Source organism: Rhizobium sp. Root708, from assembly GCF_001429725.1.
In the GTDB taxonomy this organism is placed as follows: domain Bacteria; phylum Pseudomonadota; class Alphaproteobacteria; order Rhizobiales; family Rhizobiaceae; genus Rhizobium.
The window spans coordinates 564,786-620,656 of the sequence record NZ_LMHV01000043.1; the positions used below are offsets into that span (position 1 = coordinate 564,786).

Sequence of the window (55,871 nt, forward strand, 5' to 3'; positions counted from 1 at the left end):
GCGCGGAAATCGGTCGCCGCCTGATCGCTGTCTCCGGTGTCGCATCGGAGCCGTCGAAGCCGCGGGTCGGCAGGCATCTGTTCACCGAAGTCTTCGTCCTGCTGCTGCTGCCTCTTGTCGGGCTCTGTCTTTACGTCACGATGGGACGGCCTGACTTGCCGTCCCAGCCGCTCCAGGCGCGCCTGGAGCACCCCGGCAACGACCTAGCGATCCTCGTCTCCAAGGCGGAGCGCCACCTTGCGGAAAACCCTGACGACGGCAAGGGATGGGACGTTCTCGCGCCGATCTACTACAGCACGATGCGCATCGACGATGCCGAGCTTGCCTATCGCAATGCGATCCGTCTGCTCGGTCCGACGGCGGCGCGTCTGGATGGCTTGACAGAAACTCTGATGAAACGGTCCGATGGAGCCGTGACCGAGGAGATCACCGCCGTCCTGAAGCAGTTGCTGCAATCGGAGCCGGATAACCCGCGTGGACGCTTTTATATGGCTCTTGGGCTTGAGCAAGCCGGCCAGAAGGAGCAGGCGCTGGCGGGATTTGAGGAGCTTGCAAAAGCCTCTGCGCCGGATGCTCCCTGGCTGCCGCTCGTCAACGAGCACATCACCAGGAATGGCGGCACCCCGGCGCAAGCGCAGCCTCTCGGCAATCCGACGCAGGCGGATGTCGCCGCGGCCGAGCAGATGAGCAGCGGCGACCGGCAGCAGATGGTCAAGGGCATGGTCGAAAGCCTGAACGCCAAGCTCACGGAAAACCCTGATAATCTCGAAGGCTGGTTGCGCCTGATCCGCTCCTATGCCGTCCTGAACGACAAGGACAATGCCGTCGATGCGCTGAAGCGCGGGCTTGCGACTTTTCCCGCCAACGGTGACAAAGGCAAGCAGCTCCTGGCGCTCGCGAATGAGCTCGGCATAGCCACGGAAGGATTGACGGAATGACGCGCAAGCAGAAGCGCCTTGCGGTTATCGGCGGCGGCATGAGCTTTATTATCGCCGCAGTGCTGCTTGTCATGTTCGCCTTCAGCCAATCGGTGGCCTACTTCTACATGCCTGCGGATCTCGTCAAGAACCCCGTTCCACCGGGAACGCGGATCCGCCTCGGCGGTCTGGTCGGGCCCGGAAGCATCGTCCGTGGTGTCGGTTCGACCGTTCAGTTCGGCGTGACCGACGCCAGCGGTGATCTGGTGCGGGTTCGCTATACCGGAATTCTCCCCGACCTCTTCCGGGAAGGGCAGGGCGTGGTGACCGAAGGACGGTTCGAAACGGGCAGCGACGTCTTTACCGCCGATACAGTGCTTGCAAAGCACGACGAAAAATACATGCCCAAGGAGGTCGCCGACAGGCTGAAGGCGCAGGGCCTCTGGCAGGAAGGGCAGGCAGCGCAATGATTATCGAGATCGGGCACTACGCACTCATCCTGGCGCTTGCCACGGCCATCGTCCTGTCGTTCGTTCCGGCGATCGGTGCGCGTCGTCTTGATCAGGCGATGATGGACGTCGCGCCTGTCGGATCCGTGCTTCTCTTTGCGCTGGTCACGCTTTCCTTCGGCGTTTTGACTTATGCGCATGTCGTGTCGGATTTTTCTGTCGCGAACGTCTGGGAGAACTCGCACTCCCTCGTACCCCTGATCTACAAATACTCGGGAGTCTGGGGCAATCATGAAGGCTCGATGATGCTCTGGCTGCTGATCCTGGCATTGTTCAGCGCTCTTGTTGCGGTCTTCGGGCGCAATCTGCCGGATACGCTGAAGGCGAATGTGCTTTCGGTTCAGGCTTGGATATCGGTTGCCTTCATTCTGTTTATCCTAATGACGTCGAACCCCTTCACGCGGCTCGACCCGGCGCCCGCCGAGGGCAAGGATCTCAATCCGGTGCTGCAGGATATCGGTCTCGCGATCCATCCGCCGCTGCTCTATCTCGGATATGTCGGCTTTTCGGTCTGTTTTTCCTTTGCCGTGGCGGCCCTTCTCGAAGGCCGTATTGATGCCGCCTGGGCGCGCTGGGTGCGGCCCTGGACGCTGGCGGCCTGGACATTCCTGACGCTTGGCATTGCGATGGGCTCCTATTGGGCCTATTACGAGCTCGGCTGGGGTGGCTGGTGGTTCTGGGATCCGGTCGAAAACGCCTCTTTCATGCCCTGGCTTGCGGGAACGGCGCTCCTTCATTCCGCGCTTGTCATGGAAAAGCGCGAGGCGCTGAAGATCTGGACGGTCCTGCTGGCGCTCCTGACCTTCTCGCTGTCGCTGATGGGAACCTTCCTCGTCCGCTCGGGCGTCCTGACATCCGTTCACGCCTTCGCCAGCGATCCGACGCGCGGCGTATTCATTCTTTGCATCCTTCTTCTGTTCATCGGCGGGGCGCTGTCGCTCTTCGCCTTCCGTGCACCGCTGCTTTCCGCGGGCGGCCTCTTTGCGCCGATCTCGCGTGAAGGCGCGTTGGTCGTGAACAATCTCATTCTCACCGTGGCCTGCGGCACGGTGTTGACCGGCACGCTCTATCCGCTGCTGCTTGAAACCCTGACGGGCGACAAGATTTCCGTCGGCCCGCCCTTCTTCAATATGACGTTCGGCTTCCTGATGGCACCCTTGCTCGTCGCGGTGCCCTTTGGACCGCTGCTGGCATGGAAGCGCGGCGATCTGCTCGGCGCCTTGCAACGACTGTATGTTGCCGCCGCCTTTTCGCTGGTTGCCGCCCTGGTCTTCTTCTACGTCAAGCACGGCGGCCCGGTGCTCGCCGCGCTCGGCTTCGCTGCGGGTCTGTTCCTTGTGTTCGGCGCGATCGCGGATCTCTGGTACCGTGCCGGCGTCGGCAAGGTGGCGGCCAGCGTTGCGTTTCGCCGCCTGACCGGCTTGCCGCGTTCGGCATTCGGGACAGCACTGGCTCATGCCGGCCTCGGGCTGACCGTTCTCGGCATCGTAGCCGTCACGACCTTCGAGACGGAGCACGTCACGCAGATGAAGCCTGGCGAAGTCATCGAGGCAGGAGGCCATAGCCTGCGGTTCGACGGCATGAAACCGGCGCGCGGACCGAACTATACCGAGGAGCGAGGGCACTTCACCATCGGGCGTGGCGGCGTCGAGGTTGCCGACGTCTGGTCATCGAAGCGGATCTATACGGCGCGGCAGATGCCGACGACCGAGGCCGGGATCCTCACCTTCGGGTCGAGCCAGCTCTACGTGTCGTTGGGCGATGCGACGAACGACGGTGGTGTCGTCGTCCGGGTGTGGTGGAAGCCATATATCCTGTTCATCTGGGGTGGTGCACTTGTCATGGCGTTTGGCGGCTTCGTCTCGCTGAGCGACCGCCGCCTCCGCGTCGGCGCACCTCGCCGAAAGGCGCGGCCGGCATCGCCGGTGATGGAGCCTGCGGAATGATGCGCCGTCTGCTTCTCGCTGCCGCCTTCGTGCTCGCGGCTGCGCCAGCATTCGCGGTCAACCCCGATGAGGTGCTTGCGGACCCCGCTCTGGAGGCGCGCGCGCGGACCATCTCGGCCGAGCTGCGCTGCATGGTTTGCCAGAACCAGTCGATCGACGACTCCAATGCGGAACTCGCGAAGGATCTCCGGTTGCTCGTTCGCGAGCGGATCACCGATGGCGACAGCGACGAGCAGGTGATGAGCTATATCGTTTCCCGCTATGGCGAGTTCGTTCTTCTCCGCCCACGCTTCGAGGCAAAGACCCTGATGCTGTGGGGGGCTCCGCTGGTGCTGTTCGTGGTCGGCGGGATTTCGCTGTTGGTCTTCGCTCGCCGCCGGACAGGCAAGCCGACCGGCTCGACGCTGACCGCCGAAGAACAGGCAAAGCTCGACGATCTGCTCAAGAGCTAGATCGAGCACGGCTCCGCAGCAGCGACAGGCCGTAGAAGACCGCGAAAGCGAGGACGACGCTTCCCGCGGTCACCGGACCGGCGGCGGGGGAGTAGATATCCATGACGGCTCCAACCGTCGAGGAGCCAGCAGCACTGCCGATGGCGTAGGCAAGCGCGAATGCCGCGCTTCCTGCTACAAGCGCCTTGCCGGCAAAGCGTTCCCCGAGGATCGTCAGGGCGCAGGTGTAGAGCGAAAAGCTCGCGGTCCCCATGATGCCGAACGCAATCAGGATCGCCGCCTGCGATTCCAGAAAAGGAATGGCGATGAAGCTCAGGCCGGCGGTGACCGCCGAGAAGAGAGCTACTCCCGAGCGCGATGTCTTGTCGAGGAACCAGCCGACAAGCGGTTGGGCCAAGGCTGTCGGCAGGGCGAGGATCGTGACGCTGATGGCGGCGAAAGACTCCGAATAACCGAGCCGCACGAAGTAGACCGGCATTGCGGAAATGGCGGCGATGTCGGCAATCGCGAACGCGGCAACCATGCAAACCAGCAACGGTGCGCGCCGAACAAAGCTGAAAAGAGCTCCGGAGGCAGCCTGCTCAGGCTGTGTGCGTGCTTTTCGGGTCAATATCACGGTGAGGAAGGCGACGCAGGCAACATAGACGGCCAGAAGCGCGAAGGCGAAGCCGTTCTTCGTGCCGAAGAGCGGGATCGCCAGAGGACCGGCGGCAAAGCCTCCGCACATGCCGGCACCATAGAGCCCCGAAATGCGGCCGCGCAGGCGATCAGGGCACGCGGTATTGAGCCAGGCCTCACTGAGCATGAAGATGAGGCTGACGCAGACGCCCAACGAGAAGCGCGCGACACACCATACCCAAAAGTTGTCGGAACTTGCGAAGACCGAAAGACTGAGTGCACAGCCGACGAGGCCGCCGACGATCAGCCGGTCGCCACGCACGAGACGCGTTAACGCTCCGACGGCGAATGTCGCCGTACCCAGCCCCGCCGCGAAGCAGCCGGCGTTGAAGCCGATCAGGCTTTGCGCGACATTGCGATGCTCGAGAACCAGCGAAATCAGCGGGTAGGTCAGGCCCTGCGCAACGGCAAAAGCGGTCACACCGATGATAACCGCGGCTATTGCCGCCGTGTCGGGCGCGAAATCTGCAGTCGAAATTGCGTGGGTCATTGAGGTCGGTGTCCGATTTTCCAGCGCATCCATAGCGATTTGCGCGGAAGGCGTCGACAGCGAACATCAAGCGGTCCGGGCGGCAGGCGACGTCGAAAGCATCGTACATTACGATTTTTTCATCGCTCGGACAGTTCGCAGTAAGGTGTGCCGTCCTATATCTTCGTTCATCAGCCGATCCGGTGACTGCCGGTCCTGTCGATGTAAAACGAAGAAGGTGCCACTTATGCTTAAGAATATCAAAGCTCCGTCGCTCAGTACCGCGCTGAAGGCCTCGACCGTCGCGGGTCTTGCCGCTGCGGTGCTTGCAACCGGTATTCCCCTCCAGATCACATCCTCCTATGCAGAAGCAGTGAAGGTTCAGGCGCCGTCCGTTCCGAGTTTCGCAAACGTCGTCGATGCCGTTTCGCCGGCCGTCGTGTCCGTTCGAGTTGAAAGCCGCGTCAAGCCGGTAGCTGACGACGAAGGCAATGGCTTCTCGTTTGACTTCAACGGCCGCGGCTTCGACGATCTGCCGGATGCTCTGAAGCCTTTCTTCCGCCAGTTCGGCGAGCAGGGCCCGCAGGGTCATCGCGGTGGCCCTCCCGGCAAGCACTTCGGTCAGCCTGACAGCAAGGGTCGTCTGCGCCCGGTCGCTCAGGGCTCCGGCTTCTTCATCTCTGAGGACGGCTATATCGTCACCAACAATCACGTCGTCTCTGACGGCAGCGCCTTCGTTGCGGTCATGAACGACGGCACGGAACTCGATGCCAAGTTGATCGGCAAGGACCCGCGCACCGATCTCGCGGTCCTCAAGGTCGAGGCCAAGGGACGCAAGTTCACCTACGTCAACTGGGCGGACGATCACAATGTTCGCGTCGGCGACTGGGTCGTTGCCGTCGGCAACCCGTTCGGTCTTGGCGGCACGGTGACGGCAGGTATCGTCTCGGCTCGCGGCCGTGATATCGGCTCCGGCCCCTACGACGACTATCTGCAGGTCGACGCCGCTGTGAACCGGGGCAATTCGGGCGGACCGACCTTCAACCTGAACGGCGAAGTCGTCGGTATCAACACCGCCATCTTCTCCCCATCAGGCGGTAGCGTTGGCATCGCCTTCGCAATTCCGGCATCGACGGCCAAGGACGTCGTTGCCGACCTGATGAAGGACGGCACGGTCTCCCGTGGTTGGCTCGGCGTTCAGATCCAGCCGGTGACGAAGGATATCGCCGACTCGCTCGGTCTCTCCGAAGCCAACGGCGCGCTCGTCGTCTCTCCGCAGGACGGCTCGCCTGGCCAGAAGGCCGGCATGAAGGCTGGTGACGTCGTAACCGCTCTCAACGGTGAACCAGTCAAGGATGCCCGCGATCTCAGCCGCCGTATCGGCGCGATGCAGCCTGGAAAGAAGGTCGAACTCTCGATCTGGCGCTCGGGCAAGGCACAGTCCCTGCAGGTCGAACTCGGCACGCTGCCGGCCGACCAGAAGGACGCTTCGAGCGACACCGACGATCAGGCACCGGAAGCGCAGGCTCCGGCCTCCGAAAAGGCGCTCGCCGATCTCGGTCTGACCGTCGGTCCTTCGGATGACGGCAAGGGCTTGCAGATCACCGGTATCGATCCGAACTCCGACGCAGCCGACAAGGGCATCAAGGAAGGCGAGAAGATCACCTCGGTCAACAACCAGGACGTCTCCTCCGCCGATGACGTCGTCAAGCTGCTGAACCAGGCAAAGAAGGACGGGCGCACCCGCGCGCTCTTCCAGATCCTGTCGAAGGACGGCAGCCGCTTCGTTGCCCTTCCGCTCGACGGTCAGGGCTAATCCTCTCCGCCAGAAACCAGGAGCCGCGCCACTGCGCGCGGCTCCTTTCCGTCAATGCATCATGGGTGCCGCGATGACGTCCCTGCAACAGGACACAGCTTCAAGTCTTGCCGAAACACAGCCGACGGGTAATGTCGGGCGCATGAAGATTCTGATTATCGAAGACGATCTGGAAGCGGCCGCTTATCTCACGAAAGCCTTTCGCGAGGCGGGCATTGTCGCCGATCATGCAAGTGACGGTGAGAGCGGCCTGTTCATGGGCACTGAAAATACCTACGACGTGATCGTCATCGACCGCATGTTGCCGCGTCGCGACGGCTTGTCCGTTATCAGCGAGCTTCGCCGCAAGGCAATTCATACGCCGGTTCTGATCCTTTCGGCCCTCGGCCAGGTGGACGACCGCGTGACCGGACTTCGCGCCGGCGGCGATGACTATCTCCCGAAGCCTTACGCCTTCAGCGAACTTCTCGCCCGTGTCGAAGTGCTGGGTCGTCGCAAGGGCACGCCCGACCAGGACGTCGTCTATCGCGTCGGCGACCTGGAGCTTGACCGCCTGTCCCACGAGGTCCGGCGCGGCGGCAAGGAAATCCCGCTGCAGCCGCGCGAATTCCGTCTTCTCGAATATCTCATGAAGAATGCCGGGCAGGTGGTGACGCGAACCATGCTCCTTGAAAACGTCTGGGACTACCATTTCGACCCGCAGACCAATGTGATCGACGTGCATGTCTCGCGCCTTCGCTCGAAGATCGAGAAGGACTTTAGCCAGCCGCTACTGAAGACCATTCGCGGTGCCGGTTATATGATCAAGGATGAGGGATGAGCCGTTTTCGGGTTCTCTTTAAGTCCACCGCGGTCCGTCTCTCTGCCCTTTACATCCTGCTCTTCGCGATCTGTGCCGCGACGCTCGTCTTCTATGTGACGGCGATGTCGGAGCGGCTCCTGACGAGCCAGATCCGCGAAGCCGTGCAGCAGGAAGTCGATCAGGTCCAGCGGGCCTATGATACGGGTGGCATGAATCTGCTCCTGCGGACGATGGAACGTCGTGCGCGCCAGCCGGGCGCCAACCTCTACATCATTGCCGGCCCTTCCGGCGACATCCTCGCCGGCAACGTTGCTTCGGTCCAGCCGGGCGTAATGCTGGAGGAGGGGTGGACGTCGCTGCCGTTCTTCTATCAGCGCTACTCGGAAGGCGGGCAAGCGAAGCGCCACATGGCGGTCGCCAACATCGAAGTCCTCGACAATGGTTTGAAGATCCTGATCGGACGCGATCTCGGAGAGCCGGAGGCATTCCGTGGCCTCGTGCGCCAGGCGCTGATGATTGCTTTGGCGATCATGGGTCTGGGCGCGATCATCATCTGGTTCGGCATCGGCCGAAATGCACTGAAACGCATCGATCGCATGTCGGCCGCCAGCAAGAAGATCATGGCGGGCGACCTGTCGCAGCGCCTTCCGGTCGGTGGTTCGGGTGACGAATTCGATCGTCTGTCTGCATCGCTGAACGCGATGCTCGGTCGAATTGAAAAGCTGAACGAGGGCTTGCGGCAGGTCTCCGACAATATCGCACACGATCTGAAGACCCCGCTGACGCGCCTGCGCAACAAGGCCGCGGATGCGCTGGATACGCCTGAACCCGATGTGAGGCGCGTTGCTCTGGAGGGGATTATCTCCGAATCCGACCAGTTGATCCGAACCTTCAATGCGCTGCTGATGATCTCTCGCGTCGAGGCTGGATCGGTCGCGGCCGAAATGTCGATGGTCGATCTTTCCGCGATCGTCGCTGACAGCGCCGAGCTCTATGAGCCCGTCGCCGATGAAGCGGGCCTTGCACTGACCTCGGCCATCGACCCGGGCGTAGAGGTGCAGGGAAATCGCGAACTGATCGGCCAGGCGATCTTCAATCTCATCGACAATGCGATCAAATACGCCTCCGGCAGTGATGGTGGCGACATTGCGCTGCGCCTCGTGCGGCGGAACGACGGCATCTGCCTACAGGTAGCTGATCATGGTGCCGGTATTCCGGCCGAGAAGCGGGAAGAAGTCCTCAAGCGCTTCGTTCGCCTTGACGAAAGTCGGTCGAAGCCCGGCACCGGGCTTGGGCTTTCGCTGGTGGAAGCGGTCATGGAACTGCACGGCGGTCGTCTCGAACTTTCGGATACGGATGCCGACAACCCGGCCCGCCGCGGCCTGACGGTCACGATGGTATTCCCGGCAAAATAGAAGCATTGCGGTCACTCGCGCCGAATGTCGCAACAGGTCAATTTGGAGGTTGGCCGCGCGCGTCTTGGACCCTAACTTACTCGGCAAGAGCCGGAGGGACGTCTGATTCCCTCACCGGCCGTTCGCTGTAGCCAGGGAGGGCGCATGCTGACGACATCGAAGCACAGCCTCAGGGATGTGACGGAAGGCCTCCTCAGGCCATTGAGCAAGACCGAATTGAAGCTGACGCTTGCCGACCTGCAGAAGATCGGCAAGAGCGAGCCGGTGGTCGCGAGCCTCCTCGGCGAAGAGAGTGCTCTGAAGGAATTCGTCACCGCCGCGCTCACCTTGTCGCCCTACTTGCGAGAGATCGCCAACATCGATCCGGCCGCCTTGGTTGGGGCTATTTCTGAGCCACTGGAACCTCAGATCGAGACCCTGGTCAACGAGGCCAGGAATGCGTGGAGACCAAACGGCGACGACGCAGGCGCTCCGAGCGAGGCCGACGTGATGAGCCGTCTGCGGATCGCAAAGCGCCGGGTTGCGTTCCTGCTCGCCTTGGCCGATCTCGGTCGGATCTTCGATGGCCGGGTGACCACCGCATGGCTGAGCCGGCTTGCCGAGGCGGCCGTGAGTGCCGCTATCGATCACCTGTTGCTGACCGCCCACGAAAGCCGCAAGCTGCGTCTGAAGGACGTCGCACATCCGAGCGATGGGTCGGGATTGATCGTTCTCGGTATGGGCAAGCTCGGTGCCTCCGAGCTGAATTACTCATCCGATATCGATCTGGTGGTCTTCTTCGACGAACAGGCTGGAATCCTCGAGGATCCCGACGACGCGATCGAGGTCTTCCCGCGTCTGATGCGGCGTCTGGTTCGGATCATGCAGGAGCGAACGGCGGATGGCTACGTCTTCCGAACCGACCTCCGGCTCCGCCCTGATCCGGGCTCCACGCCACTCGCAATCTCCGTCGATGCGGCGATGATCTACTACGAAGGGCGAGGGCAGAACTGGGAACGCGCCGCCTTCATCAAGGCACGCGCCGTGGCGGGCGACCTGCGGGCGGGCGAGCAATTCCTGCGCGGCCTCGTCCCCTTCGTCTTTCGCAAGTATCTCGACTACGCCGCGATCGCCGACATCCATTCGATCAAGCGGCAGATCCATGCCCATAAGGGCCACGGCGCGATTGCCGTCAAAGGTCACAACGTCAAGCTCGGCCGCGGCGGTATCCGCGAGATAGAGTTCTTCGTTCAGACGCAACAGTTGATCGCCGGCGGCCGCATGCCCGTTCTGCGTTCGCGCGGCACCGAAGAGACGCTCGTCGAGCTGACCAAGGCGAAATGGATCGACGAGGAAACGCGCGACGAGCTGATCGACGCATACTGGTATCTTCGCGATGTCGAGCATCGCATCCAGATGGTGCGTGACGAGCAGACGCACCTGTTGCCGGAAACGGAGGCGGAGCTGAAGCGCATCGCGTTCATGATGGGTTTTGGCGATACGCCGAGTTTCTCCGAGAAGCTGGTCGAAACTTTCCGAGCCGTGGAACGGCGTTACGCGCGCCTTTTCGAACAGGAAAACCGCCTTTCGACGGAAACGGGAAATCTCGTTTTCACCGGTCAGAACGATGATCCGGACACCCTGATCACGCTTCGTAAGATGGGCTTCGAACGGCCATCGGACATATCGCGCGTCATTCGCACTTGGCACTACGGACGCTACAAGGCGACCCAATCTGTCGAAGCGCGAGAACGCCTGACCGAGCTTACCCCCCAATTGCTGCGTGTGTTCGGGGAGAGCAAGCGGGCGGACGAGGCGATCCTGCGGTTCGATAGCTTCATTTCGGGGTTGCCGGCCGGCATTCAGCTCTTCTCTCTGCTCGGCAGCAATCCGGCGCTGCTATCGCTGATCGTCAACATCATGTCGGCGGCGCCGAAGCTCGCTGAAGTGATTGCCGCAAAGCCCCACGTTTTCGACGGCATGCTCGATCCCGGCCTGATGGCCGAGTTGCCGACGCGCGAGTATCTGGCCGAGCGACTAAAGGGATCGTTGCTACAGGCGAGGTACTATGAGGAGGTGCTGGATCGGTTGCGCATTTTCGCGGCCGAGCAGCGGTTCCTGATCGGCATTCGTCTTTTGACGGGTACGATCAACGGCGCAATGGCGGCGCGCGCCTTCACGCACCTTGCGGACCTGATCATCGAAGCGGCGCTGAACGCCGTACGCCAGGAAATGGAGGCGTCCTATGGCGCATTCCCGGGTGGCCGTGTCGCCGTTGCCGGAATGGGCAAGCTCGGTAGCTTCGAGCTGACGGCCGGTTCCGACATCGATCTCATCCTCCTCTACGACTACGATGATGCGGCGCCGGAATCTGTGGGCGAAAAGCCGCTCGACGCCGTTCGCTATTTCACGCGGATGACACAGCGCCTGATCGCTGCCTTTTCCGCGCCGACAGCGGAAGGCGTTCTCTACGAAGTCGACATGCGCCTGCGACCCTCCGGCAACAAGGGACCGGTTGCCACCCGGATCAACGCGTTCGGAAAATACCAGCGGGAAGAAGCGTGGACGTGGGAGCACATGGCGCTCAGCCGTGCTCGCCTGATCTGCGGTGACGCCGGCCTGATCGCGGAAGCCGAGAGCATCGTCACGGATGTTCTCTCCCGGCATCGTGAGCCGGCCAAGCTCGCTCGCGACGTCACCGAGATGCGCCAGTTGATCGAAAGCGAAAAGCCGCCCGCCAGCGCCTGGGATTTGAAGCTCATTCCGGGTGGGGTGATCGATATCGAATTCATCGCGCAGTATCTCGCGCTGGTCGCCCCCACGAAGGGTGTCGAGGCCAAGGTCAATGGCCTGAATACGGGTGAAGCTCTGAAGCTCCTGGGCGGTCGTCTGATGTCCGCCGGTGATGTCGACACCTGCCTGGAGGCGTTTCAGCTTTATACCGAGCTGTCGCAGTTGATCCGTCTTTGCATCGACGGGCTGTTCGATCCCAAGGAGGCGCCCGCCGGTCTGATCGACCTCGTCTGCCGCGCGGGCGATTGCCCCGACATCAAGACGCTCGAAGGGGAGCTGAAGCGCCTTGGCAAATCCGTTCGGCGCATCCTTCAGTCGGTGGTGGTGCCCTAGTAGGCAGCGTCGGGAATACGCAGCGAGATAACGGTGCCGACCGCCTCGCGCGAGCGGATCTTCATCGAGCCGCCGTGGAGCGTTGTCAGTGAGCGTGAGATCGCGAGACCCAGGCCGGAGCCGCCTTTGCTCTTGGCATACTGGCTCTGGACCTGTTCGAAGGGCTGGCCGATCTTGTTGATCGCGGCCTTCGGGATGCCGATGCCGGTGTCGGCGATCGTCAGGATGACGCTGCCATTGGCGCGGCGCGTGCGAACCGCAATGCGGCCGCCCTCATTGGTGAATTTCACGGCATTCGAAAGAAGGTTCAGCAGGATCTGCTTCACGGCCCGACGATCTGCCGTCAGCGTCATGCCATCGCGAATGCACTGTTCGATCTGGATATTCTTCTCGCTGGCAGGGATGGCCGTGAAGCGAAGGCTTTCTTCGATCAGCGGCAACAGATCGATCTGCTCGCACTGAAGCTTCATGTGGCCCGCTTCGATCTTCGACATGTCGAGAATGTCGCTGATGACGTTCAGGAGATGCTTGCCGCTATCGTGGATGTCGCGCGCATATTCGTCATACTTGGTTGAGCCAAGCGGACCGAACATCTGGTCCTGCAGGATTTCCGAGAAGCCGAGAATGGCGTTGAGCGGTGTGCGCAGCTCGTGGGACATGTTGGCAAGAAACTCGGATTTAGCCTTGTTGGCGGCTTCCGCGCGTTCCTTCTCTGCGAGGTAGTTCGTGTTGGCGACGGAGAGTTCTGACTTCTGACTTTCGAGGCTCTGGCGCGAGGCGGAGAGGTCGCCGATCGTTGCCATGAGGCGACGCTCGGAGTCGCGCAGACGCTCCTGATTCCGTTTCAACAGGGTGATGTCGGTCCCGACCGAAACCATGCCGCCATCGCGCGTGCGCCGTTCGTTGATCTGCAGCCAGCGTTCGTCGGCAAGCTGCACCTCACTGGTGCGGCTGTAGCCGTTGCCATCGGCGTCAGCGATACGGCGTTCAATGACAGGGCGTGCCGCCGCCGCATTGACGGCCACCCGCTCGGTGCCCGGCACCAGCACGCTGTCCGGCAGGCCGTAGGCTTGCTGGAAGTGAGCGTTGCACATTACCAGCCGGTCGTTCTTGTCCCAAAGCACGAATGCCTCGGACGTGCATTCGATGGCGTCGGCAAGCCGCTGGTCGGCTTCGGCGTAGCGCTGTGCGAGGCGGTGCTGTTCCGTCACGTCCATGGCGATGCCGATCATATGAACACGGCCGCCGGTGGTACGGATCACCTGCGCACGAGCGCGCATCCAGACATAGTGGCCGGCTGCGTGACGCATCCGAAAAATCTGGTCGATCTGTTCGAAGTCGCCGCCGGCGACCGAACGGGCGATCTCGTAAATTCCGCTATCGTCAGGATGCATCAGGCGGGCGGCATCGCCGAAACACATGTTCTTGTCGGACGCTGGAAGCCCCAGCATCTCGTACATGGACCGCGACCAGAAGAATTCGCGCCGGTCGAAATCGAAATCCCAAAGACCGCAGCGGCCGCGGGATAGGGCGGTCTCGACGCGCAGGTTGGATTCCAGGAAGATATCGTCGGCGTCCCGTGCGCGCCTCACCTGCATGTAGTAGGCGTAGAGGACGACGAGCAGGATCGAAGAGATGCCGGCAAAGAGAGTGACGTTAAGGGTCACCTCTTCGCGCCAGAGCTTGCTGATGCGATCGAGCGACGTCGCGGCCACGACATAGCCGCCAGAGCTGCCGATCAGTGTGATTTCGGCATAGTGCGCACGACCGCTTATCATCGTCTCGATGACACCGGCCCGATCGCCGAAACGCCGGGCGGACGAGATGTCGGAAAAGAAATCGCCGACACTTGCCCCGATGTAAGCAGCGCCGGCTGCCGATGCGGCAAAGACCTTGCCCGTCGGCTGCACGAGCAGCACGAAAGCATCGTCGTCTAGCCGGTCCTGGGGCAGAAAACGGGCGAGGCGTTCCTGGGCGGCGGCAACCGTGCCGGCTTCGAACAGGCTGTCGGCGTCCGCGAATGCTGCTGCAGCGGTGGCGGCAGCCAAAGTCGTCGAATGGCGGGCGGCAGCCTCCATCCGGCTGTACTCGGACATCATGCCAAAGAAATGGGAGGCGGCTACAACTGTCAGGAATGCGACGATAAGAAGAGGGATGGTGCGCTTCAGCACATTCTCGGCATACGTGAAATTGCGGGAAGGGGGTCTTGCGGACGCGAGGCTGCTGTCGGCAAAGCTGTCACGCAGCGAGCGCAGCCCTTCGAAATCGACACGCAGCCGTCCTTCGGCTACGGTTGCCCGCCGCACGTTCATCATGTTTGATCTTGATCCCTCGTGTGATTCGAAGCGCCGCTCGCTTGAACCTGACACAGTGAATCATCGGTGATTCGCCTTGTCCAGAGGAAAAGGTAAAAATCTATTAACCGATTCTAAGTGCTGAATTTTCTTTCAAACAGGTTGCGCGGCTAACTGTCCTTTCGCCGCGCCCTTATGCAAATCACCCTTGCAGCGTCCGTTCGACGATGTCGCGAACGTCTGTGGAGAGCTTGTCGGACTGCTGAATCTCCGCGAGTGCCTTGCGTGCATGCTCCGCCCGAACAGGCTCCAGCGAGCGCCAGGAACGCATGGAAGTCAGTAGGCGCGCGGCCAACTGTGGGTTGCGAGCGTCGATGTCCAGGATCTCGCGGGCGAGGAAACGATAGCCCTCTCCATCGGCCCGTCCGATCCCCGTCGGGTTCGTGAAAGCGAAGGTCCCGATCAGCGATCGAACCCGGTTCGGGTTCGTCCCAATGAAAAGAGGATTTTCCATGAGTTCGACTACGCGGTCGAGCGCCTTTGCGCCGGGAATGGTCGCCTGGACGGAGAACCACTTGTCGATCACGAGCGCATTATCGGCAAACCGGTCGCGGAACGTCTCAAGCGCGTCAGCGGCTTCCGCGCTGTCGGGGAAGCGGTGCGCCAGAATGGTCAGCGCCTGCATCAGGTCCGTCATGTTGTTGGCTGCATCGAATGCCGCTTTTGCTCGCGATGGGGAGGCTTCGGCATAGGAGAGGTAGACCAGCGCGGTATTGCGAAGGGCACGCCGTCCGGCGCTCTTCGCATCAGGCGCAAACTCGCCCGGGGTCAGCATCGTCTCGTGCAGCTTCAGGAAAACGTCGCGGCCGGCATCGGCAACCTGCTTCATGATCGCCTGGCGTCCGGCATGAATGGCGTCCGGATCGTTGTTGCCGCCGAGTTCACGGGCGATGTCGGATTCGCTCGGTAGAGCCAGAGCCTGAGCGCGGAACGCCGGTTCCAGACTGTCGTCGGCCGCAGCCGCCAAAAGGGTGTCGACGAATGTACGATCGGCGGACGCGGAATGTCCGTCGCGCGCTGCCTTCAGTAGGGTCGGCAATGCCAGGTCGGTCAGTGCCTGCCAGCGGGCGAAATGATCGGTTTCGTTACGCGCCAGCAGAGCAAGATCGGCAGCCGTCTGATCGAAGTGCAGCTTGATCGGTGCGGAGAAGCTGCGATTGATCGATACCACCGGACGAGATGCGATGCCATGGAAGACCGCGGTTTGCGCTCGGTCCGTAAGATGCAGGATCTCTCCAGCGTATTCCGCGCCGCTGGCCGACGACGGCTGCAACTGAGCGCCGTCTTCAGCAAACAGCGCTAGGCTGAGCGGGATATGCATCGGCTTCTTGTCGGTCTGGCCGGGTGTCGCCGGGATCATCTGTTCGAGCGACAGGGTGAAGGTCTTCGCCGCCCCATCGTAGCTGCCGGAAGCGGTGACCAGCGGTGTACCTGCCTGCTGGTACCAAAGAGAAAACTGCGTGAGATCGCGGCCGCTGACATCCTCGAAGCACTTGACGAAGTCTTCGATGGTGACAGCCTGACCGTCGTGTCGTTCGAAGTAGAGATCCATTCCCTTCTTGAACGTGTCCTTGCCGAGCAAGGTCGCGATCATTCTGGTAACTTCACTGCCCTTCTCGTAGACGGTCGTAGTATAGAAGTTGTTGATTTCGCGGTATTGCGTCGGCCGCACCGGATGGGCGAGCGGCCCGCCGTCTTCCGGGAATTGCTCGGATTTCAGGTGCCGAACTTCTGCAATACGCTTGACGGGGCGGGACCGCTGATCGGACGAGAATTCGTGATCGCGATAGACCGTCAGGCCTTCCTTCAGGCACAGCTGGAACCAGTCACGGCAGGTGATGCGGTTGCCGGTCCAGTTGTGGAAATACTCGTGCGCAATGATCGCTTCGATATTCGCGTAGTCGGCGTCGGTCGCGGTTTCGGGATCGGCAAGGACATACTTGTCGTTGAAGACGTTCAGCCCCTTGTTCTCCATCGCGCCCATATTGAAGTCGGAAACGGCGACGATCATGAAGATATCGAGGTCGTATTCGCGCCCGAAAACTTCCTCGTCCCACTTCATGGAACGCTTCAGCGCATCCATGGCGTATCCGGCGCGGGGTTCCTTCCCATGCTCGACATAAATCTTCAGGGCGACTTCGCGGCCGGACATGGTCGTAAAGGTGTCTTCGATGACGCCGAGGTCGCCCGCCACAAGCGCAAACAGGTAGCTCGGCTTGGGGTGCGGATCAAACCAGGCAGCGAAATGCTTACCTTCGCCGTAGCCGGCGCCGCCGAGGAAATTTCCGTTCGACAGGAGCAGAGGGTTGGCGGCCTTGTCTGCGATGATATTCACAGTGTAGGGCGCCAGCACGTCGGGCCGATCCGGGAAATAGGTTATCCTGCGGAAACCTTCGGCTTCGCACTGCGTGGAGTAGATGCCGCCGGTACGATAGAGCCCCATCAGCTTGGTGTTGGCTTCGGGGTTGATGATCGTGGTGATCGTCAGCTCGAAGGGTTCCGATTCCGGGAGGCCTCGAACAGTCAGGCTCTCCGGCGTCGCCGTGTATTGGTCAGGCGCCATTTCGATCTGGTCGAAGAGCAAGCCGGCCAAAGCCAACTCGTCACCGTCAAGCACCAGCGGTGCAGCCGTGTCGGCGCCCTCGCGCCGATGGAAGATCAATCGGGATTCGACCTTTGTCTCTGTCGGGTCCAGCTCGAAGGTCAGGTCCACACGCTCCAGAACGAAGTCGGTGGGGCGATAATCTGCCAGATTGATGACCTGGCCGCTGTCTGTGCGCATGGTGTTCCCTGAAGGCCTTTATACGATGCTGTCGCAGGCGGAGTTGGGAGCTCTCCCGCAGACTGGGATGCGGATAATTACATTAAAATCTGAACCAAAGCTAAAGCGAAACGCGCTGCGTCTAAGTTTTGATTGCGTCGGCGCGAGAGAGATACTTGGCGAAACGGGCTGAGTGGCGTTCCGTGCCTGACGCCAATCTGCTCACCCCGCGAACGAAAAAGCACGTATCGACAATTATTTGGCAATGGGTCTGTTATTTGCCGGCAAGCGCTGCCACACTCTCCAGGCGTCGAGTCTGATGCGTTCTCCCGCCTGCAAGAATGCGAGCTTCCGATGGGGTCGGTTTTCGAAAATCCAATGAGAGGCATCGCGTTCAAGGTGGCGTCGGTGGTCACTTTCGTTGCGATGCAGACCTTCATCAAGCTAGCCGGAACCGGGATCCAGCCGGGGCAGGTGACTTTCTGCCGGTCATTCTTTGCGCTGTTTCCGATCATGGCCTATCTCGCCTATCGCGGGCAGCTGCGCAGTTCCTTTTATACATCGAACCCCATCGGACACCTGAAGCGGGGAACTCTCGGGATCATTTCGATGGGCCTGGGTTTCTATGGGCTCATACACCTGCCACTTCCGGAAGCCATCGCGCTTGGCTACGCAACACCTTTGGTGGCCGTGGTGTTTGCAGCGCTCTTTCTGGGCGAGACCGTTCGGATCTACCGGTGGACGGCGGTCATCATCGGCCTTGTCGGGGTTTCGATCGTCTCCTGGCCGAAGCTGACGCTGTTCCGTGAGGGCGGCGTGCAGACCGAACAGGCCATCGGCGCCGTGACGGTCCTTCTGGCGTCGGTCCTCGGCGGCATGGCGATGATCCAAGTGCGCAAGCTGGTCGAGGAAGAGAAGACGTCAACGATCGTTCTGTACTTCTCGATCACCGCCTCGGTTATGTCGCTGGTGACGTTGCCGTTCGGCTGGGACATCCTCGAGTTCGAGCCGCAACTGTTCTTGATCGCTGCAGGCTTCTGCGGCGGCGTTGCGCAGATCCTGTTGACCGAGAGCTATCGCCACGCCGACGTCTCCACGGTTGCCCCCTTCGAATACACCTCGATAGTGCTCGGCGGCGTCATTGCCTATTTCCTGTTCGAGGAAGTGCCGACCTCAAGCATGCTGCTTGGCACGGCGGTTATCGTCGCAGCCGGCATATTCATCATATACCGGGAGCATCGCCTGGAGCTCCAGCGACGTAGCGCGCGTGATCTCAGCGCCTGAAACATCAGCGCTAAAATATTGATCTCTCGAATGTATCGGTTTCGCGACTTTTCCGTACGCGTAAAACGACTTCATGAAATTCATGGCTGGTGTCGGTGTCCAAGCCGTGCTTACTGAAGATGAACAAAAGTCATTTATTTGCGCAGCTGCATGTTCGGTAGGGACGACGGCGGCGGTTCCGGTTGCTGGAACTCTGCGTGTGGGGATGCCGGGAAAAACATGTCGCTGAATGCCGATGAACTGGCCGCCCATCCGAAATTCATTCTCGGTATTCGTTTTCATGCAGGCAGAATGCGCGGCATGTTCGAAGCAGGCCCGCGTCTGGCAAGATTGCTTGCTTCCCAGCAGCGTTGGCTGCTGACGCAGATGGCCTACGCTCTGTCCATGGAGCGCGATATGGCCAATCCCGCCTCGGGTTTTACCGCCGTGGGCCTTGCAAGCGAGATTACTTCGTTCAAGGTGGCAAGCCGCAACACCGTTTTGAGTTTCATCGACGAATTGTTGACTTATCGCTTCATCGCCTGCGAACCGGGAGATCAGCGCAAGCGGCCACGCCACTATGAGCCGGCCGAAGTCAGCCATCAGGCGATGACGAGTTGGCTATGGTCCAATCTATGTGCGCTCGACATGCTTGACGGGGGTGATCGCGCGCCGCAATTCGAAGCGCATCCGCACTGGATACGCTCCATGCAGCCACGAATCGCCAGAAACTGCCTTCGGGATGCTGGCTGGCGGGAGCCTCACGAAAAGGTCGCCCTGTTTCTCTGGAACGACGCGGGCGGCCTCATCGTCGATCACTTCATGTCGCAAATCGATCTCGACGGCGATGATCCTGATCATTTCATGGTGGGGCCGATCGACAGCCGGACGCTTGCGGCCGACTTCATGATGTCGCGCACGCATATGCAGAGGCTGATTGCGAAGGCTGTGCAGCAGGGATGCCTGGAGTGGCAGCAGCCGTCAACGTCGCGGAAACCGTTGCTGCTGATCTCGCGCCAGTTTGTCGATGAGTACTGCCGCTGGCAGGCGATAAAGTTCGCCTATGTCGATGAAGCCTTTGAATGGGCGAAAGCGACTGTGAAATAGACCGTATTGCCGGCGTGTCGCCGGCAAGTCACGTCTACCTCAGTATTGCTGGAAATCAGCAAAGATCGCCGCAGGCCGGGCGATACGGCTGCTCGTTCCGGTGCCGCGAGCGGTCATCTGCTCGTTCGTGGCAAAGCCGGAATGGCTGTAGCTCTGTGTGGTGCGAGCGCGGTTGCTCGCGAGGCGCAGGGTTTCAAACCTGCAATGCGTTGTACGAAAAGGTGTGCTCATGGCCTTGGATCCTGTTCTGATTCCTCCCAAGACACATCGCTAATATTGCAGTGCACCATAGATTTTGCAACGCATAAGAATACGAAACAGATATGCGCAATTTGCATGGCTTATTTCATAAAAGATTTAGAATTGTCTATTTTTAATGCAGATTAGAGATCTGCGATTCTCCGCTTGAATTCCAGTAAGTCGTTCCACGCCAAGCGTTTATTGATTGGCGCGGTGAGGAGATCCTGCGGATGCAGGGTGGCGATTGCCGGAACAATATGTCCACCGGCAGCGATTTCTCGCCATTGACCTCGGAGGCCATGGATCGTGTCGTTCTCGCCGAGGAAGACGCGCGCGGCGAAATTTCCGAGCAAGAGAATCACTTTTGGTTCGGCGAGGGCGATCTGGCGCTCGATAAAGGGACGGCAGATCTCCATCTCAACTGAGGAAGCAACCCGGTTTCCCGGCGGGCGCCAGGGGATGACCTGCGTCAGCAATATCTGCGCGCGGTCGAGACCGATTGCCGCCAGCATCTTGTCGAGGAGCTGTCCGGGGCGTCCCGCGAACGGCGCTCCGTCCCTGTCGTCGTCGGCGCCGGGGCCGGAGCCGATAAGCATGATACGGCTTGAGGCGTCGCCGCTGGCGAAGATCGTCGACCGCGCGCTACGCTTTAGATTGCAGCCTTCAAATGCTTCGATCGCCGTCTTGAGTTCCGTCAGCGAGCGCGCCGTCTCCGCGGCGAAGCGCGCCTGCTGCACCGCCTCGCCATCCGGGATGGCGGGCTGTGGCATGCCAGGTACGCGCTCGGGCTGCGGCGTCTGCCGCGGGGCAGGGGACGTGCGTGACGGTGCCTGTTGGTTATCGACCTGCGGTGCGGCCGCTGAAGCAGACCGGCGCGCGCTCTTCAACGCGTCGAACTCGGCGAAGCGATCGACGGCTTCTTCTTCCAGCATCCATTCCACGCCGGCATCTGCGTAGAAATGCAGAAGGGCGGAAAGTTGTCCTGCGGAAAGATCGTTGGCGGAAGAGATCATGTCCGAAGCTTACCGAAGCGGTCGCAGCAAGGAAAGCCCGACGCGGGCGTCCAAGCCGCTATTGCACCGTCCATTGATCAATATCGTCGCGTTCGCCGATCAATGCGAGACCGTGTGCGATGGAGAGCAGTTCTCCACCGGTCTCGATCTTGTCGGTTTCGAAACGCCTGGTGAAGATCTGGCGGACTGCTGGCACGAACGAGGTCCCTCCTGTCAGGAAGACCTTGTCGATTGCAGAGGCCGGCGTGTTGGTCTTCTGCAGGACATCGTCCAAAGCACCCTCGATCTTGGCGAGGTCGTCTGCGATCCACGCCTCGAAATCGGAGCGCGTGACGGTGCGATGACCGCCACGGCCGAGCGGGCCGAAATCGAATCCGGCCTCGTCTGACGACGACAGCGCCATCTTGGTCGCGGAAACGGCTTGATAGAGTGGATAACCCTCGTCGTGCTCGACGAGATCGATGAACATCTCGAGCTTGTCGGGCTCAAGCGCCGTGCGCACCAGCTTCTTCAGGTCGTTGAACTCGCGGGACGTCTTGAAGATCGACAGCTGGTTCCATCGGCCGAAGCTCGAGTAATAGTTGGTGGGCACTTCCAATATCTTGTCGAAGCTTTTGAAGTGGCTGCCCTTGCCGATCTGCGGCGCGACGATGTTGTCGATCATCCGATAGTCGAAATGATCGCCGGCGATGCCGACACCCGAATGACCGATCGGCGTTGCCGACAGCTTGCCGCCGTTCGTCTCGAAGCGGATCAGCGAATAGTCGGTCGTACCCCCGCCGAAGTCGGCAACGAGGACCGTTGCGTCGGACGTCAAGTGCTGGGCGAAATAGAACGCCGCAGCGACCGGTTCGTAGACATAGTGGATCTCAGGAAAGCCGAATCGCGAGAGCGCTTCGTTGTAGCGCTGGGTGGCAAGTGCGGGATCCGGACTGGCGCCGGCGAAATGGACGGGTCTGCCGGCGACGATGCGGGACACATCAGATGGCCAGTGGTCGCTGGCATAGTGCTTCAGCCGCCGAATGAAGACCTCCATGAGATCTTCGAAGCTGTGGCGCTTGGCGTGAATCAATGTGCCCTGGAAGAGGGCGCTGGCCGCGAACGTCTTGATCGATTGCAGGAAGCGGCAATCGCCGGGATTGTCGATGAACTGGCGGATCGCCGCATGCCCGGCCTCGACCTTCAGCGCCGACGCACCGAGGTGGGCGTCCTTCATGAAGGAGAGGGCTGTACGCATGCTGTCGCTGATGCCAGCCGCGCTCTCAAAACGCATCGAATGTGTGTCGCGTCCATCGGCCATTGCGATGACAGTGTTCGTCGTGCCGAAGTCCAAACCAAGCGCCTGAGCCATGCTCGCACCTCCATAAGCCGATCGTGTTGTTTGAGACAGGAGCGACTGCTCCGCCAAGGGCGGCAAGGGCACGCCCGTATTTGAAGAGCGCGCGTGATGCCACAGCGCCTTGTCTTGTTCAAGAGATGGTTTGAAAAATGAAACGGGCGCCATCGGCGCCCGCTCATCATTTATTCGGCGGCGATCGCCCGAGGTGGCTCTTCCTGTTCCTCGTGCGTCTTCTTTCGGCCGAGGCCGAGCAGCCAGTCGCTCAGTCTGCCCATCTCGACGAAGATGACAGGCGTGATGAACAAGGTGAGCGCCTGCGACACAATCAGGCCGCCGACCACGGCGATGCCGAGCGGTTGGCGAAGTTCCGAACTCGCGCCTGTGCCGAGGGCGATGGGCAATGCGCCGAGCAGCGCGCAGAAGGTCGTCATCATGATCGGCCGGAAACGCCGGACGCAGGCTTCGTGGATTGCCTCCGACGGCGACATTCCGGTGCCGGAGCGCAGGTTCTCCAGCGCCACGTCAATCATCATGATGGCGTTCTTCTTGACGATGCCGATCAGCATGAGAAGGCCGATCAGGGCGATGATCGACAGATCGAAGCCCATGACCTTAAGCGCCAGCAGCGCGCCGAGAGCCGCCGCCGGCAGGCCAGACAGGATCGTCAGCGGATGGATGAAGCTCTCATACAGCACGCCAAGCACGACATAGATTGTCAGCACCGCTGCAAGGATCAGGAGCGGCGTGTTGCGCTGCGACTGCTCGAAGATCTGCGCCGTGCCGCCGTAGGACGTGAAGATGTCCGTCGGCATGTCGATATCCTTCTTGATCTGGTCAATCGCCGCCGTTGCATCGCCAAGCGATTCGCCGGCCGGCAGGTTGAAGGATACGGTGGTCGAAACCAGCTGGCCCGTCTGGTTGATCGTCACCGGCCCGGTCGTGCGGCGAACCGTTGCGAAGTTGGACAGAGGCACCAGCGCGCCGCTGCTGGAGGCGACGCGGATGTCCTGCAGCTTCTGATCATCCCAAGGCTTGCTGGTGTCGTATTCGACGAGAACGTCATAGCTTTCGCCCGTCGATTGGATCTGGGCCGCTGCGTAACCGCCGAACGATTCCTGTAATGTGGTCCGAAGCTGATCGTCGGTGATGCCGAACGCCGCGGCCTTCTCGGTATCCACGACGATATCGGCCTGCAGTGCATTGTTCTGCGCGTCGGAGGTCACGTCCGTGAACCGCGGATCGGCGTGCATGGCCTGCTGGATCTTGTCCGCCCACAGGTTCGTCTGGTCGGCGCTTAGGGCCTGTATGACCAGCTGGTACTGGCTGGCCGTCTGCCGGCCGCCGAAACGCAGGCTTTGTTGTGGCGTGATGAAGGCCTGAAGGCCGGCGATCTTCCCGATGCTTGCGCGCAATTCCCTCAATGTCTGATCAAGCGGCGGACGCTGGTCCTTGTCCTTCAGCTCGACATACATGGTGCCGTTGTTCAGCGGACTGCGCGCATTGCCACCGACGATCGACATGACGTGATTGACGGCCGGGTTCTGCTTCACCAGAGCCGCGGCCTGGTTCTGAAGCTCCTGCATGGCGGGGTAGGAAATGTCCTGGCGGGCGCGTGTCGATATCGACAGGCGGCCGATATCTTCCGTTGGGAAGAAGCTCGCGGGCAGGGTCATGAACAGATAGACCGTGAGCCCCACCGAAGCGAGGAATAGTCCGAGGATCGCAGGGCGGTGCGCAAGGCACCATCCCACGGCTCGTTCGTATCCTCGTAGCGTCCAGTCGAAACCGGCATCGAACCATCGAATGAAAATCGGCGGGCGTTCGTGGCCGCTGCCGAGCCGCGATGCCAGCATCGGCGTCACCGTCAGCGACACGATCGCGGAGGCAACGATCGCGATCGCAACCACCATGCCGAACTCGTTGAAGATGCGGCCGACGACCCCGCCCATGAGAAGGATCGGAATGAACACCGCGATCAGCGACACCGACATCGAAACGATGGTGTAGCTGACTTCCCCGGCCCCCTTGATGGCCGCCTGAAGCACGGGCATGCCGTCTTCCACGTGCCTCAGGATGTTTTCGAGCATGACAATCGCGTCGTCGACGACGAGGCCGACCGCTAGCGTCAGCCCGAGCAGGGAAATGTTGTCGATACTGTAGCCGAGCACGTACATCATGCCGAATGTCGTTATCAGCGACAGAGGCACGGCAAGACCAGGAATGATGGTCGCCGTCAGATGGCCGGTGAAGAGGTAGATGACCAGCACCACGAGGCCGATCGTCAGCAGCAGCGTGAACTTGACGTCGGCAATCGCGTCGCGGATTGGTTTTGCCGAGTCGTTCATGACCGTCGTGGTGACGGAGGCGGGAATTTCCGCGTGCAGAGCCGGCAGCTTTGCGTTGATCGCATCGACCACCTCGACCGTGTTGGCGTCTGGCTGGCGCTGAATCGCGAGCAGGATACTGCGCTTGCCGTCATACCAGCTACCGGTGTTCAGGTTCTCGACGCTGTCCTGCACGTCGGCAACGTCGCCGAGATGGATAGGCGCCCCGCCAGGGTTGGCGATGACGAGCGAGCGGAACTCGGCCGCATTTGTCCGCTGTGTATCGGCATTGATCGTCATGCTTTGGCTGTCGTTCTGCAGCGTGCCGACAGGCACCTGACTGTTCGCCGCAACCAAAGCCTTGTTGACCGCGTCGATACCGATGCCGCGATTGAGCAGCTTGTTGGGATCGACTTCGACGCGCACGGCGTAGGTCTGAGCGCCGAAAACGCTGACCTCGGCCACGCCGGGAAGTGTCGCCAGCGACGGCGAGATGATGTTCTCGGCAATATCGTCGAGTTTGCTGCGCGGCATAGTATCGCTTTGCACGGCAAGCAGCATGACGGGGGCATCGGCAGGATTGGTTTTGCGGTAGCTGGGCGGCGTCGTCATGTTGTCGGGCAGCTGGCGCGTCGCATGCGAGATCGCCGCCTGCACGTCGGCGGCCGCCGCATCGATGTTGCGGTTCAGATCGAACTGCAGCACGATGCTGGTATTGCCGAGCGAGTTCGTGGCGCTGATCTCGCTGATTCCGGGGATCGTCTCGAACTGCTTGATCAGCGGCGTCGCGACAGATGTCGCCATCGTCTTCGGCGAGGCGCCGGTCAGGGCAGCGGAAACGTTGATCGTCGGAAAATCGACCTGCGGAAGTGCCGCAACCGGCACAAGCTGGTAGCCCGCTAGACCCGCAAGGACGGCGCCGATCGCCAGCAGTGTGGTCGCAACAGGTCGTTGGATACAGAAATTCGGTATCATTCCTCGGTACCCGCCACGATGGTTTCGGTCTTGGCCGTCTCGTTCGCCGCAGCGACATTGGGCGCCTTGTCGTCGAACTGCTCTTTGACCGGCTGTTTATCGACAAGCTGGGCCTGGCCTTCGACAACGACGTGGTCGCCTTCGGAAAGGCCGCTGGAGATCGCGCTGAAGCCACCGTTCGCACGCGCAACGGTTACCGGCGTCAGCTGCACCTTTCCGTCCCTCACGACAAACGAGAAGAAGCCGTTGGCGCCAGGGCTGACAGCGACGGTCGGCACGACGATCTGCTGCTGGTTGTCATTGAAGTGGACGACGATGTTGACGGACTGCCCGGGCCAGAGCGCGCCGGAAGCATTCTCGAACTTGGCTTTCGCCAGGATCGTGCCGGACGCTGAATCGACCGTATTGTCGTAGAAGCTGATGTGCCCCTTGCGCGGCTTGCCCTTGTCGGAGCGGGGAACGGTCGTCACGTCCACCGGTCCTGCCGCCATCGACTGCTTGAGCTGGCGAAGGTCGCCTTCCTGCAGATGAAACTTGACGTAGATCGGATCGTATTTCGCGATCGTGACGATCTGCGATCCGGCGTTGACGAAAGCGCCAGGGCTGACGGCAATGTCCCCCAGCCGACCGTCGAACGGCGCCCGGATTTCCGTATGTTCCAGAAGAATCTTGTCGGATGCGACGGAGGCCTTGTCGGCCTGTACGGTCGCCGCGGCGGTGTCGCGCGCGGCCTTGGCCTGATCGTAGGTCTGCTGGGTGCCCGCCTTCGAGCTCAACAGGTCGGCAGCACGGGTAAGTGCCGTTTCGGATTCCTGCGCTGTCGCCTGGTCGCGGACGATCATTGCGTTGTCCTTGTCGACCGTGGCCTGGGCTGTCCGGTTGTCCAGCTTGACGATCAGGTCACCAGCCTTGACGGTCGCGCCATCTGTGGCGACGATCTCCGTGACGAGACCTTGTTCCTGTGCAGCGATCGTGGTGTTGTCATCGGCGTCGGCCCAGCCGGAAGCCGTCACGTCACGTGGCAGGATGGCCTTTGTTGCCGCAACGGTCTTCACCAGGGTCGGCCCCCCGCTACCGCGGTTGTGACCCTTTCCGCCCTTCTGATCTCCACCTTGCTGAGCGCCGTCGCCGCCGCTCGCGTGCCCGTTGGCGTCGGCTTGCTGCGTCGCTTTGGCAGTAAATTTTGAAAGGTAGGGAATACGGTCCTTATATTGCCAGGCGCCAGCGCCGGCAGCGGCAATGATACAAACGGTTATCCAAAGCTTCTTCATGGTTAAGACCGGTCTTAGGCAGGTTGCGCAAATATTCAGCCCGTATTGAACCACGTTTATTACGGCGCAAAAACGACACAATTCGCCGCCGACCATCACTAAGTGGTTATAATAGCTTAAATTTTTGTAATGAAATGATTTGCTAATATAATAGATGCTTTGAGCGTCTTCGGCAACCGCGCCCGCCACATTGAGCGGCGAGCGCAATTCTCTTTTCTAATCAGACGGATCGCGCGGCGCCGCCATCGCAGCGCACCAGGCTGCCGGTTATGTAGCTCGCCTGCTGACTGCAGAGGAACGCCGCCGTCGCCGCGAACTCGTCGACCGTCCCGTAGCGTCCAACGGGGATGGCTGCTTCTTTCCGGCTGCGGATCGCATCGAGGCTTTCGCCGGTGCGCTTTGCCGCCGCGCCATCAAGGTCGTCGAGGCGGTCTGTCAGGATGCTGCCGGGAAGCAGCAGGTTCGACGTGATTCCATGCTTGCCGACCTCGGCCGCCAACGTCTTGCTCCATCCGGCAAGGGCAGGGCGCAGAGTATTGGATAACGCCAGCTGCGCGATCGGTTCGATAACGCCTGACGATGCAACGGTCAGGATCCGGCCCCATTGCTGGGCCTTCATCGCCGGAAGCAGGGTATTGGTCAGCGAAATCACGCGAAGAATCATGGAGAAGAAGTAGGTCTCCAGCTTCTCCGGAGTCATCTCCTCGGTATTTCCGGGCGTCGGACCACCCGTGTTGTTCACCAGGATGTCGATACCCCCGAGCTTGGCATTGGCGGCAGCGCTGACCGTCGCAACGAAGTTCTCGTCGAAGAGATCGGCCCACGCCCAGTCCGCCTTTCCCTTCCCTTCTGCGTTGATGGCGGCACAGTTTGCCTCAAGCGTCTCGCCGCTTCGACCGCAGAGCAGCACGTTGGCGCCCTCGCGCGCCAAGGCGACGGCAATTCCGCGACCGAGACCACGCGACGAAGCCAGGACCAGCGCCCGCTTTCCTTTGATTCCAAGATCCATTTTCAGACTCCATGCTATCGTCGATCTATAGGACGTCCGGGCCCGTGAAGGAAAGGCCGAGTCATCAATCGCACGATAGAATATTGACGTTAACGTAAGATGCGTTCTATTTGTTTGTGTGGAGGAATAGCATTGCGCGAAATGGGAGATTGGCTGTCGCTTCCCGGCTCGACAACGCTTCTGCGTTTTGACAAGAGATAACCTTATGACGGGGAATATGGCCGCAATGTCGGCCAAGCGGAGATGGATGCATGACCGACACGACTGAACTGCCCGAACGCGAAAGCATGGAATTCGACGTCGTGATCGTCGGTGGCGGTCCTGCGGGTCTGTCGGCTGCGATCCGGTTGAAGCAGGTCAATCCGGAACTGTCCGTTGTGGTGCTGGAGAAGGGTGCCGAGGTCGGCGCCCATATCCTGTCGGGTGCCGTCGTCGATCCCATCGGCATCGACCGACTGCTGCCGGACTGGCGCGACGAAGCCGATCATCCGTTCAAGACCGAGGTCAAGGACGATCACTTCCTGCTGCTCGGCCCTGCCGGTTCCATCCGTCTGCCGAATATCCTGATGCCGCCGCTGATGAGCAATCACGGCAACTACATCGTCTCCCTCGGCAACGTCTGTCGCTGGCTGGCGGGCCACGCGGAAGCCTTGGGCGTCGATATCTATCCCGGTTTCGCCGCGACCGAAGTGCTCTACAACGACGAGGGTGCGGTCATCGGTGTCGCCACCGGCGACATGGGTATCGAGAAAAACGGCGAGCCCGGCCCGAACTACACGCGCGGCATGGAACTGCTTGGCAAGTATGTACTTGTTGGAGAAGGCGTGCGTGGCTCGCTCGCCAAGCAGCTGATTGCCAAGTTTGATCTCTCCAGGGATCGCGAACCGCAGAAATTCGGCATCGGCATCAAGGAACTCTGGCAGGTAAAGCCGGAGCACCACAAGCAAGGCCTGGTGCAGCACTCCTTCGGCTGGCCGCTCGGCATGAAGAGCGGCGGCGGCTCGTTCCTCTATCACCTGGAAGACAACCTCGTTGCCGTCGGCTTCGTCGTGCATCTCAACTACAAGAATCCCTACCTCTATCCCTTCGAGGAGTTCCAGCGCTTCAAGACGCATCCGTCGATCCGGGGTGCCTTCGAGGGTGGCAAGCGCTTGTCCTATGGCGCCCGTGCGATCACCGAGGGCGGCTATCAGTCGGTGCCGAAGCTGTCCTTCCCCGGCGGCGCCCTGATCGGCTGCTCGGCCGGTTTCGTCAACGTGCCGCGCATCAAGGGCAGCCACAATGCGGTGCTGTCAGGGATGATGGCGGCGGAGCGGATCGCCGCTGCGATTGCCGCCGGTCGCACCAATGATGAGGTCGTCGAGATCGAGAATGACTGGCGGTCGAGCGACATCGGCAAGGACCTGAAGCGGGTGCGCAACGTCAAGCCGCTGTGGTCGAAGTTCGGCACGGCCATCGGCGTCGCGCTCGGTGGTCTCGACATGTGGACCAACCAGCTCTTCGGCCTGTCGCTCTTCGGCACCTTGAAGCACGGCAAGACCGATGCCGCCTCGCTGGAACCGGCCGCCAAGCACAAGCCAATTGCCTATCCGAAGCCTGACGGTGTTCTCACCTTCGACCGGCTCTCCTCGGTGTTCCTCTCGAATACCAACCATGAGGAAGACCAGCCGGTGCATCTGCAGGTGAAGGACATGGCGCTGCAGGTTTCGTCCGAGCACGACATCTATGCCGGTCCCTCGACCCGCTACTGTCCGGCCGGGGTCTACGAGTGGCTGGAGAAGGACGGCAAGGAGACCTACGTCATCAACGCCCAGAACTGCGTCCACTGCAAGACCTGCGACATCAAGGACCCCAACCAGAACATCAACTGGGTACCGCCGCAGGGCGGTGAGGGGCCGGTCTATCCGAATATGTAGGATGCAGGAATGAGCAGCGCCTTCAATATGCGGCAGGCGCGCCTCGAAGAACTGCCGCGCCTGACCGAGATCGAAATCGACGCCTTCGCAACGCTTGCGGAGGCGCTTGGCGTTGCCCGCGACGCGCATGCCCTGCCGCGGGATGTGCTACAAGGGTCGCTGGATGCGGGCCTGCTGCTCGTCGCCGCTGATAAAGGCGATCGTCCGGTCGGCTTTCTCGCGGCGGAGGAGATCGAAGGCGCGCTCTACATCATCGAACTGGATGTCTGCCGGGACCGGCAGCGCAAGGGTGTCGGACGGCAGCTGATGTCGGCAGCGATTGCGTTGGCCCGGACACGCCAGCTATCATCTCTGACGCTGACCACCGACCGCTACGTTCCATTCAACGCGCCGTTCTATGCCTCCCTCGGCTTTGTGTTGCCGGGTGCCGAGGCAATGCCGCAGTTCTTGCGGAAAAAGCTGGAGCACGAAGTTTCCGTCGGGATGGATGCGGAGCGACGCGTCGCGATGGTTCTCACTCTCTGACAACTTGACGTGATTGAGCCGGCGGATAGGCGCCGGCCCAAACCATGGGGCATTATCGCTTGCGCGAGGCGATGCCGGTCGAGAGCGCGACGCCGAGCCCGGTAACTATGGCCGCTGCAATCTCCGCAATGCCGATGTCCTCTCCCAGCAGCATGCCTCCACCGATCGTTGCCAGTACCGGCGTGATCGCCGTAAAAGCCGCTGCCTGTGTGCCGCCAAGCGCATGGACGGCAAGACCGTAGGCGACCGTCGCGGCAAGGCCAGAAAGAACACCCTGGCTCAATACCTGCAGTCCGATTTCGCCAAGTGGCGCGCTGGCGATCGACGTGCCGAAGATGACAGCCAGGCCCACATGAACCAGGAAAGACCAGATCGCGATCAGCGCGCTTGCCTGTACCGCAGTCAGGCCGGAGCGTCGGAAGGCATGCGTGTAGCTCGCCCACAGAATGGCGCCCATCGGCAAGAGGACGAAGCTGCTCCATGGCAGGGCCGTGCCCGCAAGGCTACGCACCAGCAGGATCGCAACGCCGGCCACGATCGCGGCAAGGCCGAGAACGCGCATGACATCAGGCCGTTCGCGGAAAACCACTACGCCGATCAGCGCCGTCGCCAGCGGCATGGAGCCACCGAGCAGAATACCGGCAGCCGATGCCGGCGTGGAGTGAATGGCCGACGTGGTGAGCTGGAAGAAGACCGCACCTGCGCCTGCGACCATCGTGGCGAGCAGCGCGACCGGCACGCCCTTCGGCAGCAGTCCCGTCTTCAACCAGACGGGCGCCAGCACCAATGCCGGAATGCCGTAGCGGATCAAGCCGATATCAACAGTCGTCAGTTGCGTCGCCGCGCTGTGGCGGGTTGCAAGAATCCATGCGGCCCAGATCAGAACCGTGACGACGGCACCGGCATATCCGACTGTCGTCGAGGTGGATTTTTCGTTGCTGGTGAAGGTTACGGCACTCATCGATGTCTCCTCTCATGATCGTCCGGAGCTGTCCGGTTGAGAGAAGATTAGGCGGAAACGGCGAGGCATGTCCTTGCTATCTCTGCCACCAGAAGACTAGTGTGGGCAATTATCTGCCAAAATGCCACAAGGATTTTATTGATCATGCCAAATCTGGATAAATTCGATCTGGCGATCCTGAGGTGCCTGCAAGAGGATGCCCGGGCGACCAACGTGGAGATTGCCGAGAAGGTCAACCTGTCGCCATCGCCGTGTCTGCGGCGGATCCGCAACCTCGAAAAGACAGGCGTCATCCGCGGCTATCGTGCCGACATCGACCGCAAGGAAGTCGGCCTCGGCTTGACGGTCTTCGTCGAGTTGAAGGTCGCTCACCACACCCGCGAGAACGCACAGGCGCAGGAGGCGGCACTTCTTGCCATCCCCGAGGTCGTCTCGTGCTTTCTGATCTCCGGAACCGCCGATTTTCTGGCTGAGGTCGTGGTCGAGGATCTGGCGGCCTACGAGAGGTTGCTGACCGATACTTTGCTGACTTTGCCTAACGTCAGCGACATTCGCTCGAACTTCGCCATTCGCAGCATGAAGACCCACGGAGCGCTGAAGTTGCCCGAATCGAAATGAAAACGGGGCCGAAAAGGCCCCGTTTCATGCTTAGAGTAGCGTCCCGCTGAGGATCGCCAGCGCGACCGAGAAGTAGATCACCAGCCCGCTCACATCGACGAGTGTTGCGACGAACGGCGCCGAAGCACTTGCCGGATCAAGCCGCAGCCGCTGCAGCACGAAAGGCAGCATGGAGCCGGCCAGCGAGCCGAAGGTGACGATGCCGATCAATGCGGCAAAGATGGTCACGCCGACCAGGACCCAATGCTCGCCGTAGTCATAGAGCCCGATGCTTTGCCAGAGCACGATGCGGGCGAAGCCGACGAGGCCGAGGATCGCCCCGAGCACGATGCCGGTCGGCAGTTCGCGCAACAGCACCCGCCACCAGTCGGAAAGCTTGAGTTCCCCAAGCGCCAGTGCCCGGATGATCAGCGATGTTGCCTGCGACCCGCTATTGCCGCCCGAGCTCATGATCAGCGGCACGAACAGGGTCAGCACGATCGCCTTCTCCAGCTCGCCTTCGAAATGCTGCATGGCGCTCGCCGTCAGCATTTCGCCGAGGAACAAGGCGCAGAGCCAGCCGGCGCGTTTGCGGATCATCCCGGCGAAGCCGATCTTCATGTATGGCTTGCCAAGTGCTTCCATGCCGCCGAACTTCTGGGCGTCTTCGGTCTGGTCGGCGATCATCGTGTCGATCACGTCGTCGACCGTGACGATGCCGAGCATGTGGCCGTCATCGCTGACGACGGGCAGGGCGAGCAGATTGTGCTTGCGGATCAGCCGGGCGACATCCTCCTGCGTCATCAGCGGATCGGCACGCACAACCCCTTCCTTCTGCGCAACCGTCAGCACGGATTCACCGGGATCGCCGGTGATGAGGCGGCGCAATGTGACGACGCTCGTCAGCACGCTGCTGACTGCATCGAGCACATAGATCGCATAAACCGTCTCGCGCGACCGCTCGACCTTGCGGACGTGCTCCAGCGTCTGCTCGACGGTCCAGGTGTCCGGGACGCTGACGAATTCCGTGGTCATGATGCTGCCAGCAGTGCGGGGCGGGTAGCCCATCAGGTGCTGGACGGCGAGGCAGGTCGTCCGATCGAGTCGTGAAAATAGATGAGCGCGAGCCGTCTCGTTCATTTCCTGAAAAAGATCGGCAACGCGGTCGTTCGCCAGGGCGTTCAGCAGCCGTGCGGCGTGCTCGGCCGGCATGTCGGCAAGGATTGCTGCTGCGTGATGCAACTCGGGTCGCCCGAGAATGCGCACGGCCTTTTGCTGCGGCAGCGTAACCAGGATTGCTGCTGCTTCGGATATTTCCAGTGTATTCAGCTGCTCGACGCGCTCGGCCGTGGTGATTGGTCCGAGGTGGTCGCTGCTGAAGAAACGAGCGGCATGGCCCGCCCGCAATGGGAAGCGATTGATGTTCATAAGCTCGCCTTTCCGTCGATCCGCCGTAGCGTCCAACGGGCGAGCCCGACAGAGTCAGGTCAGCGCACGAGGGCCGCGTACGGCAAAGGCAATCGACTGCTACTGTCGCTTGGCATCGTGATGATGGCTCCGTTGATATCCGCGGAAAGCTCGCGCCTTCCACGTAGGCTGTACGTGGTCTCGAAAGTCGGAAAAGTCAAGCGCCCTAGATGCTTGACGCCAGAATGCCGCACCGGCTCAATGCGGCATTCCGGTGCTCGGTATCAAGCGATGTCAGTGATCCGCCGCTTGAGCGAACTCAGAAGCCTTCCAGAACGACCTTTCCCTTCATCTTGCCGCTTTCCACCATGGTGTGCGCAAGCTTGAGGTTGGCGACATTGATCGTTCCAACGGTTTCGCTGAGCGTGGTCCTGATCTCACCGGCATCGACGAGGTTGGCGATAGTGTTCAAAAGCCGATGCTGCTCGATCATGTCGGGTGTTCCGAAGAGCGGCCGAGTGAACATCAGCTCCCAGTGAATGGAGACAGCCTTGCGCTTGAAGGGCACCACGTCGAGCGCCTTCGGGTCGTCGATCAGCGCAAAACGCCCCTGCGGCGCAATGGCTTCCACGATATCCGCCAGATGATCACTCGTGTTCGTCGTCGAGAAGATGAAGCCCGGCGCGCCGATGCCGAGCGCCGCGACCTGCTTGGCGATCGGCTGTGAATGATCGATGACGTGATGCGCGCCGAGTTGCTTTACCCAATCCCGTGTCTCCGGTCGCGACGCGGTTGCGATGACGGTGAGGTCAGTCAGCGCACGGACAATCTGGATGGCGATCGAGCCCACGCCGCCAGCTCCCCCGATGATCAGGATCGCTCTCGCCGCGCCGGGAACAGCATCGCGCACCTTCAGGCGGTCGAAGAGCGTCTCGTATGCCGTGATCGAGGTCAGCGGTAGGGCGACTGCGGCCGCGAAGTCGAGCGTCTTGGGCTTGTGGCCGGCGATGCGCTCGTCGACGAGCTGAAACTCGGCGTTGGAACCTTGGCGGGCGATCGATCCCGCGTAGAAGACCTCGTCGCCGACCTTGAAGAGAGCGACATCCGGCCCGACCGCCTTGACGATGCCTGCGGCATCCCAGCCAAGAATCTTCGGTTGGCCATCAGGCGGCGTCACACCGGCGCGCACCTTCACATCCACTGGATTGACCGAAACAGCTTTCACCTCAACCAGAAGGTCGTGCCCGGTTGCATCGGGCACCGGCAGCTCGATGTCGATCAGCGATGTCTCCGCCGAAATGGGTTGTGAGGTTTTGTAGCCGACGGCGCGCATGGTGAGCTCCTTGTTGCGTTGCACGCATGCTAGATGCGACCTAAGTGTCAAAGGCACAAGAATGCACAAATTCTGTACGTAGTACCAAAAAGGATACCGTAGGATGTCGCTTCCCCGAGCAAAGCTCACCAAGAACTTTCCCGGTTGTCCTGTCGAAGCAACGCTCAGTTTCCTCGATGGGAAATGGAAAGGCGTTATCCTTTTTCACCTGATGGACGGAACGTTGCGCTTCAATGAGCTGCGCCGCAAGCTGCCTGCGATTACGCAGCGCATGCTGACCAAACAACTGCGGGAACTGGAAGATGGAGGGCTGGTGTCGCGAACGGTCTTTGCCGTTGTGCCGCCGCGCGTCGAATATGCGCTGACGGCGCTTGGGGACACCATGCGCCCCGTCATCGAGGCGCTTGCCGTGTGGGGAGAGCAGAATGTCTTCTGCCATCCTGACGGGCGCAGGCTGCGGGATGTCGTAGCGGAGCGAGAGTTAGCTGCGTTCGCGCCGGTCGAGGCGTAGCGAAGCCGCGAAGACGAACATGCCGAGGAACGACAGGGCGGCGCCGACATAGCCCGTCGCCGCAAAACCGTATCCCCCGGCGATCACGAGCCCGCCGAGCCAGGCGCCAAGCGCGTTGGCGATGTTAAAGGCGGAATGGTTCGACGCTGCGGCCAGGGTCTGGGCATCCGCGGCGACATCCATCAGTCTGGTCTGCAAGGCAGGTCCGGCCGCAAATCCGCAGCCGATCAGGAAGACGCAGAGCGCGAGCATGACCGGGATCGTCGCGGTCAGGGAGAAGAGCGACAGCACGACGATATTGAAGATCAGGGAACCGGCAATCGTGCCCATCAGTGACTTGTCGGCGAGCCAGGATCCGATGACGTTACCGGCGTTCATGCCGACACCAAACAGGATCATCATTACCGCAACCATGCTTTCCGGCAGCATCGCGACCTTCGTCGTGGTGTCGGCGATATAGCTGAACATCGCGAACATGCCGCCGTAGCCGACGGCTGCGATGGCGAGTGTCAGCAGAACCTGCGGACGCTTGAACGCGCCGAGTTCACGAAGGAAGCTGGCGCCCTCGGCAACCTGGTCGCGCGGCACGTAGTACCAGATCAAGGCCATGGTGACGAGGCCGATGATGCCAACTGACGTGAACGCCACGCGCCAGTCGAGCGACTGTCCGAAGAAGGTCGCCAAGGGAGTACCGAGCAGGGTTGCGATGGTCAGGCCGAGCATGACCCTGCCGACCGCACGTGCGCGCTTGTGCGCAGGCACCATGGATGCCGCGACGATGGCGGCGACACCGAAATAGGCGCCGTGCGGCAGACCGGTAATGAAACGGATCAGCGTGAAGCTTTCGAAGGTGGGCGCCATCGCGCTCGCAATATTGCCCACGGCAAAGATAGCCATCAGCAGCAGAAGCAGCGAGCGCCGCGCCATCTTCGCGGCGAGAACCGCGATGACGGGAGCACCGACGACGACGCCGAGGGCGTAAGCGCTGATGACGTAGCCCGCCTCCGGCGTGGTAACCGAGAATGTCCCCGCCACGTTGGGCAACAGGCCCATGATCGCAAATTCGCCGGTGCCGATGCCGAATCCGCCGCAGGCAAGTGCCAGCTGGACGAGAGCAACCGCCATGGGCGAGGGCGCCTCAACTGCGGAATCGGAATCGATGGAATCGTTTACGGCAATCTGGCTCACGCGAGCTCCTCGGCATGCAATGTCAGGTGTCCGGCAACATGAAAGCGTCGGCAAACGCCGGCCGGAAAAGCGGATATGAAAGGAAAAGGGAGATTCTGCCCTATTGGACACTTATCGACGATTTGGCGGCGGGCGTCTTCTGCGTTCTTTGCAGTGCAGCACCTTTAATAGTGCATACGTGCCATGCGCGGCAGGCGCGACTGGCGGTGATTGTTGAAATCATGGCGACAAGAACCATCTCTAAGCGGCACGCGGCGGGCATTTGCCCTGCGCCAGATAACGGGAAGCGGATGAAGCTTGTAGGTTTTTTCAATCGCGACGGCGGAACGTTCAGAACCACCGACATGCAGGCATATGAGCGGCGGGCCGAGGCGGTTTTCGGCGAGGCGGGTCACGATTTCGAAGCGCTGGTCTTTTCGGGAAGCGAGATCGTCCCGGCGATGCAGCGTGCGGCGCGGCGCGACGATATTGACGGCATCGTCGCAGGCGGAGGCGATGGAACGATATCGGCTGCCGCATCCATCGCGTGGAAGAACGGGGTGGCGCTTGGTGTCGTTCCGGCAGGCACGATGAACCTCTTTGCGCGATCGCTTCGGGTGCCGCTTGATATCTGGACCGCGCTTGAGGTTCTGGCCTTCGGCGAAGTCGACAATGTCGATATCGCCAGCGCGAATGGTCGGCCGTTCATCCATCAGTTTTCGGCCGGCCTGCATGCGCGCATGGTGCGATACCGCAACGCCTACACTTATCGATCGCGCTTGGGAAAGATGCGGGCGAGCACCCGCGCGGCCTTTGGCGTCGTGCTGAACCCGCCGGAGTTCGAGGTGGATTTCGAAGCTGGCGATGTGCGCGAGCGCCGTCGTGTTTCCGCTGTTTCCGTTTCAAACAATCCGTTCGGTGAGAATGCCCTGCTATACGCCGACAGTCTGACAGGCGGCGAGCTCGGCTTCTACACCGCAAAGCCGCTGAAACCGCTTGGTGTTGCCCGTCTGGCGATCGACCTCCTGAGGGGCAAGGTGCGGGAAAACGCCGATGTCATGATCATGCACCCGGCCGAAGTGCACCTGCATTTTCCCAAGCTTCATTCGAAGGCAAATTGCGTAATGGATGGAGAGTTGCTCCCCCTAGAGCGGGACGTCTCCTTGAAACTTCACCCGGGCGAGCTGAAGGTATTGGTCCAAGAGGGCTTGGCGGCGCAAGTCGACGAGGCCGAACGACGCGAACCCGCGTCGTAGCTAGAAACGCGGCAGATAGGTCCGGTAGTCGAAGTCCGAGACGGTGCGGAGATAGGTGATTGCCTCCTTGCGCTTCGTATCGCCATAGAGCTGTTGGTAACGCTCGCCGAAAATGTCGGCGATGAACGGCGAAGCGCGAAATGCTTCGACCGCCGTCAGAAAGTCGTGTGTCAGCTTCGGCGCATTCTCAGGAACATGCGATGGCGTCGTTTCCTCGCCTGGGTCCAGTTCGTTTTCGAGGCCGAGAAGCATTCCGCCGAGGATCGCGGCAAGCAGCAGGTATGGATTGGCATCGGCGCCCGCGACGCGATGTTCGACACGCGCGGCGGGTCCGTTGATATCAGGGATCCGAACTGCCGTGCCCCGGTGACCGTAGCCCCAGGTGAGGTCGACGGGCGCGAAAGAGCCCGGCTGGAAGCGCCGATAGGAATTCGCGAACGGCGCAAAGATCAGCTGTGCCTCGCGCATGCTCTGCAGCATGCCGGCACAGACCGACTTGAGCTTCGTCGGCTCGCCACCCTTTGCGTCGAATATGTTGCGGCCTGTAGCGTCGAGAACGCTCGCATGCACATGAAGTCCGGAGCCTGCGTGATCCGAATAGGGCTTTGCCATGCACGTCGACTTCAAGCCGTGCTTTCGCGCCGCCTGCTCGATGATGCGCTTCAGGTAGATGCAGTCGTCCGCGGCGGCGAGTGCGTCGGGGCGATGCAACAGGTTGATTTCGAATTGGCCGGGCCCGAACTCGGCAGTCGTTGCATCGGCAGGCAAGCCCTGCGCCGCAGCGTATGCGCGAACTGTGTTCAGATAGTCTCCAAGTGCATCGACTGCGCTCATGTCGTAGAGCTGGAAGCCGTTCGGGTCACCTTGATAGGTCAGGTCCACAGGCGGCGATGGTCTGCCGGTCTCGCGCCAGTTTTGCTCCATGACATAGAATTCGAGTTCGGTCGCCACCACTGGGGTCAAGTCAAGTCGTTCGTATCGCTTCAGCACGGAGGCGAGGATTGCACGAGGATCCATGAAGCTCGTCGTTCCGTCGAATTCGTGCATCGTCGCCAGGACCTGAACCGACCCTTCCGGAGCCCAGGGCATCGCCGCAACGCTTCGCTCGTCGGGAATGCAGTTTCCATCCGGATCGCCGACAGAGAGCGACAAACCGGTGATGTCGTCGTTGTCGTCCCCCCAGACATCAAGCGACTGAGTGGAGGAGGGCAGGCGTACCTCTCCGGCCCAGATTTTCTTCTGCATTCCGAGCGGAATCTGCTTGCCGCGCAGGTCGCCGTTCATTCCCACCAGCAGGATTTCCACACGCGCATCGCTGGCCGCAGCCTTATCGTTGCTTTTGTCGCTTGCCATGATCTTGAAAATCCCCTCGGACACGCTCAAGGTCGTATCCCATTGGAAAGAGGCTTTCAATCTCCGAAGGTGTTTTGCAAATCATGTCCGATACTTACGCGCGTTCCAACTTGGCTGCCATCGATGCCGCCCATCATCTTCATCCGTTCTCGGACATGAAGAAACTGAATGCCGACGGAGCCCGCGTCATCCAGCGCGGCGAGGGTGTCTACATTTGGGATAGCAGCGGCAAGAAGTATCTCGACGGTTTCGCTGGGCTCTGGTGCGTCAACATCGGCTACGGACGGCACGAGATCGCCGATGCCGTTTCCCGGCAGATGAAAGAGCTTCCCTATTACAACACCTTCTTCGGGACGACGACCACGCCGGCAACGCTGCTTTCCGAGAAGGTCGTCTCCCACGCCGGCCCGCATCTCAATCATGTCTTCTTCACCGCTTCGGGTTCGGAAGCCAACGACACCTGGTTTCGGATGGCGCGTGTTTATTGGGCTGCGGTCGGCAAGCCATCGAAAAAAATCATCATTGCCCGCAAGAACGGCTACCACGGCTCGACTGTCGCGGGCGCCAGCCTCGGCGGCATGAAATACATGCATGAGCAGGGCGACCTGCCGATACCGGGCATCGCTCACATAGACCAGCCTTACTGGTACGGTGAAGGCGGAGAGCTGTCACCCGATGAGTTCGGCCTGAAGGTCGCGCGGCAGCTGGAAGAAAAGATCGATGAGCTTGGCGAGGAAAACGTCGCGGCCTTCGTCGCCGAGCCGGTCCAGGGCGCCGGGGGCGTGATCATTCCGCCGAAGACCTACTGGCCGGAAATTCAGAGAATCTGCAAAGCCCGCAACATCCTGCTCGTGGTTGATGAAGTTATCTGCGGCTTCGGACGCCTCGGCGAGTGGTTTGGACACCAGTATTTCGGCGTCGAGCCGGATCTGGCGCCTATCGCGAAGGGCCTGTCTTCAGGCTACCTGCCGATCGGCGGCGTGCTGGTCGGTGATCGCGTTGCCGACGTGCTGATAAACGATGTCGGTGATTTCAATCACGGCTTCACCTATTCCGGCCATCCGGTCTGCGCGACCGCGGCGCTGGAGAACCTGCGGATCCTCGAGGATGAGCGTCTGGTGGAGCGGGTTCGCGACGATATCGGCCCGTATTTTGCCAAAGCCTGGGGAGCGCTTGCCGACCACGAACTGGTCGGTGAGGCCGTCAGCATCGGCTTGATGGGCGCGCTCCAATTGGCGGCGGACAAAAGCACACGCACGCGCTTCGAAAAGCCGGACGCCGTCGGTGCACTCGTCCGCAACCACGCGCTCGCCAATGGCCTCGTTCTGCGCGCAACCGGCGATAGGATGCTCGCGTCGCCGCCACTCGTCATCACCCACGAAGAGGTTGACGAAATGATCCGCATCGCAAAGATCGCGCTGGATTCCGCCTGGCGGGAGCTCAATTCCTAGCAGCGGTCAGGGCTGAGGGTAGACCCAGGCGTAGCCGAAGTACCGCTTGTCGTCGGGGCGTCCGCGCACGTAGCGAATGCTCTTGTTCTTGACTGCGGGGTTTGCGTATTGCGGGCCAAGATTATCCGTCAGCCATCGGCTTAGGTCGGGTGGCAGGCTCGTGTCGCCCTCTCTGGGCAACCACGCCAGCAGGATAGGCCGATCGGCGCTCCACTTGTAGTCGACGGTCAGGTTGCCGAAAAATGTGCACAGGGTCGGTACATCGGGCAGCTGCATATGGAGGTTGCCTGACGGCAGCCAAGTATCGGTGACGACGAGGCCCGGCCGCTTTCCTTCTTCCGATATGATCTCGCCGATGAAAGTCTCGTAGGGGATGTTGTAGGCTTCGTAGCGGCCGAAGAGCGTCGGCATATTGGCGCGGACAAAGAAGAGCGGCGGCGTCAGAGCCATGACGGTCAGCGGCACGAGGAAAAAGCGCTTGGCGAAATTTTCCGCGCGGATGCCACGCGCCTGCATCTTCAGGCAGAAGGCGATCGGCATCAGGAACAGGAAGGGCAGGACCCATCTGTCGCGCATCGAGGTAACGCCGATGGCGAAGACCAGCAGCAGGACCTGGAGCCCGATCACCAGGAAGACGGTATCGAGGAAGCGCGCCCAGACGGTTGTCGGGCGAAGATTGCGCAGGAACGACTTTCCGAAAACGATCGCGTAGACCGCAACGATCGGTGCAAGGATCACGACGATCAGTTCGAAGAACTCGATCGGCCCCTTCATGAACTTTTGGAACCCACCCGCGGGCGCCTCTTCGGCCATCGTGTTCAGCGTTCGGGTTGCCGCCAGCCCAATATTGTCGAGCAGCCAGAGCCCGTGGGGTGCAAAGAGAAACAGCGCAATGGCGACCGACAGCAGGAAGCGGCGGTCGAGGAGCCGGGCTCTACCATCTGGATGCAGCACGACCGCAACGAAGGCGGCAATCACCACGAGGGTGAAGTTGTATTTCGACAGCATGCCGAGACCGAGCGAAACGCCGATCATCGCATAGGATCCCAGCGACGGCGCTTTCAGCGTCTTCACGACGCTGAGGATCAGCAGGTTGATCATCAGCATCTGCGCGACCGTGTGGGTCAGATCGCGCTGCGCGCCCCAGAAAACCTGCGGGATCGTGAACAGCGACAGGGTGGCAATCGCGGCATAGAGACGGTCTTCAAGAACCAGCCGTGCAAGCCTGTAATATGTGAAGAAGAGGAGAAAGAGGACGAGGTTCTTTGCCGCGGCGATCGTGGCGATCGACAGTCCGAACACGGACACGATCGCGGCCTGGAACCAGTTGTAGAGCGGCGGCTGCGTGTCGTAGCCGGTCACGAGCCACTGGGAAAAGAACGCTTGCTGGGATTCGTCCACTCGCATGCCATGGGGCAGGAGCAGACGAACCACAAAGCCGATAACGAAATATGCAGCCAGCAGTAAGACGACCGTATCCGGCCTGCGCGTCAAAAGGTTACGCATTCTCGGAGCGGTCGAATATCTGCCGGACGATGTAGTTGGGCGATGCGTCGTCGCGATAGTAGGTGCGAGCGATCATTTCGGCGAGGATGCCTGTCGTGATCATCTGGACCGAGGACAGCAACAGGACGATGCCGACCATGAGCATCGGACGGGTACCGATGTCGTTGCCCATGATGAACTTGTCGAAGAACAGATACAGAAGCACGAGGGTTGCGATGGCGCCCAGTCCGAGACCCAGAGAGCCGAAGAAATGTCCGGGACGCGCCTTGTAGCGCATGAAGAACATGACCGAGAGAAGGTCGAGGATGACGCGGAAGGTGCGCGAAATACCGTACTTCGATTGACCATGTGCGCGTGCATGGTGCGTCACCACCATTTCGCCGATGCGCGAGCTCGGAACGACGCCCGCGACCCATGCCGGAATGAAGCGGTGCATCTCACCCATCAGCTTGACCTGCTTGATGATCGACGAACGATAGATCTTCAGGCTGCAGCCGTAATCGTGCAATTTGACGCCGGTGATGCGGCCGATCAGGTAGTTGGCACACCAGGAGGGAATCTTGCGCAGCAGAAGACCATCCTGGCGGTTCTTTCGCCAGCCGACCAGCAGGTCGAGTTCTCTGCGCTCGAGCTCCGCGACCATCGAGGGGATGTCGTTCGGGTCGTTCTGCAGGTCCCCGTCCATTGTCGCGATCAGACGGCCTGCGGCGGTGTCGATGCCGGCCTGCATCGCAGCGGTCTGTCCGAAATTGCGCTGCAGTTCGACGATCTTCAGCGCGAGGCCGGCGCGACCGATGTGCTTGCGCGCGTTCACGAGAGTTGCGTCCGTGCTTCCATCGTCGACCAGGATCAGTTCCCAACGCTGTGGGTAGTTCGTCATGGCCGAGCAGATGCGATCGACGAGCGGTCCGACGCTTTCTTCTTCGTTGAAAATCGGCACGACCAGCGAGAGTTCGAGCGGAGCGCTGGCATCGATCGCGGCTGACGGTGACTCTGTCGTTGTCTGCAACTCGTATTTCTCCTAAAACGCCGCGCAGCCGTGACGCTCGGTTGGCGGCTGAAGTCAGGAAGCTAGTACATGAAGTCTCCGGTCGTTGCCAGCCGGCAATCCTGGTTCGCTCGCAATCGCATGATGCTGTTAACAGTCGCGATCGTCGGCGCCTACGCGCTCTTCATCCAGTGGTTCTGGGGATGGTCGTCGATCCTTGAAGAGTGGGCCCACGTCGGGGTTCTGCCGATCATCGCCGCGCTCCTGCTGCTGACCAGCACCTATTTCCTGCGCACATGGCGCATCTACGATTATTTCCCGCGCGAGACCTCCGGTCGCTTCCGCGCGCTGTTTCGTGTGACGCAGGTCCATAATCTGTTGAACATCATGCTACCCTTCAGAACCGGGGAGACGAGCTTTCCGGTCCTGATGCGCACCGAGTTCGGGATACCCATCGCCCGCGGCACATCAGCGCTGTTCGTCATGCGACTTCTCGATCTGCATGCGCTTCTCGCTGCGGCCGGGATAGGTTTCGCCGCGTCTCAGGATAGAGTTTTGGTTTGGGCTGTTTGGGCCGTCTTTCTGTTGTTGCCGGTTGCAGCCTTTGCCGCCCGCAAAAGCCTGTTGCGGATCGCAACCGGACTTCTTCCAGCAAAGGCTCAGGAAATCGTTGCGGAGATCGAAAACGGCCTTCCTTCCAATCCGCCGACATTTGCCCGCGCTTGGGCAATGACCGTGATCAATTGGCTCGTGAAGGTGCTCGTGCTCGCTTGGTCGCTTCGCCTGATGGGCGTCTTCCCGATCTCAGCTAGCTTCGGCGGCGCGCTCGGCGGTGAGTTGTCATCGGTCTTGCCGGTACATGCGCCTGGCGGCGTCGGCACATATCCCGCCGGGATCACCGCCGGTGCTTTTGCCTTCGGTGCTTCGAACGAGGCCTCCGCGCTTGCGACATTGGCTCAGGCGAGCATCAACGCGCATCTCCTGATTATCGTATCTGCCCTGACCGGGACCGCGATCTCTCTACCCTTTGGCCGTCGACAGCTCTGACATGCGCTTGCGCAGGAACGCCTGCTCCGGAGCCTGACGACAGAAGGATAGCGCAGTTTGATAAGCGGCCATTGCTTCCTCGTCCCGGCCTAGCCTGCGTAGGAGATCAGCTCTTGCGGAATGCGCCAGATGATAACTGCCGAGTTCACCAGCCTGCAGGATCGCATCGATGAGCCGCAGGCCTTCCGTAGGACCATCGATCATCGCCACGGCAACCGCCCTGTTGAGTTCGGCGATGGGTGATGGCTGTGCTGAAACCAGCAGCTCGTAATAGCTGGCGATGCGCCGCCAATCGGTCTCATCGGGCGTTGGTGCGCGAGCATGCTCGGCGGCGATCGCTGCTTGAAGCGTGTAGACGCTGATTTCCTCGTGGGTCATGGCCTTGCCGAGCAACTGCTGCCCCTCCGCGATCTTCTGATGATCCCATCTGGCGCGATCCTGATCGGCAAGCAGCACCAGTTCACCGTCGACACCGCGCCGCGCCAAGCGGCGCGAGTCCTGAAGCAGCATCAAGGCGAGAAGCCCGGAAATGTCCGGATGCGGCAGCAGGTCCGCCAGAAGGCGCGCGAGGCGGATTGCTTCCAGGACGAGATCGGTGCGGATGATTTGCTCGCCGGATGACGCGGAATACCCCTCGTTGAAGACGAGGTAGATGACGTGGAGGACACGATCGAGTCGATCCGGCAACTCTCCGCGTGAGGGAACCTCGTAGGGAATACCAGCCGCCCGGATCTTACTTTTGGCGCGCACGATCCGCTGCGCGACGGTTGGAGCAGGAACGAGAAAGGCGTGCGCGATCTCCTCGGTGGTGAGGCCGCAGACTTCGCGAAGCGCCATCGCAATTTGTGCCTCGCCGGTGAGGATCGGATGGCAGCAAATGAATATGAGGCGCAGCATGTCGTCGTGGATCGTATCCATGTCGCCAATCTCCATCTCATCAATCTGCGGATAGAGGCTGTCTTCGATGTCTCTAAGCGATGCATCGAAGCGCGTGCGCTTTCGGATGTGGTCGATCGCGCGGAAGCGCCCCGCCGAAACGAGCCATGCGAACGTGTTGGCGGGAACGCCGTCGCGTGGCCACGTTCGCGCCGCGGCGGCGAAAGCGTCGTGAAGCGCCTCCTCCGCTCGGTCGAAATCGCCGAGCAGGCGGATCAGCGTCGCCAGGACACGCCGTGATTGAGCGCGGTATATCTCTTCGATAACCCGCTCCACCTCAGTCCGCCAGTGTCAGCATCTTGACGGGTCGCACCTCGATTGCGCCGTAGCGGCTGCAGGGAATGCGCGCAACGATCTCTTTCGCCTGCGTCAGATCCTTGGCTTCGATCACATAGAGGCCGGCGAGGTGCTCTTTCGTCTCTACGTAGGGGCCATCGGTTGCGCTCAGCGTACCGTTACGGACACGCAGCACCGTCGCCGTTTCCGGGGCGTCGAGCGCGTCGGCATGGATGAGGATGCCTTCCTCGCGCAGTTCGTTGTCGTAACGAAAATGGTCCCGGACAAGCTGTTCGGTCTCGTCCGTATTCAGTGTTCCGTCGGTGCCGACCGAATTATAGATCAGGCAAATGTAGCGCATGATATCATCTCCCGTCCTTGATCGAGTATCCCGGCCGTATTTCCACCGAGGCGTATTTCAGGATCGGGAACGTCGCCACGACCTCCCGTGCCTGTTCCATATCGGCGGCCTCGATGACGACGAACCCGCCGAGATGCTCCTTGATCTCGGCAAACGGGCCGTCCGTCGCAGTAACTTTCCCGCTCTTGAGGCGCAGCGTCGTCGCGCTTTCCGGCGCCCGGAGCGCTAGCGCGGTTACCAGCACGCCGCGATCGCGCCAGTTGTCGTCACTGACGATGCATTCATCTGTAAGGACGTCCCACTCTTGCTGCGGTACGAGCTTGCTCGCCTCGGTATCGAACCAGATCTGGCAAAGATACTTCATCGTCTTCTCCTCACATCTCAGCCGGTATGGCGTAGATCGGTCGAACCTCGATCGATCCGATCTTGGCAAGCGGAATTCCTGCCGCCACGCGAACGGCATCGTTGAGGTCCTTCGCGTCGATCAGGATGAAGCCGCCAAGCTGCTCCTTGGTTTCGGCAAATGGCCCGTCCGTCATCGCGGTCTCACCGCTTCTGACGCGAACCGTGACAGCCGTCTTGGGATGTTGCAGCGCCTGCGCCGCAATCATGTGGCCGCTCTCGATAAGTTGCCGGTCATAGGCCAGCGAATCGCGATCGAGCTGCCTTTTCTCCTCCGCCGACATCGCTTCCAGCGCCGATGGTTCAAAGAACACCTGACAAAGATACTTCATTCCGATTGCCTCCTCCGTGTCGTCTTATGTCCCTTGGACGAACAGAGTAGGTGGATTTCGACAGTTAAAAAGAAAATCTTTTAGTGGCCGTCCGGTCGAATTGGAGCGGTAGGGCACGACTAAGGACCATCAACAACATGGAGTGATGGTCATGAGCATTCTCGAAACACTGCTTGCACGTCAGCTATGGGCACGTCGGCATCGCGTCGATGGTGGTTTCGGCATGGACGACGATATCGTCGGCGGTCGTGCGCTTGTTCTGCGCGGCATGGCGGCGTTCGCCATACTTGCAGTAACGGTTGCCGCCCTCGATTTCGCTGCGGACGGCAGCCGTCAGATGGATATGGCGGGCAGCAGTGTCGCTGCCTCGCGCCAGTAGACTATTGAAACGCGGTTTCGAAGAAACTGCGCAGCTTGCGTGAGTGCAGGGCTTCCGGCGGCATCGCCGCGAGCTTCTGCACGGCACGAATACCGATCTGCAGATGCTGGTTCACCTGCGTTCGGTAGAAGGCCGTTGCCATCCCCGGCAGTTTCAATTCGCCATGCAGCGGCTTGTCCGAAACGCATAGCAATGTTCCGTAGGGAACGCGGAAGCGGAAGCCGTTGGCGGCGATGGTCGCCGATTCCATGTCCAGTGCGATGGCGCGCGCCTGCGAGAGACGTTTTACCGGGCCGCGCTGATCGCGCAGTTCCCAGTTGCGGTTGTCGATGGTGCCGACAGTGCCGGTCCGCATGATGCGCTTCAGTTCGAACCCCTCGTAGCCGGTGATCTCGGCAACGGCTGCCTCGAGCGCCACCTGTACTTCGGCGAGAGCTGGAATAGGAACCCAGACCGGCAGATCGTCGTCGAGAACATGGTCTTCACGCATATAAGCATGCGCAAGAACATAGTCGCCGAGCCGCTGGCTGTTTCGCAGGCCGGCGCAATGGCCGAGCATCAGCCAGGCATGCGGCCGCAGCACGGCGACGTGGTCGGTAATGGTCTTGGCGTTGGAGGGGCCAACGCCGATGTTGATCATGGTGATCCCGGCATGGCCTTTCATCTTCAGATGATAGGCCGGCATCTGAGGAAGCCGGGCAAGTGTCACGTCCGTCTCAGGTTGGCTGCTGCCCGCATGCGTGACGATGTTGCCGGGCTCCACGAACGAGGTGTAGCCGTCGCCGCCATCCGCCATGAGCTTGCGTGCCCAGGCGCAGAACTCATCGATGTAGAATTGGTAGTTCGTGAACAGCACGAAATTCTGGAAGTGTTGCGCACCGGTCGCCGTGTAGTGGGAAAGGCGGGCCAGCGAATAGTCGATGCGTTGCGCCGTAAAGGGCGCAAGCGGGGAGGGCTCGCCCGGCGGCGGAATATACTCGCCGTTCGCGATCTCGTCGTCCGTCGTGTTCAGGTCCGGCGTATCGAACAGATCCCGCATCGGGATGTCCATGAATGCGGCGGCGGACGCTTCCACATGCGCACCTTCGCCGAAGGCAAAATGCAGCGGAATCGGCGTCGAGGATTCCGAGATCGTCACCGGGACGCCGTGGTTGCGCATCAGCAGGCCGAGCTGCTCCTTCAGGTAATGTCTGAAAAGCTTCGGCCGTGTGACTGTCGTCGTATAGATCCCGGGTGCCGTCACGTGGCCATAGGAAAGGCGCGTGTCGATATGTCCGAAGCTCGTCGTCTCGATGCTGACCTGCGGATAGAAAGCACGATACCGCGATGTGATCGGAGCACCTTTCGCGAGTTCCGCGAAGTTCTCGATCAGGAAGTCGGTGTTGCGCTCGTAAAGGTCGGTCAGCGCATCGACCGCCTGCACGGGGTCATCGAATGTCTTCGGCGCGTAGGGTGAAGGGGACGAGACGTCGAGAGGAGAGATTCGTTTGCTCATGAGACATTATAGAGCGGAGTCTTTGACAAGCAAACGACGTGTATCCGAAAGCACATGTTCGCAGCGGCCCGGGACGGCTTGGTCTCAGGCCGTTGCGGGCGTTCAGTTCATCGAACTGCAGAACGGCCCGGTTCGGTCGGCGCAGGTCGTATAATTGGCGCCGAAGTGAGATTGCGCGCCTCCACCGGCGTTGTGGCTAACCGCCGCCGAGAAGGTAAAGGCAAAAATCGCCGCAAACAGCGTGATGATTGTGAACCGTCTTGCCAAGATGAGCACGTCCATGTCCTTGCCCGAATGCTAGGGTCGTTATCCAAAGCGTCGCGGCGGACATTTCGTCATCGCCATGCTTTAGCGTGACATGGTTTTGCCATAAGGCGGCTGAACCGCTGCTGATATGTCGGTTCATCGGGCGTTCAGGAAATGAGAGCGGTTCGGTAGGGCGGGAATCTCGCTCTCTGTCGAGAAGCGAAAGAAGCTCCCCCGGTGGCGCTTCGCTTGGTCGTGGACGGCTAAAGGCGCGTCCAAGTCTGCGACTTGCAAAGTATCTTCAGGACGCAGCCCTTCATCTTCAGGGAATCGCCGGAGATCGCGCCGGAACCGCTGTAGGTCTTGTCGTTGCTGGGATCGGTGATCTCGCCGGTATAGGCCTCACCGCTGCCGGCCAGCGTGCCGATCTTTCGTCCAGCATATTTGCCGGTCTTTAGTGTGATGCAGTAGTTGCTGCCGCCGCACGATACGATGTTCGCAGTATCGCCCGATGCCGTCTTCCAGTTTCCCAGGATCGGCTCGTCGGCGTGAGCGAGCGTCCCTGCGAGTGCAAAGACACCTGCCAGAATAAGTTTGCGGATCATCTATTGCCTCCCTGATGTCCCGGCCGGACAATATCTTACGCGGACGTAAAGATAAATATCGCCGATTCCGAGGCTTTTTAAAGCGACGAAAACTGCGTTCGCGCGATCCGGTGCTGATTTCTTGGTGAACGAAGGGTTGATTTCCAAATGTGAATTTTGCGTAAATCCGTCGCCGGAATCCTTAATTCGCAGGTCATTCGATGTTTAACGAAAATCCAATTTTACCAAGTATTTGCACTTTGTTTGTCTCAAATTAATCATGCATTTTAGGCGTTTTTTGAAAGCGTGTTGGCATAGTGAAGCCATCAAACGAGCGGGGCAAACCCGCCGAGCCTGAAGGTACCGAAGCCGCGATAGACGGCGGGGCCGGAAAGGCAAAACAGGGCAAGTCGATAACAGGCTAAACAGGGATAAAACCGATGGCACGCTTTGAAATGCATAGCGCTGAAATGGCCACCATGGGTGGCGAGAATAACGCCGATGTCTTCTGCGAAATGGGTCTGATGTATGCGACCGGACGCGGCTGTGCCGTCGATCTGGTGGCTGCTCACAAGTGGTTGAACATCGCCGCTATCAAAGGCAACGATCGGGCAGCTTCGCTGCGCGCTGATGTTGCCGCCAATATGGACAAGATGCAGCTTGTCGAAGCTCTTCGTGCAGCCCGCGAATGGATGACGATCCACTGATCGTCCGCGGGTACGACGAAACCAGAAGAACAACCTCTTAAGAGGGGCGGGGCGCGCTGACCGCGCAGCCACCGGACAAACAGAACCGCGACCGGCAGAGACAAGGCCGGCGCGGTTCATTTCGTTTTATGCCAGCGACTTCAGAACCAGCGGTAGTGCTTCTTCGAAGAGGGCCATGTCCGCTTCCGGGCCGACGCTGACGCGAATGCAGCGATTGAGCGGCGCCACTCCGGGCATTCGAATAAACACGCCGTGCTGCATCAGGCCATCGACGATCGCCTTGGCATACGCCCCGTCGCGGCCGGCGTCGATCGCCACGAAATTCGTCGCGGAGGCCAGCGGTTGCAGGCCGTTTGCGGTCGCGATACCGGCGATCCGGTCGCGCGCGGCGTGAATGTTGCCGACAACCTCGTTGAGATAAGCCTGATCCTTCAGGGCAGCGAGCGCGGCGACCGTCGCAAGCCGGTTCATTCCGAAGTGATTGCGGATTTTGTCGAAGGCCGTTGCCGTGTCGGGCGTCGAAATCGCGTAGCCGACACGCGCACCCGCCAGGCCGTAGGCCTTCGAGAAGGTGCGGGTCCTGATGATGTTCGGGCGGTCGATGAGCGAGGCGATCGATGGCAGCGAGCTTGCCGGCCCGGTCTCGCTATAGGCTTCGTCGAGAACCAGGAGCGTGGTTTCGGGAATTGCCTTGGCAAACGCGATCACGTCATCCGCATCCCACCAGCTACCCATCGGGTTGTCAGGATTGGCAAAGTAGACGAGCGGCGCGTTCTCGCGCTTTACGGCATCGAGCAGACCATCGAGATTTTCGCGATCCTGCCTGTAGGGCACGGTAACAAGCCGCCCGCCGAAGCCTGCAACATGGAAATTGAATGTTGGATAGCCGCCAAGTGACGTGACAACAGGCATGCCGGGATCGATGACGAGCCTGACGATCTGGCCAAGCAATTCATCGATGCCGCCGCCGATCGCAATGTTCGAGGCGGCCGTGCCGAGATACGCCGCCAATGCATGCTTCAGGGCATGGTTTTCTGGATCGTTGTACTTCCAGATGTCGCCGGCCTGTTCGCGCATCGCGGCGAATACGGATGGCGCGGGTCCGAAGCCATTTTCGTTGGCGCCGATGCGCGCTTTCACCTGAAGGTTTCGCTGACGCTCGATCGCTTCGGGGCCGACAAAAGGCACGGTGGAGGGCAGGGCGCTGGCGAGTGGGGTGAAGCGCGAAAAGGCGGACATTGCGAAGCATTCCCAAGGCTATGAAAATCGCGCCAACAATAGGCGTTGCCGACTCCAAGGCAAGGAGGATTATTCGCCGAAATGGCCTACATCGAGATCGTGCGACGTGCGTCGGTGGCTTCCATGTTGCCGATCAGGAAGTCGGCGCGGACGACACGGCGCAGCACTTCCGGCTCCATCGTGTTGATGAAGCGAACGCTGATGCGTTCGTTGTGCCGAAAGACCTCGGCGCAGCCGAGGCGGTAGGCCAAGCCAAGAATGTTGAGATAGTAGTGTTTCGGCAATCCGGCGGTCGAGGAGACGACAAATGTCGCTCCGCCGCGCGAGATGTCGATGATCTCGGCACTCCGCATCGAAATGCCTGAAAGGCATGGGCGGACGGCCACGATGCGAGCGGGACGCCTCACATTGAACTGTTCCCAACGTGCCTCGTAGACTTCCGATTTTACGGTCGCGAGATGTGTGGCGCGAAGCATCGACATTGACAACGGCTCCTGAAACCAAGCTCATCCTGGTGTTGCGATGGGAGACTCACACGAATGATTTGCGCATTTATCAAGGAACTCCCTAGAATTTTAGGCAAACGGAGTTTTGTCTTCGTCGCGTTGGCTCATCCGAGCGTGCGCGCAGCGAGGAATCCGCCCGCCGCCGACAGCGCCGTCAGCGACCCGCCCCAAACAAGATCGACGATCGTCATCGCGACAGGCCAGTTTTTCAATGTCGCAAGATTGGTGATATCGTAGGTCCCGTAGGCCGCCAGCCCGAGAACAAGTCCATACGCCATGGCAACCTTGACCGAATTGGCTTGAAGTGCCGGCTGTGCCGCGAGAATGACGATGGCCGCAGCAAAGAACAGGTAGAAAAGCGCGGCTATCCCGAGGTTCGGGGAAGGCAACATCAGATCGCCGAGTTGATCGCGGTAGAACGTCCGCGCGATCAAGCCGAGCCATGCCGCATCCAGGCAAAGCAGCGTGGCGAGCGAACCGGCATAGGCAATAAGCGTTGTTTTCATGCTTTCGCTCCGAATGATGATCTCTTTACGTGCATAAACGCCTTTGGATCGCAGCCTCGTACTGAAAAATTCTCGTGAACTCTTTCGATAAGCACACGTTCTCATTGCGTTGTCCGCAGAACGACTGACCGAAAAAGGAGAAGAAAGATGGCTGACATCAGCTTTCCACGCGAAGCATGGATCATTGTTTGCGATGGAGGCAAAGCGTTGATCATGCAAAACGCCGGAAATGCCTTCGATCTCAATCTAAAAGTGAAGGAGACGCTGTCGCAGCCGAATGACCCGGACAGGAAGCTTGGAACTGATAAGCCCGGACGAACTCATGCCGCCGACGGACTAAGCGGCAGCGCTATGGAAGAAACCGATTGGCACGAGCGCGCTGAACTCGAGTTTTTGAAGCAGGTGGCTACGAAAATGGACGCCCTGGTTCGGGAAAAAGATGCGCGGCACATCGTTGTCGTCGCGCCTCCGCAGGCGTTGGGAACACTCCGAAACAACTTCACCGCGGACACTCGCGCGGTCATTGCCGGTGAGTTGGCCAAGGACTACATCAACCTTCCGATCGACCAGATCGAGCAGCATCTTGCTGCCTGAGGCGAAAGCGGACCTTCGGGTCCGCATTCACCCGCCTTGTTGTTCCGGCCGATCAGCTTTCGAAGTTCAATCTCAGAACATGATGAAGGAATTCGGGATTGATCAGCATGTTGAAGCTGATCGTCACGAGGTCGCCCTCACGCTTTACGACGGTCGAACCGATCTCGTCCTGAATGCCGAGAATCTCAAGGAAGAAGTGGTTCGGCATTTCCAGGTTCGGATTGACCTCCAGCACGGCGCCGGCGAGCGTGATCGTGCGGATCAGGCAGCGGACTTGCGTTCCCGTGCTGAGGTGATGACCGACAAAGATGATCTTGCCGGGGCGATCGAGCGAAAATTCCCGGTAGGCCTGTTCGGGCTGCGGGTGTTCTGTGTCGAGGTGCATCTGAAAGGCCATGTTAGCCTCCGCTTGTTGTACGCTTCGAGATTAGCGCAAGATTGCTGATAACTTCTGAACAATCTCCCTACAATCCGAAGCTTATGCCTGTCTGGAGAGCAGAATGGCTCATTGTTGGGCAAACCCGACAAATCGCTCCTGCTTGACAGGCCGCCGCCCTTCAAGCATATCGGACATGGCTCGAGGCGCCGGCCGCTCGCGGATGACAAGTCCATGGTGAAGTCCTCGGCAAGATACAGTCACAGCCATTTGGTGCATGCTGACTGCAGGCAATGCGAGCTCCCTTGTAACGGTCGAAATGGCATGCCTTCCGAAAGGCTGAATCCGTGACAACCGCATACCCTACAATCGAAGAACTGAAATCGCAGGCGAAGCGCCTTCGCCAGGCGATGGAAACACGCGGCACCGCGATTTCCCATAGCGCTGCCCTCGAGCTTGTTGCTCAGCAACACGGCGTTCGCGATTGGAACACGCTTTCCGCGATCGCGACACGGCCAAACGAAGAGCCGATCGCTGCCCTTTCCGTCGGCGCGAAGGTCCGTGGCCGGTATCTGAACCAGGCTTTCAGCGGGAAGATCCTGGCGCTTTCGGTGCATAGTGGCGGGCTCCACAAGATCACGATCCACTTCGACGAGCCCGTCGATGTCGTGACCTTCGAGAGCTTCTCCGCGTTCCGGCAGCGCATCAATGCGCAGGTCGATGGCAATGGCGTCTCGCCGCGCAAGACGTCGAACGGCGTTCCCCAACTCGTTCTCGACATCTGAACCGTCCCGTTTCACACGGCCCGCAGCCGCGCGCCGTCGCTCTTCGGTATCCCTATGAAAAATAATGCTGAAAAGAACATGTTTCTGACCGCCCCGCTTGCCGTCGTCTTCGCGCGAACGGCAGCGCCAATCATCATGATCACGACGATCAATGGCCTCTTCACCGTGGTCGATGCCTACTTTCTCGGTGCCTATGTCGGCCCGGCAGCGCTCTCGGCAGTCACGCTGATCTTTCCCGGGCTGATGATGATCATCGCCCTGCAATCCCTCGTCTCGAACGGTATGGCAAGCATCCTCGCCCGCCAGCTTGGTGCAGGAGACAGGCAAGCCGCCCGCCGGACGTTCGCTACGGCACACCTCCTGGCGATCGCGGTCGTGGTCCTGCTCAATCTTGCCTTTTGGACCGTCGGCTGGCGGATCGTCGAGGCGGCTGCCGAAGGCAACGCGACGGTGGCGGCAAACGCCACGCTGTTCATGGCGATCATGATCGGATCGTCTGCTGTCGCCTTCTTCCTGTCGCTGAACATCGATGCCTTGCGCTGCGAAGGCCGGATCGGCTTCATGACCGCCGTGACGCTCGTCGCATCGCTTCTCAACATCGCAGCCAACTGGTTTTTCATGGCTGTCATGCAGTGGGGCGTTGCCGGTTCCGCGATCGGCACCGTCTCGGCGCAGGCGATCTGCCTTGCCGCAATCCTCGCCTATCGCCGGCGGAAGGCCGACGCCTTGCGACCGGCAGGTCGTGGCACGGCGGGCGAATGGAAGGCCATCCTCGCCTTGGGCATGCCGATGAGTCTCGGTTTCATTGGGATTTCACTGAGCTCGGCAGCGGTGATCTTCAATCTTTCGCTTTGGGGCGCGTCCGACTACGTGGCGACCATCGGCGCCTACGGCATCATCACGCGAATCATGACCTTCGCCTATCTGCCGCTGCTCGGCCTCAACATCGCCTTCCAGACCATCTCCGGCAACAATTTCGGAGCAGGGCTCTCCGATCGAGTTGGTCGCAGCCTGCGGGTCGCGATGGTGTCGGCGCTCGTCTATTGCGCAACGGTCGAGCTGATCGTCGAATTGCTGGCCGGACGGTTCGGGGCGATCTTCGTCAGTGATCCCATCGTGGTCGGCGAGGTGGCGCGCATTCTTCCCTGGACGGTCGGCTGCTATTTCCTCTTCGGCCAGATGATCGTTCTCTCGGGCTATTTCCAGTCGATCGGCGATGCCCGGCGTGCGGCGATCTTCGGCCTGTCGCGGCCCTATCTCTTCACGCTGCCCCTGACGTTCCTCCTGCCGTATCTCTTCGGCGAGATGGGAATCTGGATGGTGCCGGTCTTTGCGGAGTTATGCATGATGCTGCTCGCCGCCTGGGTGCTTGTTCGCCTGGCGAAAAGCAAGGGCTGGCGCTACGGTCTGCTCCCCGCCTGAAGGACGAGAGCCGCGCCCGACGGGGCGCGGCTCTCGGGTTCACTCATTACTGTTGGCTCTGGCGGTGGTCGCTGCAGCGTCTGCTTCCTTGAGCGCCTCGGCGCATTCCTGGCAGCAGACCTCGACCGTCTTCCCGCCGAGCTTGACGCTGATCACGTCAGGCCCGAGTTCGCAGTCGCAGGCGGCACAGGTCGTTTTCTTCATGGCAATGATCCTCCGTTTGGTATCCCGTTTGGGACAGGATCATAAGACCACTTATGCCGCCGCTGCCGCTGTCGAATTCTTTAGCAACTTCTCAGCGCCGCAGCCGTGCCGCGCGCTGGAATTCGGCGGGCGTCTGGCCGTAGGTCTGGCGGAAGGAGGCGGTGAAGTGGCTGTGGCTGGAAAAACCCAGTTCGAGGCCGAGCGCCGTCAGGTCGTCGTACTGTCCAAGCAGATCGAGCGCCCTCGCAAGGCGCAGCCGCAGCTGGTAGCGGTAAAGCGGCGTGGCTTCGACCTGTTGAAAGACCTGCGTGAGATAAACAGGCGAAATGCCGACTTCCGCAGCGATTTCGGCAAGAGTCCACCGCCGCGCGAGATCCGAGGAGAGGGCGAGCTTCGCCCGGTCGACAAGCTTCTGCCGCCCGACGCTCGCGCCTGCGGCATGCGACGTTCGTTCTCCGAGCGACCGGCGGACGAGAGTAAGTGCCAGCGTTTCCGCCTCCAGTGTCTCGGCAGCCTTGCGATGCAGGCCGTGGCGCAACAGCGCCACGAGCGCCTGCGCCCGCGGATCAATCCGCCGTCGCTGTCGGCGGAAACCGAAGAGCTCTCCCGGCTGGATCTGATCTTTCGGCGCCAGCTCTGCTAGCAATGCGTCGTCGACGGACAGGTCGATACAGGCATCGCCGCCGTCGAGCGGATGGCTGATCCGGTAGCCTTGCGCGGCATTGAAGAACAGCATCT

General features: G+C 60.7%; 51 protein-coding genes (2 of these 51 cut by a window edge). 22 read left to right on the forward strand and 29 right to left on the reverse strand.

The genetic code is table 11. The features are described 5' to 3' along the window. The 4 genes in view from ccmI to ASE04_RS27105 are tightly spaced (each overlapping or abutting the next) and all read left to right on the forward strand, a layout consistent with a single transcriptional unit that may run on beyond the window. A protein-coding gene (ccmI, locus tag ASE04_RS27090; RefSeq protein ID WP_056825282.1) for a c-type cytochrome biogenesis protein CcmI crosses the window boundary here: on the forward strand, positions 1–938 show its 3' portion. It extends 193 nt beyond the left edge of the window; the window shows 938 of its 1,131 coding nt (coding positions 194–1,131); its start codon lies off the left edge, out of view; it ends in the stop codon at positions 936–938. After that, positions 935–1,387 carry a cytochrome c maturation protein CcmE gene (gene ccmE / locus ASE04_RS27095; RefSeq protein WP_056825284.1) on the forward strand — a complete coding sequence of 151 codons (453 nt, stop codon included), beginning with the start codon at positions 935–937 and terminating at the stop codon, positions 1,385–1,387. Before ccmI ends, ccmE begins: the two co-directional genes overlap by 4 nt. Continuing rightward, positions 1,384–3,372, forward strand: a complete 1,989-nt coding sequence (locus tag ASE04_RS27100) for a heme lyase CcmF/NrfE family subunit (RefSeq protein WP_056825288.1) — start codon at positions 1,384–1,386, stop codon at positions 3,370–3,372. The genes ccmE and ASE04_RS27100 overlap by 4 nt, the downstream gene beginning before the upstream one ends. Next, complete coding sequence (locus tag ASE04_RS27105) at positions 3,369–3,824, forward strand: cytochrome c-type biogenesis protein (RefSeq protein ID WP_056825291.1); 456 nt, start codon at positions 3,369–3,371, stop codon at positions 3,822–3,824. The genes ASE04_RS27100 and ASE04_RS27105 overlap by 4 nt, the downstream gene beginning before the upstream one ends. Here ASE04_RS27105 and ASE04_RS27110 read toward each other — a convergent pair. Then, positions 3,814–4,992, reverse strand: coding sequence for an MFS transporter (locus ASE04_RS27110; protein ID WP_056825826.1), 1,179 nt, complete (start codon positions 4,990–4,992; stop codon positions 3,814–3,816). The genes ASE04_RS27105 and ASE04_RS27110 overlap by 11 nt on opposite strands. A gap of 226 nt (positions 4,993–5,218) precedes the next feature. On the opposite strand from ASE04_RS27110, the gene ASE04_RS27115 reads away from it, so the two are divergent. The 4 genes from ASE04_RS27115 (at position 5,219) to ASE04_RS27130 (ending at position 12,109) form a co-directional block, all read left to right on the forward strand. Then, on the forward strand, positions 5,219–6,787 hold the full coding sequence (locus ASE04_RS27115; protein WP_056825293.1) for a Do family serine endopeptidase: 1,569 nt from the start codon (positions 5,219–5,221) through the stop codon (positions 6,785–6,787). A 142-nt stretch (positions 6,788–6,929) separates the two neighbouring features. Beyond that, a complete protein-coding gene (locus ASE04_RS27120; RefSeq protein ID WP_156408905.1) occupies positions 6,930–7,607 on the forward strand; it encodes a response regulator transcription factor in 678 nt (225 codons plus the stop codon). Next, positions 7,604–9,004, forward strand: coding sequence for a sensor histidine kinase (locus ASE04_RS27125; protein ID WP_056825295.1), 1,401 nt, complete (start codon positions 7,604–7,606; stop codon positions 9,002–9,004). The genes ASE04_RS27120 and ASE04_RS27125 overlap by 4 nt, the downstream gene beginning before the upstream one ends. A 144-nt stretch (positions 9,005–9,148) precedes the next feature. Beyond that, a complete protein-coding gene (locus ASE04_RS27130; RefSeq protein ID WP_056825297.1) occupies positions 9,149–12,109 on the forward strand; it encodes a bifunctional [glutamine synthetase] adenylyltransferase/[glutamine synthetase]-adenylyl-L-tyrosine phosphorylase in 2,961 nt (986 codons plus the stop codon). On the opposite strand, the gene ASE04_RS27135 is transcribed toward ASE04_RS27130, so the two are convergent. Both ASE04_RS27135 and pepN read right to left on the reverse strand, forming a co-directional pair. Beyond that, on the reverse strand, positions 12,106–14,424 hold the full coding sequence (locus ASE04_RS27135; RefSeq protein ID WP_056825298.1) for a PAS domain-containing sensor histidine kinase: 2,319 nt from the start codon (positions 14,422–14,424) through the stop codon (positions 12,106–12,108). The two genes, ASE04_RS27130 and ASE04_RS27135, sit on opposite strands and share 4 nt — an antisense overlap. A 181-nt stretch (positions 14,425–14,605) precedes the next feature. Then, a complete protein-coding gene (gene pepN, locus ASE04_RS27140) occupies positions 14,606–17,245 on the reverse strand; it encodes an aminopeptidase N (RefSeq protein WP_056825301.1) in 2,640 nt (879 codons plus the stop codon). 333 nt (positions 17,246–17,578) lie between these two features. Here pepN and ASE04_RS27145 point away from each other — a divergent pair, with 333 nt between their 5' ends. After that, positions 17,579–18,508: a DMT family transporter gene (locus ASE04_RS27145; protein ID WP_056825304.1), complete on the forward strand. Its 930-nt coding sequence runs from the start codon at positions 17,579–17,581 to the stop codon at positions 18,506–18,508. A gap of 219 nt (positions 18,509–18,727) precedes the next feature. After that, entirely contained in the window at positions 18,728–19,594 is an 867-nt protein-coding gene (locus tag ASE04_RS27150; RefSeq protein ID WP_056825306.1) for a hypothetical protein, read from the forward strand. 39 nt (positions 19,595–19,633) lie between these two features. Here ASE04_RS27150 and ASE04_RS27155 read toward each other — a convergent pair whose 3' ends face one another. The 6 genes from ASE04_RS27155 to ASE04_RS27180 form a co-directional block, all read right to left on the reverse strand. Continuing rightward, positions 19,634–19,825 carry a hypothetical protein gene (locus tag ASE04_RS27155; protein WP_056825308.1) on the reverse strand — a complete coding sequence of 64 codons (192 nt, stop codon included), beginning with the start codon at positions 19,823–19,825 and terminating at the stop codon, positions 19,634–19,636. 152 nt (positions 19,826–19,977) lie between these two features. Then, on the reverse strand, positions 19,978–20,844 hold the full coding sequence (locus tag ASE04_RS27160) for a uracil-DNA glycosylase (RefSeq protein ID WP_056825831.1): 867 nt from the start codon (positions 20,842–20,844) through the stop codon (positions 19,978–19,980). Positions 20,845–20,905: 61 nt separating this feature from the next. Next, positions 20,906–22,198 carry an Hsp70 family protein gene (locus ASE04_RS27165; RefSeq protein WP_056825311.1) on the reverse strand — a complete coding sequence of 431 codons (1,293 nt, stop codon included), beginning with the start codon at positions 22,196–22,198 and terminating at the stop codon, positions 20,906–20,908. Between the two features lie 170 nt (positions 22,199–22,368). Next, positions 22,369–25,485 carry an efflux RND transporter permease subunit gene (locus ASE04_RS27170; RefSeq protein ID WP_056825312.1) on the reverse strand — a complete coding sequence of 1,039 codons (3,117 nt, stop codon included), beginning with the start codon at positions 25,483–25,485 and terminating at the stop codon, positions 22,369–22,371. Next, on the reverse strand, positions 25,482–26,756 hold the full coding sequence (locus ASE04_RS27175) for an efflux RND transporter periplasmic adaptor subunit (protein ID WP_056825315.1): 1,275 nt from the start codon (positions 26,754–26,756) through the stop codon (positions 25,482–25,484). The genes ASE04_RS27170 and ASE04_RS27175 overlap by 4 nt, the downstream gene beginning before the upstream one ends. A gap of 220 nt (positions 26,757–26,976) precedes the next feature. Then, on the reverse strand, positions 26,977–27,765 hold the full coding sequence (locus ASE04_RS27180; protein ID WP_056825317.1) for an SDR family oxidoreductase: 789 nt from the start codon (positions 27,763–27,765) through the stop codon (positions 26,977–26,979). A gap of 251 nt (positions 27,766–28,016) precedes the next feature. Here ASE04_RS27180 and ASE04_RS27185 point away from each other — a divergent pair, with 251 nt between their 5' ends. Both ASE04_RS27185 and ASE04_RS27190 read left to right on the forward strand, forming a co-directional pair. Beyond that, positions 28,017–29,681, forward strand: a complete 1,665-nt coding sequence (locus ASE04_RS27185; RefSeq protein WP_056825320.1) for an electron transfer flavoprotein-ubiquinone oxidoreductase — start codon at positions 28,017–28,019, stop codon at positions 29,679–29,681. 9 nt (positions 29,682–29,690) lie between these two features. Then, positions 29,691–30,206: a GNAT family N-acetyltransferase gene (locus ASE04_RS27190; protein WP_056825322.1), complete on the forward strand. Its 516-nt coding sequence runs from the start codon at positions 29,691–29,693 to the stop codon at positions 30,204–30,206. Between the two features lie 52 nt (positions 30,207–30,258). On the opposite strand, the gene ASE04_RS27195 is transcribed toward ASE04_RS27190, so the two are convergent. Continuing rightward, complete coding sequence (locus tag ASE04_RS27195; protein ID WP_056825324.1) at positions 30,259–31,167, reverse strand: DMT family transporter; 909 nt, start codon at positions 31,165–31,167, stop codon at positions 30,259–30,261. 144 nt (positions 31,168–31,311) lie between these two features. Between ASE04_RS27195 and ASE04_RS27200 the strand changes: the two genes are divergently transcribed. Next, positions 31,312–31,785 (forward strand): Lrp/AsnC family transcriptional regulator, encoded by a 474-nt coding sequence (locus ASE04_RS27200; RefSeq protein ID WP_056825326.1) that lies wholly within the window; start codon positions 31,312–31,314, stop codon positions 31,783–31,785. A 30-nt stretch (positions 31,786–31,815) separates the two neighbouring features. On the opposite strand, the gene mgtE is transcribed toward ASE04_RS27200, so the two are convergent. Both mgtE and ASE04_RS27210 read right to left on the reverse strand, forming a co-directional pair. After that, entirely contained in the window at positions 31,816–33,192 is a 1,377-nt protein-coding gene (gene mgtE / locus ASE04_RS27205) for a magnesium transporter (RefSeq protein ID WP_056825328.1), read from the reverse strand. Between the two features lie 298 nt (positions 33,193–33,490). Continuing rightward, positions 33,491–34,504, reverse strand: a complete 1,014-nt coding sequence (locus ASE04_RS27210) for a zinc-binding alcohol dehydrogenase family protein (protein ID WP_056825330.1) — start codon at positions 34,502–34,504, stop codon at positions 33,491–33,493. Between the two features lie 103 nt (positions 34,505–34,607). Here ASE04_RS27210 and ASE04_RS27215 point away from each other — a divergent pair, with 103 nt between their 5' ends. Then, entirely contained in the window at positions 34,608–35,015 is a 408-nt protein-coding gene (locus tag ASE04_RS27215) for a winged helix-turn-helix transcriptional regulator (RefSeq protein ID WP_056825332.1), read from the forward strand. Here ASE04_RS27215 and ASE04_RS27220 read toward each other — a convergent pair. Then, positions 34,986–36,203, reverse strand: coding sequence for an MFS transporter (locus tag ASE04_RS27220; protein WP_056825334.1), 1,218 nt, complete (start codon positions 36,201–36,203; stop codon positions 34,986–34,988). The genes ASE04_RS27215 and ASE04_RS27220 overlap by 30 nt on opposite strands. 290 nt (positions 36,204–36,493) lie before the next feature. Between ASE04_RS27220 and ASE04_RS27225 the strand changes: the two genes are divergently transcribed. After that, entirely contained in the window at positions 36,494–37,438 is a 945-nt protein-coding gene (locus ASE04_RS27225; protein WP_056825336.1) for a diacylglycerol/lipid kinase family protein, read from the forward strand. Here the strand turns inward: ASE04_RS27225 and ASE04_RS27230 are convergent, their stop codons facing one another. Further along, complete coding sequence (locus ASE04_RS27230) at positions 37,439–38,791, reverse strand: glutamine synthetase family protein (protein ID WP_056825833.1); 1,353 nt, start codon at positions 38,789–38,791, stop codon at positions 37,439–37,441. A gap of 83 nt (positions 38,792–38,874) precedes the next feature. Here ASE04_RS27230 and ASE04_RS27235 point away from each other — a divergent pair, with 83 nt between their 5' ends. Further along, positions 38,875–40,242 (forward strand): aspartate aminotransferase family protein, encoded by a 1,368-nt coding sequence (locus tag ASE04_RS27235; RefSeq protein WP_056825338.1) that lies wholly within the window; start codon positions 38,875–38,877, stop codon positions 40,240–40,242. Between the two features lie 6 nt (positions 40,243–40,248). On the opposite strand, the gene ASE04_RS27240 is transcribed toward ASE04_RS27235, so the two are convergent. Then, complete coding sequence (locus ASE04_RS27240; protein ID WP_056825340.1) at positions 40,249–41,748, reverse strand: glycosyltransferase family 39 protein; 1,500 nt, start codon at positions 41,746–41,748, stop codon at positions 40,249–40,251. Next, positions 41,741–42,757, reverse strand: a complete 1,017-nt coding sequence (locus ASE04_RS27245; protein WP_056825342.1) for a glycosyltransferase family 2 protein — start codon at positions 42,755–42,757, stop codon at positions 41,741–41,743. The genes ASE04_RS27240 and ASE04_RS27245 overlap by 8 nt, the downstream gene beginning before the upstream one ends. A 69-nt stretch (positions 42,758–42,826) precedes the next feature. Between ASE04_RS27245 and ASE04_RS27250 the strand changes: the two genes are divergently transcribed. Beyond that, positions 42,827–43,783 carry a lysylphosphatidylglycerol synthase domain-containing protein gene (locus ASE04_RS27250; RefSeq protein ID WP_056825345.1) on the forward strand — a complete coding sequence of 319 codons (957 nt, stop codon included), beginning with the start codon at positions 42,827–42,829 and terminating at the stop codon, positions 43,781–43,783. Here the strand turns inward: ASE04_RS27250 and ASE04_RS27255 are convergent. Genes ASE04_RS27255 through ASE04_RS27270 form a run of 4 tightly spaced genes read right to left on the reverse strand, consistent with a single transcriptional unit; the run spans position 43,757 to position 46,090 of the window. After that, the gene (locus tag ASE04_RS27255; protein WP_056825346.1) at positions 43,757–44,995 is read right to left on the reverse strand and encodes an RNA polymerase sigma factor; all 1,239 of its coding nucleotides are present in this window, start codon (positions 44,993–44,995) and stop codon (positions 43,757–43,759) included. The genes ASE04_RS27250 and ASE04_RS27255 overlap by 27 nt on opposite strands. A 1-nt stretch (position 44,996) precedes the next feature. Beyond that, positions 44,997–45,356 (reverse strand): YciI family protein, encoded by a 360-nt coding sequence (locus ASE04_RS27260; RefSeq protein ID WP_056825348.1) that lies wholly within the window; start codon positions 45,354–45,356, stop codon positions 44,997–44,999. Between the two features lie 4 nt (positions 45,357–45,360). After that, positions 45,361–45,720: a YciI family protein gene (locus ASE04_RS27265; RefSeq protein WP_056825351.1), complete on the reverse strand. Its 360-nt coding sequence runs from the start codon at positions 45,718–45,720 to the stop codon at positions 45,361–45,363. 10 nt (positions 45,721–45,730) lie between these two features. Then, positions 45,731–46,090: a YciI family protein gene (locus ASE04_RS27270; RefSeq protein WP_056825353.1), complete on the reverse strand. Its 360-nt coding sequence runs from the start codon at positions 46,088–46,090 to the stop codon at positions 45,731–45,733. A 151-nt stretch (positions 46,091–46,241) separates the two neighbouring features. Here ASE04_RS27270 and ASE04_RS27275 point away from each other — a divergent pair, with 151 nt between their 5' ends. Then, complete coding sequence (locus ASE04_RS27275; protein ID WP_056825355.1) at positions 46,242–46,469, forward strand: hypothetical protein; 228 nt, start codon at positions 46,242–46,244, stop codon at positions 46,467–46,469. A gap of 1 nt (position 46,470) precedes the next feature. Here ASE04_RS27275 and amn read toward each other — a convergent pair whose 3' ends face one another. From amn to ASE04_RS27290, 3 genes are all read right to left on the reverse strand, one after another. Continuing rightward, entirely contained in the window at positions 46,471–47,964 is a 1,494-nt protein-coding gene (gene amn / locus ASE04_RS27280) for an AMP nucleosidase (RefSeq protein WP_056825357.1), read from the reverse strand. 102 nt (positions 47,965–48,066) lie between these two features. Beyond that, positions 48,067–48,246, reverse strand: a complete 180-nt coding sequence (locus ASE04_RS27285; RefSeq protein ID WP_056825358.1) for a hypothetical protein — start codon at positions 48,244–48,246, stop codon at positions 48,067–48,069. Between the two features lie 227 nt (positions 48,247–48,473). Further along, positions 48,474–48,815 carry a DUF2147 domain-containing protein gene (locus tag ASE04_RS27290; RefSeq protein WP_056825360.1) on the reverse strand — a complete coding sequence of 114 codons (342 nt, stop codon included), beginning with the start codon at positions 48,813–48,815 and terminating at the stop codon, positions 48,474–48,476. Positions 48,816–49,234: 419 nt separating this feature from the next. Here ASE04_RS27290 and ASE04_RS27295 point away from each other — a divergent pair, with 419 nt between their 5' ends. Further along, on the forward strand, positions 49,235–49,501 hold the full coding sequence (locus tag ASE04_RS27295) for a sel1 repeat family protein (RefSeq protein WP_056825362.1): 267 nt from the start codon (positions 49,235–49,237) through the stop codon (positions 49,499–49,501). Between the two features lie 126 nt (positions 49,502–49,627). Here ASE04_RS27295 and ASE04_RS27300 read toward each other — a convergent pair whose 3' ends face one another. From ASE04_RS27300 to ASE04_RS27310, 3 genes are all read right to left on the reverse strand, one after another. Then, entirely contained in the window at positions 49,628–50,740 is a 1,113-nt protein-coding gene (locus ASE04_RS27300; RefSeq protein WP_056825365.1) for a pyridoxal phosphate-dependent aminotransferase, read from the reverse strand. Between the two features lie 86 nt (positions 50,741–50,826). Beyond that, positions 50,827–51,222: a hypothetical protein gene (locus ASE04_RS27305; protein ID WP_056825367.1), complete on the reverse strand. Its 396-nt coding sequence runs from the start codon at positions 51,220–51,222 to the stop codon at positions 50,827–50,829. Between the two features lie 128 nt (positions 51,223–51,350). After that, the gene (locus ASE04_RS27310; RefSeq protein ID WP_056825369.1) at positions 51,351–51,752 is read right to left on the reverse strand and encodes a DUF2177 family protein; all 402 of its coding nucleotides are present in this window, start codon (positions 51,750–51,752) and stop codon (positions 51,351–51,353) included. A 147-nt stretch (positions 51,753–51,899) separates the two neighbouring features. Between ASE04_RS27310 and ASE04_RS27315 the strand changes: the two genes are divergently transcribed. Further along, positions 51,900–52,346: a baeRF12 domain-containing protein gene (locus tag ASE04_RS27315; protein WP_056825372.1), complete on the forward strand. Its 447-nt coding sequence runs from the start codon at positions 51,900–51,902 to the stop codon at positions 52,344–52,346. Between the two features lie 52 nt (positions 52,347–52,398). Here ASE04_RS27315 and ASE04_RS27320 read toward each other — a convergent pair whose 3' ends face one another. Beyond that, a complete protein-coding gene (locus ASE04_RS27320) occupies positions 52,399–52,731 on the reverse strand; it encodes a hypothetical protein (protein WP_056825835.1) in 333 nt (110 codons plus the stop codon). Between the two features lie 338 nt (positions 52,732–53,069). Here ASE04_RS27320 and ASE04_RS27325 point away from each other — a divergent pair, with 338 nt between their 5' ends. After that, positions 53,070–53,507 (forward strand): glyoxalase superfamily protein, encoded by a 438-nt coding sequence (locus ASE04_RS27325; protein WP_056825374.1) that lies wholly within the window; start codon positions 53,070–53,072, stop codon positions 53,505–53,507. 54 nt (positions 53,508–53,561) lie between these two features. Continuing rightward, a complete protein-coding gene (locus ASE04_RS27330; RefSeq protein WP_056825377.1) occupies positions 53,562–54,929 on the forward strand; it encodes an MATE family efflux transporter in 1,368 nt (455 codons plus the stop codon). 39 nt (positions 54,930–54,968) lie between these two features. Here ASE04_RS27330 and ASE04_RS31320 read toward each other — a convergent pair whose 3' ends face one another. Together ASE04_RS31320 and ASE04_RS27335 are read right to left on the reverse strand one after the other, a co-directional pair. Next, on the reverse strand, positions 54,969–55,133 hold the full coding sequence (locus ASE04_RS31320) for a hypothetical protein (RefSeq protein WP_200960777.1): 165 nt from the start codon (positions 55,131–55,133) through the stop codon (positions 54,969–54,971). Positions 55,134–55,224: 91 nt separating this feature from the next. Further along, positions 55,225–55,871 carry the 3' portion of a helix-turn-helix transcriptional regulator gene (locus ASE04_RS27335; protein WP_056825379.1) on the reverse strand. 187 nt of this gene lie beyond the right edge of the window, so only the last 647 of its 834 coding nucleotides appear in the window; its start codon lies off the right edge, out of view; the stop codon is at positions 55,225–55,227.

Bases quoted from the DNA above. Each gene is read 5' to 3' on its own strand.
- ASE04_RS27180 (WP_056825317.1), bottom strand. From the start codon at position 27,765: ATGGATCTTGGAATCAAAGGAAAGCGGGCGCTGGTCCTGGCTTCGTCG.
- ASE04_RS27270 (WP_056825353.1), bottom strand. From the start codon at position 46,090: ATGAAGTATCTTTGTCAGGTGTTCTTTGAACCATCGGCGCTGGAAGCG.
- pepN (WP_056825301.1), bottom strand. From the start codon at position 17,245: ATGCGCACAGACAGCGGCCAGGTCATCAATCTGGCAGATTATCGCCCC.
- ASE04_RS27250 (WP_056825345.1), top strand. From the start codon at position 42,827: ATGAAGTCTCCGGTCGTTGCCAGCCGGCAATCCTGGTTCGCTCGCAAT.
- ASE04_RS27260 (WP_056825348.1), bottom strand. From the start codon at position 45,356: ATGCGCTACATTTGCCTGATCTATAATTCGGTCGGCACCGACGGAACA.
- ASE04_RS27310 (WP_056825369.1), bottom strand. From the start codon at position 51,752: ATGAAAACAACGCTTATTGCCTATGCCGGTTCGCTCGCCACGCTGCTT.
- ASE04_RS27285 (WP_056825358.1), bottom strand. From the start codon at position 48,246: ATGGACGTGCTCATCTTGGCAAGACGGTTCACAATCATCACGCTGTTT.
- ASE04_RS27320 (WP_056825835.1), bottom strand. From the start codon at position 52,731: ATGCACCTCGACACAGAACACCCGCAGCCCGAACAGGCCTACCGGGAA.
- ASE04_RS27295 (WP_056825362.1), top strand. From the start codon at position 49,235: ATGGCACGCTTTGAAATGCATAGCGCTGAAATGGCCACCATGGGTGGC.
- ASE04_RS27225 (WP_056825336.1), top strand. From the start codon at position 36,494: ATGAAGCTTGTAGGTTTTTTCAATCGCGACGGCGGAACGTTCAGAACC.
- ASE04_RS27190 (WP_056825322.1), top strand. From the start codon at position 29,691: ATGAGCAGCGCCTTCAATATGCGGCAGGCGCGCCTCGAAGAACTGCCG.
- ASE04_RS31320 (WP_200960777.1), bottom strand. From the start codon at position 55,133: ATGAAGAAAACGACCTGTGCCGCCTGCGACTGCGAACTCGGGCCTGAC.
- ASE04_RS27330 (WP_056825377.1), top strand. From the start codon at position 53,562: ATGAAAAATAATGCTGAAAAGAACATGTTTCTGACCGCCCCGCTTGCC.
- mgtE (WP_056825328.1), bottom strand. From the start codon at position 33,192: ATGAACATCAATCGCTTCCCATTGCGGGCGGGCCATGCCGCTCGTTTC.
- ASE04_RS27265 (WP_056825351.1), bottom strand. From the start codon at position 45,720: ATGAAGTATCTTTGCCAGATCTGGTTCGATACCGAGGCGAGCAAGCTC.
- ASE04_RS27290 (WP_056825360.1), bottom strand. From the start codon at position 48,815: ATGATCCGCAAACTTATTCTGGCAGGTGTCTTTGCACTCGCAGGGACG.
- ASE04_RS27235 (WP_056825338.1), top strand. From the start codon at position 38,875: ATGTCCGATACTTACGCGCGTTCCAACTTGGCTGCCATCGATGCCGCC.
- ASE04_RS27215 (WP_056825332.1), top strand. From the start codon at position 34,608: ATGTCGCTTCCCCGAGCAAAGCTCACCAAGAACTTTCCCGGTTGTCCT.
- ASE04_RS27105 (WP_056825291.1), top strand. From the start codon at position 3,369: ATGATGCGCCGTCTGCTTCTCGCTGCCGCCTTCGTGCTCGCGGCTGCG.
- ASE04_RS27100 (WP_056825288.1), top strand. From the start codon at position 1,384: ATGATTATCGAGATCGGGCACTACGCACTCATCCTGGCGCTTGCCACG.
- ASE04_RS27275 (WP_056825355.1), top strand. From the start codon at position 46,242: ATGAGCATTCTCGAAACACTGCTTGCACGTCAGCTATGGGCACGTCGG.
- ASE04_RS27195 (WP_056825324.1), bottom strand. From the start codon at position 31,167: ATGAGTGCCGTAACCTTCACCAGCAACGAAAAATCCACCTCGACGACA.
- ASE04_RS27150 (WP_056825306.1), top strand. From the start codon at position 18,728: ATGTCGCTGAATGCCGATGAACTGGCCGCCCATCCGAAATTCATTCTC.
- ASE04_RS27165 (WP_056825311.1), bottom strand. From the start codon at position 22,198: ATGGCTCAGGCGCTTGGTTTGGACTTCGGCACGACGAACACTGTCATC.
- amn (WP_056825357.1), bottom strand. From the start codon at position 47,964: ATGAGCAAACGAATCTCTCCTCTCGACGTCTCGTCCCCTTCACCCTAC.
- ASE04_RS27120 (WP_156408905.1), top strand. From the start codon at position 6,930: ATGAAGATTCTGATTATCGAAGACGATCTGGAAGCGGCCGCTTATCTC.
- ASE04_RS27300 (WP_056825365.1), bottom strand. From the start codon at position 50,740: ATGTCCGCCTTTTCGCGCTTCACCCCACTCGCCAGCGCCCTGCCCTCC.
- ASE04_RS27185 (WP_056825320.1), top strand. From the start codon at position 28,017: ATGACCGACACGACTGAACTGCCCGAACGCGAAAGCATGGAATTCGAC.
- ASE04_RS27145 (WP_056825304.1), top strand. From the start codon at position 17,579: ATGGGGTCGGTTTTCGAAAATCCAATGAGAGGCATCGCGTTCAAGGTG.
- ASE04_RS27125 (WP_056825295.1), top strand. From the start codon at position 7,604: ATGAGCCGTTTTCGGGTTCTCTTTAAGTCCACCGCGGTCCGTCTCTCT.
- ASE04_RS27170 (WP_056825312.1), bottom strand. From the start codon at position 25,485: ATGATACCGAATTTCTGTATCCAACGACCTGTTGCGACCACACTGCTG.
- ccmE (WP_056825284.1), top strand. From the start codon at position 935: ATGACGCGCAAGCAGAAGCGCCTTGCGGTTATCGGCGGCGGCATGAGC.
- ASE04_RS27230 (WP_056825833.1), bottom strand. From the start codon at position 38,791: ATGGCAAGCGACAAAAGCAACGATAAGGCTGCGGCCAGCGATGCGCGT.
- ASE04_RS27315 (WP_056825372.1), top strand. From the start codon at position 51,900: ATGGCTGACATCAGCTTTCCACGCGAAGCATGGATCATTGTTTGCGAT.
- ASE04_RS27110 (WP_056825826.1), bottom strand. From the start codon at position 4,992: ATGACCCACGCAATTTCGACTGCAGATTTCGCGCCCGACACGGCGGCA.
- ASE04_RS27200 (WP_056825326.1), top strand. From the start codon at position 31,312: ATGCCAAATCTGGATAAATTCGATCTGGCGATCCTGAGGTGCCTGCAA.
- ASE04_RS27135 (WP_056825298.1), bottom strand. From the start codon at position 14,424: ATGATGAACGTGCGGCGGGCAACCGTAGCCGAAGGACGGCTGCGTGTC.
- ASE04_RS27155 (WP_056825308.1), bottom strand. From the start codon at position 19,825: ATGAGCACACCTTTTCGTACAACGCATTGCAGGTTTGAAACCCTGCGC.
- ASE04_RS27130 (WP_056825297.1), top strand. From the start codon at position 9,149: ATGCTGACGACATCGAAGCACAGCCTCAGGGATGTGACGGAAGGCCTC.
- ASE04_RS27115 (WP_056825293.1), top strand. From the start codon at position 5,219: ATGCTTAAGAATATCAAAGCTCCGTCGCTCAGTACCGCGCTGAAGGCC.
- ASE04_RS27305 (WP_056825367.1), bottom strand. From the start codon at position 51,222: ATGTCGATGCTTCGCGCCACACATCTCGCGACCGTAAAATCGGAAGTC.
- ASE04_RS27175 (WP_056825315.1), bottom strand. From the start codon at position 26,756: ATGAAGAAGCTTTGGATAACCGTTTGTATCATTGCCGCTGCCGGCGCT.
- ASE04_RS27240 (WP_056825340.1), bottom strand. From the start codon at position 41,748: ATGCGTAACCTTTTGACGCGCAGGCCGGATACGGTCGTCTTACTGCTG.
- ASE04_RS27210 (WP_056825330.1), bottom strand. From the start codon at position 34,504: ATGCGCGCCGTCGGCTACAAAACCTCACAACCCATTTCGGCGGAGACA.